This is a genomic window from Pigmentiphaga litoralis (genome assembly GCF_014651835.1).
GTDB lineage: Bacteria > Pseudomonadota > Gammaproteobacteria > Burkholderiales > Burkholderiaceae_B > Pigmentiphaga > Pigmentiphaga litoralis.
Genome location: NZ_BMXQ01000001.1, coordinates 2,388,634 through 2,445,200, shown reverse-complemented (window position 1 = coordinate 2,445,200; position 56,567 = coordinate 2,388,634). Strand labels below are relative to the sequence as shown.

Genomic DNA, 56,567 nt, shown 5'->3' with positions numbered 1-56,567 from the left:
GTTGCCGCCAGACCGTGCGCTCGACCTGGCCATGCGCTTGATGGGCGGCGTGGCCGCGCTGAGCGCGCACTTGTGCACCTTGCCCATTGCGGACACCGACCCGGGCACCACGGCAGGCATGACCTTCACGATGCTCCGTGCGACCGACGCCATCCTTGCCCACTGCGAACAGGCCTGGATTGCGGAACGTCTGTCGGAGATCGTGGATGCCGCCCACCGGGTTCAAGCATCGCAGCCTGCCTTGGCCCCTGTCGTCAAGAAGCTGGAGGCGATTGCCGCCGCGTTTGCATGAGCGATCGTGCTCATGCCCGGGCGTGCGCGCCTTCAGTCTCCAAGGTCACATCGGGTACCCGACGATGGCTTTGACTTCCAGGTATTCCTCGAACCCGAACACGCCGAACTCACGCCCGTTGCCTGACTGCTTGTAGCCGCCGAAGGGCAGGCTGCGATCGAACGGCGCGCCGTTCAGGTAGACCCGGCCGGCGCGGATGCGGCTGGCCACCTTGCGGGCACGCTGAAGATCCGTGCACTGGACGAATCCGGCCAGTCCGAACGGCGTGTCGTTGGCGATTGCAACCGCTTCGTCTTCGGTGTCGTAGCAGAGGATGGAAAGAACCGGCCCGAAGATTTCTTCACGTGCGATGCGCATCTGCGGCGTCACGTCGCCGAACACGGTGGGGCGCACGTAGTAGCCATGCTCCAATCCGTCGGGCCGTCCCAGGCCCCCGGCCACCAGAGTGGCACCGTCGTCGATCCCTGCCTGGATCAGGGCCTGCACCTTGTCGTATTGCGCCTGGCTGACCAGCGGTCCCATCGTGGATGCGGGCGACAGCGGGTCGCCCAGACGGATCGAGGCAATGGCTTCGCGCGCGGCGGCATACGCCACGTCGCGCTGTTCCCGCGGAATCAGCATGCGTGTGGGGGACTGGCAGTTCTGGCCGGCATTGGTGTTGCAGGCATGCACGCCCGCCATCACCGCAGCTTTCATGTCCACGTCGGGCAGGATGATGTTCGCGGACTTTCCGCCCAGCTCCTGCGCGACACGTTTGACCGTGTCGGCCGCCAGTTTGGCGACGCGAACGCCGGCGCCGGTCGAACCGGTAAACGACACCATGTCGATGCCGGGATGCGCCGCAATGGCTTCGCCCACCGTCGGCCCATCGCCGTTCACCAGGTTGAAGACGCCTGCCGGCAACCCGGCTTCGTGCACGATTTCTGCAAACAGCATGGCGCTCAGGGGCGCGATCTCGCTGGGCTTGAGCACCACGGTGCAGCCGGTGGCAATCGCGGGCGCGACCTTGGACGCGACCTGGTTCAGGGGCCAGTTCCACGGCGTGATCAGGCCACAGACGCCGATGGGTTCCCGGCGCAGGATGCCGCTGCCCATCTTTTCCTCGAACGGAAAGTCCGCCAGCACGCGCAGGGCTTCTTCGAAATGGAAAAGCGCCACGGTGGCCTGCCGTTCCGTCGAGAACGTGATCGGCGCGCCCATCTCCAGCGTCATCATGCGGGCCAGTTCCGGCAAACGCGCACGAAAGCCTTCAATGATCCGGCGCAGGTAGTCCAGGCGCTGGTCGACGCTGGTCTCCGAGTACGTGTCGAAGGCGCGGCGGGCCGCGTCCACTGCCCGATCCACGTCCTGCTTCGAGCCCAGGCTGATGCGTGCAAAGGCGGCTTCGGTGGCAGGGTTGACGACATCCAGGGTCGCCGGCACGGCCGGGTCGACCCAGGCCCCGTCGATATAGAACTTCAAATGATCCATGGTGGAGTGCCCGATGCGGTGGTGAATGAATGCCTGCTGACGCGCGCGTTCAATCGACAGTGATGCGTGCCGACTCGACGACGACCTTCCATTTCGCTGCCTCGCTGCTCATCTGTTGGCTCAGTTGGGCAGGGGTGCCCGCCAGCGGCGCCATGCCCAATGACGCCAGCTTGGCCTTGCCCTCGGCTGAGCGGGTATAGGCGTTGATCTCCTTGTTCAGGGAATCGACGATGGCTTTGGGCAGGCCGGCTGGACCAACCATGGCGCTCCAGACCGTCGCTTCCAGGTCGAGGCCTTGTTCAGCAGCGGTTGGAACGTCTGGCATGCCCACGAATCGGGTCTTGGAGGTGACCGCCAGGGCCTTCAGGCGATTGGCCTGAATATTTGGAATCAGCGACGTGACCGGGGCAGTCACGGCGTCGACGGTGCCACCCATGGCGTCCGCCATGGCCGGCGCGTCGCCCTTGTAGGGCACCGACTGCAGCTTGGCGCCGGTATGCATGCGCAGGTACTCCACCGCCAGGTGGCCGATGGTCCCATTGCCCGGATTCGACACGGTCATGGCATTGGTTCGGGTCTTGCTCAGCGCGACCAGTTCCTTGAGCGACGTTACCTGGACTGAAGGATTGACAGCCATCACGAGCGGGATTTCGCCAATCAACGCGATGGGCGTCAGATCCTTTTCGGCATCGAAGGGCATGGGTTTGTACAGCCACTTGTTGTTCGCAAGCGGACCGGAGGTCGCCAGGCCCAGGATGTAGCCATCGGGCGCCGCCTTGGTGACGAAGTCCACGCCGATGTTTCCGCCCGCGCCGGCGCGGTTTTCCACCACGAATTGCTGTCCGTAGCGGGTGCTGAGGTGTTGCGCGATCTGCCGCGCCACCAGGTCGGAACTGCCGCCCGGGGCAAACGACGCGACGATCCGAACGGGTTTGTTGGGCCAGTCGCCTTGCGCGTGCGCAGCGCCGTGAAAGGCAATCACGGCGCCGATGGCGCAGACGATGGTGCGCCGCAATGGCTGGTAGGTCATGGTGGTCTCCTGAGGTTTTGTGGTTTTTTTTGAGTGTGCTCAAAGTTGAAGCGCCGGCACCTTTCTGTTTTCATACTTTTCGCAAGGTGAAACAGTCAGCCCCTTGGAGAGGCTGGCCGGAAGTGCCTGGCCTTTCACTGTGCGGAAAGCGCCGTCGCCAACGTTGTGCGGTCATGGGCGGCGGCGCATGCTGGGAAAAACAACGTATCTGGAGACCCTTGTGGACCTACACGCCAGCAGTGATCGCCCCGCACGCTTTCTTGAAGACTTCGCGATCGGCGAACGCTGGACCAGCGCGCCGACTGTCATCAGCGAGGCCGAAATGATCGCCTACGGGCAGGCCAACGATCCCCAACCCATGCATACCGACCCGGTCGCCGCGGCCAACGGCCCCTTCGGCGGCCTGGTGGCCAGCGGATGGCAGATCGCGGCGTTCTCGATGCGAGTATTCGTCCAGTCGGGTGGTTATGGCAAGACGCCGGTGGTCGGCATGGGCATCGACGAACTGCGCTGGCAGAAACCCGTGCGTCCGGGCGACAGCCTGACCGTCGAACGCGAAGTGGTCGAAGTGACGCGGTCGCGGACGCGCCCCGACCGCGGCATGATCCGGACGCGCGTCCAGGTCCGCAACCAGGACGGGGAGGTGGTGATGACGCTCTATACCCTGGGCAGAGTGCCCGCGCGCAGCGATGCACCGGCCGGGAGCGCGCCATGATCGACGTCGACCGTCCCGCAGACATGGCCGCCTGGGTGGGCAAGGAGATCGGCGTCAGCGACTGGTTCCAGATCACCCAGGACCAGATCGACACCTTCGCGCGGCTGACCGGTGACGATCACTGGATTCACGTCGATACCGAACGGGCGCGCACCGACATGCCCGACGGCAAGACGATCGCGCACGGGTTCTTTACGCTGTCGCTGATTCCCTTCCTGGTGCGCAGCGTCTATCGGATCGTGCATCGGGGCCACGGCCTGAATTACGGATCGAACCGGATCCGCTACGTCAGCCCGGTACAGGTCGGTTCGCGCATCCGCCTGCGGCAGTCCATCGTGGCGGCCGATCCGGTGGAAGGCGGCATGAAGATCACGTCCGAATGTGTGATCGAAATCGAAGGCAAGAGCCGGCCGGCGCTCGTGGCCGAATTCCTGATGGTGGTGTATGACAACTGATTCGTTGACGTCGGCAACCGGAAACGCAGCCGATTTCGTGTCCTTCCCGGCAATGATCCGGCAGCATGCCGCGACGACGCCCGACCGCGCTGCATTCGTCTGCGATGGCCGGGAGCTCGGCTGGGCCGCCCTGGCGGGCGCCTTGCCGCGGGTCACCGCCGCCTGCCGCGAGATGGGCGTGCAACCCGCTGACAAGGTCGCCTTCATCACGACGATATCGCTCGAAGCGCTGTCGACTTTCTTTGGCGTGATCGCAGCCGGCGCCTGCACGGTTCCGCTGGCAACGTCCGCCACGCCGGCCGCCTTGCTGGGCATGCTGCGCAACGCCGATGCAAAAGTGCTCGTGGTCAGCGCCGACATGTTCCCCGTGCTGGCCGACATCGTGCCGGAGATCGAGGCGATGTTTGCGGGCAGGCTTGTGGCGATCGGGTTCGAGCAGGCCGGTTGGCGAACGTGGAACGACTGGATGGAGTCAAGCGACGCGCGTGCCGCGGAGGCTGAATCCGCCGCCTTGACGCCGGACCAGGACTTCAACCTGGTGTACAGCTCAGGCACCACCGGGGAACCGAAGGGCATCCTGCACCGGCACGGGATGCGGTCACGGCAGGCGCGCCGCCCCAGCTTCGGACTGGGCGCGCAGAGCGTGATGATCCTGGCCACGCCCATCTACTCGAACACGACCTTGCAACCCATGCTGGCCACGCTGGCCGCGGGGGGCACCACCGTCGTCATGCCCAAGTTCAAGGCCGACGCCTACCTGGAACTGTCCCAGCGGCATGGCGCAACCCACACCATGCTCGTGCCGGTGCAGTACCAGCGCATCCTGGACTGCCCGGCTTTCGCCGCCACCGACCTGTCCACCTTCGTCCTGAAGCAGTGCACCGGCGCGCCGCTGGACGCGGGCCTGAAGGCGCGCATCCAGCAGGCCTGGCCGGGCGGGTTGCGCGAGATCTATGGGCTGACCGAAGGCGGATGTTCATGCGTGCTCGATGCCGATGCCTACCCCGACAAGCTCGGCACGGTCGGCAAGCCGGCGGCCGATCATGATGTCCGCATCATCGACGACGCGGGCAAGGTCTTGCCGCAGGGCGAAGCCGGCGAAATCGTGGGCCACTCGCCCTACATGATGGCGGGCTACTACAAGCGCCCCGATGCGACCGAAGCCTTTTACTGGCGCGACGAGACCGGCAAAGTCTTCCACCGGACCGGTGACATCGGCCGCTTCGACGAGGACGGCTTCCTGATCCTGCTCGACCGCAAAAAGGACATGATCATTTCGGGAGGCTTCAACATCTACGCCGCCGATCTGGAGTCAGTGCTTGCGGCCCACCCCGGCGTGCAGGAGTCCACCGTCATCGGCATTCCCAGCGCACAGTGGGGCGAGACGCCGCTGGCCCTGGTGGTTCCCGTCCCGGGCAGCACCACGACCGCAGACGAGTTGATGGCGTGGGTCAATGCGCAGGTCGGCAAGACGCAGCGGCTGTCCGCCGTCGAATATCGCGACGACCTGCCACGGTCCGCGCTGGGCAAGGTGCTCAAGCGCGAGCTGCGCCAGGCGTACTGGAAGTGACCTTACAACGAACATCACGACAAGACGGGGAGACAAGGGACATGCAAACATCGACAACGGAACTGGCAGGCAAGGTGGCCTGGGTGCACGGCGCCTATGGCGCGGTCGGGTTGGCCATTGCACAGGAACTGGTGCGAGCGGGTGCCTATGTGGTGCTGTCCGGCAGGAACGCCGAGGCGCTGGCCCAGGCCACCGCACAGACCGGCACCCCGGAGCAGGCCGAAGCGCTGGCCCTGGACATCAGCCAGCCCGACAGCATCTACGCCGCGGCCGACGCGCTCAATGACCGCCTGGGACACGTCGATATCCTGGTCAATTCCGCCGGGGTCAATCCCACCCGGCGGCATTTCAAGGACCTGTCGCTGGAAGAGTGGAAGAACACCGTGGACGTGAACCTGTCGGGCACCTTCTACACCTGCCAGGCAACGCTCAAGGGCATGCGCGAACGCAAGGAAGGTGTCATCGTCAACATTTCGTCCTGGACGGGACGCTACGCCGCGTACTTTGCGGGACCGTCGTACGCATCGACCAAACGCGCCGTGCTTGCCCTGACCGAAACGATCAACATGGAAGAGTGCATTCATGGTGTCCGGGCAACGTCGATTTCGCCAGCGGGCATCGACACACCTTTGCTCAACAAACGCGTGCCGCCGCCCACGGCCGAGGTGCGGGCCGCCATGCTCAAGCCGCAGGACGTGGCCGACATGACACGCTACATCTGCGGCCTGCCGCCCCGCGTCTGCATCAACGAAATCCTGATGAGTCCGACGCTCAACAGCAACTATCTCGGCGAGTTCCAGACGCAGAAGCGGCCAACGCCGCGTTTGCCCTAGGTAGTCCACGGCCGCGCAGGGGGCAATGATTGGGGGTGTACTGACAAAAAGATCAAGAACCCCAACCAGGAGACCCCATGACCGTACGCCACTTCCTGCGGACCTGGCTCGGCGCCGCACTGTGTGCAGGCGGCGCCGTGTCCCCGGCGGCATTTGCCCAGACCGACTACCCGACCCGTCCGATATCCATCGTCAGTCCGTTCGCCGCGGGCGGCACGTCCGATCTGGTGGCGCGGCTGATCGCGCCCAAGCTGTCCGCGACCCTGGGCAAGCCCGTGATCGTCGAAAACCGGGCGGGCGCTGCCGGCAACATTGGCGCGTCGTTCGTCGCGCGCGCCAAGCCCGACGGCCATACGCTGCTGCTCGGCAACAACGTGCTGGTGACCAATCCCGCAACGCAGCCCGTACCGTACGACGCCGAGCGCGACTTCGCGCCCATCGCGCTGCTCGGCGCCATCCCGATCGCGCTGGCCGTGCACCCGTCGATCCCGGCTGACACCGTGGCCGACCTCGTCAAGATCGTGAAGGCATCGCCGTCCAAGACCTTTGGCTACTCGTCGTGCGGGGCCGGCACCGCGCAGCACCTTGCCGGCGAAATGCTCAAGAACCAAGCTGGTATTCCGCTCGTGCACATCGCCTACAAGGGATGCAGCCTGGCCATCGTCGATGGCATCAGCGGGCAGGTCCCGATCATGTTCAATGCGATCAGCAACCTGATGCCCTATGCCCAATCCGGCCAGTTGAAGATTCTGGCCGTGGCGTCGTCGGCCCGCTTTTCGGGCGACAAACGTGTGCAGACCATGGCCGAAGCCGGCTTCAAGAATTTTGATGCCGAGGTGTGGTTCGGATTGCTGGCGCCGGCCGGCACGCCGCCCGACGTCGTTGCCCGGCTGCAGACGGCCGTGACCGACGCGATGAACGCCCCCGACGTCAAGGCCAAGCTCGACAGCCTGTATTTCGAAACGCGGGTGCGCGATGGGGCGTTCTTCAAGACCTATCTGGTGGATGATCTCAACAAGTGGAAGGCGGTCGTGAAGGAAGCAAGGATCGAGGTCACGCCTTAGGGTCTTCGCCGTCAGGCGACCTTGCTTTCCTGGCGGCGCTGTTCGGCCTGCCCGTGTTCCTTCAGCAGCTTGCCCAGCATGCGGCGCATCACGATGCCCGGGCGGTCGGACGGCATGTGCATTTCTTCGCCGTCTTGCGTCGACAAGGGCACGTCCGCATCGCAGCTTTCCAGGATCAGCTTGTCTTCCGCCGTGACCGCGCGGTCGAAGGCAATCACGTCCGCGGCGCTGACCTGTTCTTCAGTGTCGTTGCGATACACCCATTGGCAGATCATGCAGGTGTCGTCGTCGATGGGCGTCGCACAGGTGATCAGCGTCTGCTCCAGGCCATGCGGATACCGGATCGCCAGGCTGCGGGCAAAGGGCATGAACCACGTGGCTTCGATGTGACGCACGCTTTCGGCGTCCGTCGTGCCAACCGCCTTCTGCGCGTCTTCGCTCACCACCACGGGAATGGCGGTCGTGGTGACGAAGCCATAGGCGTTCGTCACTACCTCGCGGCTGTCGACCTCTGGGCGCGACTCGCTGCCGAAGGTGCCGCGATGCACATAGGCCACGTGCGCCCAGTCGAAGGAGTTTTCCATCAGGCGCAGCGCGCCGATTTTCCAGGGCTCGTAGAACTCGGGCACGCGCCGGAAGCCGGGCCGGTCATGCGCGGCAATGTGCGGGATATCGGTCAGCGGATCGTCCAGCGCCACCCACACATAGCCGTACTTCTCGGCCACGCGATAGGACGGCACGCAGGTCTTGGCAGAGATCGGTTCGCCCGGACGCTGCGGGATGCGCACGCACGCACCGGCGCCATCGAAGGTCCACCCGTGATAGCCGCACACAATGTTGTCGTTCTCAACGAATCCCAGCGACAGCTTGGCGGTGCGGTGGCAGCACCGGTCCTTCAGACAGGACAGCTCGCCGGTACTCGATTTCCAGATGACGATGTTTTCGCCCAGCAAGGTGAACGGCTTGGGTCCGTCATCCAGCAGGCTGACTGGCATGACGGCGTACCAGAAGCGTCGCAGCACGGGTTGTTGGGTGACGAGCATGGCGTTTCCTTGAAAGACCGGCGGGATGCCGCCAGTCTATAAGGGAGCGCACCGCAGGAACGCGGCGTGTGCCGTCATAGAGTCCATAACGAAAGTGCCATGATGGGGGGCGTGTACCTGCCGGCAGGTCGCAAAGGATCATCCCGAGAATCCTGCGCTGATCGAATCCAGATAGGCAATGGCATCTTCGACGCGGCCTTCCTGGACCAGTTGCAACAGCGTCTTATGACGGAAGGCCGCGATAGGTTCGTTCTTGATCAGGAAGATTGCCCGCTCCGTGTCGTTCTGCAATTCTGCAGCGGCTGATAGAACGTCGGCGACGCTCGTCGCAGAGAATCGCGAGTGCCGACAGGCAGGGGCCGGCTGTCGGCCACCACACCAACGCGATCCCGCCTATCTGCCAGCTCAAACGACAACGGGGCATTGCGGATCAACCGCAATGCCCCGTTGTCACGCCGCGCCCCTGGCGGGAACGCGACGCCCCTCCTGCTTACCAGCTGTAGCGGTAGCCCAGCTGTCCGAACACACCGCGGCGCTCTTCGCCGCCGATGTTCTTCTGCAGCTTGGCGACGGCGTACAACTGCGCGCCGGTAGTGTTGCTCGAGCTGACGCCGACACCAAGTTCACCCCAGGTCCGGCCCAGGTCGGGGCGGATGCTGGTGGCGCCGACGGTGACGCGACGGGCCTGCACGAAGTCATGCAGCACGTCTACCGTCACGTACGGCGTGGCGCTGCCCGTGCGGGCGGTGTCTTCCAGGGTCGGCTTGAACAGGCGGACGCCCAACCGGCCGCGGACGGCGTTGTCGGTGGTGCCCGACACGTTCGAGATGCCGTCGTTGAAGTCACCCAGGTTCAGGTGCTGGTAGACCAGCTGAGCCTGCGGTTCGATCGAGAACCCACCATTGGCGATCGGGAAGGGCTTGCCGACTTCCTGTGACAGCGCCAGGCCCCAGCCGTTTTGCGTCGCGCCGGTACCGTAGAGGTCGCCGTACTTGTTGCGGTAGTGCGTGACCTGCGCCACCGTGTCCGAGTAGCTGCGATCCTTGAGGTACTTGGTGAAGTACCCGCCGACGCTCTGCATCTGGGTGTTCACCTTGCCGGTGTTATTGCCCAGCGTCGAGTTCAGGCTGCGGAACTCGTCGCGGAAGCGCGCGTCCGCGGCGCCCAGGGTGGCCGTTGCACCAGCATGCGTGCTGCCGCCTTCGGGGTCTTGCGACAAGGTGAAGTCCTTGCCGAATTGCGCGAAGAAGGTGTCCTGGTTGGCGCGGAAGCGGCCCGAATCGGCACGCAGGTTCGAACCGACGATGCGGCCCCAGACGCCATGCTTGTTGGCTTTCTGGTTGACTTCGGTGCTCGCGATGTCACCCACACGTTCGTGCAGGCGGCCCAGCATGGCAAAGCCCTGGTCCAGATTCAACGACGGGGTCAGCGTGTAGCCAGGCACCGCCGGACGATAGCTGTCCGACCCGTCGCCCAGCGTCGAGCGCAGGTAGTAGTTGTCGGCGCTGGTGGCGCCGCCGCGATACAGCTGATATTCATACGCGCCTGCGAGCAGCGGGCCACCGGTCAGGCGGAACGCGTTGGCGGCGGTCGTTCCACCGTTGGTGACTGCCACCACGTTGATGCCGTCGCCTGCCGTCTTGTCACCCAGACCGCCGGTGTTGTTGACGCGCAGGGCGGTGGTCCCCGTGGCGGCGCCGCCTGCGATCACGACCTTGTCCGTCGGCGAGTTGTCGGCGCCCAGGAAGGTGTTGATCGCCAGCGTGCCGTTGTTGCCGGCATAGCTGTTGGTGGTGATCGTCTTGTAGCTGCTGGCCGCCGTCGCAGGGCCGGTCGGTGCAACGAAGCTGATCGCACCGGCATTGCTCAGGGACGTCAGACGCGAATTCGCGGTGACGTTCCAGCCGCTGGTTCCATCAATGGCAAGGCCCATGGTGTCGACGTAGCCCGTCAGTGCGCTGGCGTTGCGCAGCGTGACCGCGCCGGTGCTGGTCGCATCGCCCAGCAGGTTGCCGGTCAGACGGGTGTTGTCCACGTTCAGGGTGGCGCGCGACGCGTTGCGCAGGTTGAGCAGCGTACCGGTTGACGATGTCAACGAGGCGTTGTTGGCGATTGCGATCGCGGCGCGGGCGCCGTTCACGTCGATCGTGCTGCCTGCCGTCGCTGCCAGCGAACCGCCATTGACGTTCACCGTGGACAGGTCGCTGCTCATGGTGGTGTCGGTGATGGCGATGGCGCTGCTGCCGCCGCTGACGGTCGAACCATTCAGCGTGAAGGTGCCGCCCGCATTGGACGTCGCGCCTGCGCCCAGCGTGCTGGTCAACGCGGTGCCGGTGATCGTGGCCGAGCCGGTCGGGCCCATGACATACAGCGCGGTGGAGTTTGCGCCGCTGGCGGCGATCGATCCGCCGTTGATGACGCCAACGGCGCCGCTGTCGATGACCACGCCGCGCGAGCCGGCGCCGGTGGTGGCGATGGCGGTATTGGTCGTGTTCAGCGTGCCGCGGCCGCCGATGTAAATGCCGATGCCGTTCGCGCCATTGGCACTGACGGAGCCGCCCCGGACGTCGATGTCGCCATTGACACCGAAGGAACCAATGCCTGCGGCGCCCGTGCCGTTGGCGGTCACGGTGGTGTTGGTCAGGTCGATGCTTGCGCCGGCGGCCTGGTTGTTCAGTGCCGCGCCGGAACCGTTGGTAACGATGCGGCCGGCCGTGCCGGTCACCGCGCCGCCGATGGCCGTGCTGTCGATCAGGATGCCGTTGGCTGTGCCGCCGGCGGTGATCAGGCCGTTGCCGGCAAAGGCCACCGATGCGCCGGTGCCCGTCAGGTGAACGGCAGCCATGCCGTCATTGGCCTGGATCGTGCCGTCATTGATCAGGCTGGCCGCGGCGCCCTGGACCAGTGCGCCATTGCCGTTCGCAACCGAGATGGTGCCCGAGTTGCGCACGGTGCCTTGCGGACCCACCACCACGCCCGTCGACCGCAGTCCGGTCAGCGCGACGGTGCTGGTATTGTTCAAGGTGCCGCCGTTGCTTGCGACGAAGCCGGTCGTGTTGGCCGTTGCCGAGCGGATGGCCGCGTTGTTGGTCAAGGTCGTGGTCAGGACATTGCCGACGACAGCGCCGGTCAGGTCGCGTTGCTGACCGTTCACGACACCGGCGATCGAGCCCGGTGCATTGAGGTTGATCGTCGTGCCGGCGTCGATCGTGCCGGTCGCGCCGCCTTCGGTCGAGATCGCCACGGCACCGCCGCCCGCGCCGGCTGCGCCGGTCACGGTGTAGGTCGATGCCCCCGTGGACAGCGTGGTCCCGAGGCCCGTGGCCACGACCCCGCGTGCATCCTGCCCCGACACGGTCACGTTCAGCGCGCCGCCGGCCGACGAGCCGGTGTAGCTCGCGCCGTCCGCCACGCGGAACAGGGTCGAACGATCGGTGGTGACGGCCATGGCCGTCGCGCCTGCGTTGATCTGGGAGTTTGCACCCGATGCGAAATAGCCGATCTGGTCCGAGCCGGCCAGGAATTTCGGATCCGCGCCTGCGGCGATATTGATGGTGCCGCCGTCCTGCGCGAAGGCGCCGATCGCGCCCTTGCCCGACAGGTTGATCGCGCCGCTGACATTCGCGACCGCGCCGGGGCCGTCGACCCAGACGCCGATGTTGCGGGTGCCGCTGGCAGGGTCGGCGTTGCCGCTGACGTTGATGATGCCCGTCGACTCAGCGTTGGCTTGCGCGTTCGGGTTGGCGTTGACCTTGATGCCCACGCCGTTGATGCCGTTGACGTTGATCGTGCCGGCGTTGCGGGCGATGGCGCCCGTGCCAGCGGCGCCGTTGTCGTCCGCCAGGATACCGATGTTGGTCAGGGGAATGCCGCCGGCCGCGCCATTGATGTCGATCGTGCCGGTGTTCAACAGCAGCGAACTTTGCGGCGCGGTCGAGTACATCGCCACGGCATTCTGCGACTTGGACCCGATAACGATGCGGCCCGCGTTGGTGGCGGAGTCACCGAAGTTGTTGATGCGCACGCCGTACGACGGCGCGTTGGTGCTGACGTCCACCGTCGGATCGGACAGCGAGTACTGCGCCGCGCGGCCGATATAGATGGTGCCGTTGGCTGCGTTGGTGAAGCTGCTGCCGCCGTAGACATCGACGCCAACGACAGTGGTCACGAAGTCGGGATTCACGCCAACGTTGATGTTGCCGTTGTTGTTGCCCGCCGCGCCGGTGCCCAGCGACATGGCGGTGGATGTGTTGTTCAGGAAGCCAAAGCCGGCGGTGTTGATCACGCCGCTGTTCTGGACAGTCGAACCCGCGTCGACGGCAGTGATGCCCGAGCCGGTGTAGTAGAAGGGGGTTGCCGTGGCCGTGTTGAGCTTGTCGCCCGACAGATAGCCCGACGACACCACGCCAGTGGCGCTGTTGGTGAATCGCGATCCACTTTCAACCCGGACCACCTGCTGCACGACGTTGCCCGACAAGGTGCCGTTGTTGGTCGCAGTGGCGCCATTGGCCGCCTTGATTGCGCCCGAAGCACGCTCGATGTCGATCTGTGCGCCCGACGCAATGGTCGCCGATCCGCGGGTGCCCTGCGCCAGGACGGCGTAACGGTCGCCATTTGGAATGCGCGTGACATCGCCGTCAGTCGTGTTGGTCTTGTAGACCACCGGTTCGAGACGGGTCGAGAAGGCCTTGCTGAACGACTCGTTGTACGCCTGTTGCGATGTCAACGTGCCATTGGCGACTGCGGCGACCAGCACGTCGTTGTACGCGGCCAGTTGCTGCGCGTTGGTGACGTTGTAGTTCACGCCGTTGAAGGACACCGTGCCAGCATAGGTCGTGACCGGAATCTCGACCAGCAGGTTGCCGTTCGCGAAAGGCGTGGGCAGGCCAGGGTCGATGCCAAGGTTGATGGCATTGCGCGAGTTCCAGACCACGGCGCTGTTGGCCGTGCCGGTGCCGTCGGCAGAGGTCAGGTACGTCTGCTTCGACGTCATGAAGATCGTGTTCGTTGCTGGCGAAGCCGCGGGCGCTGCGCCCAGGTTCACGTTCAGCGTGCCGCCGGTGGCGTCGACCTTGCCGAGCGAGGCATTGATGTACTGGTCACCCTTCACATCCGTGAACTGGTCGTACACCTTGTCGCTGCTGTTGCGGTCAAAGAAAGACTTGGAATCGAAGGTCTGCAGGACGACGTTGGTGCCCGTGGCCGGATTGCGCTGCGCCACGGCGTTGGTCTGCGCGCCCGTCACCAGCTCGTTTGCCGCAAAGTTGCCGGACACAACATTCAGTGTGCTGGCAGGCACTTGCGAGTGGCCGGTCCAGCCCGAACCATAGGTGCCCGCGCCTTGCAGGGTGACCGTTTCGCCGTTGTTCACCACCGCGCTGCCAACGCCATTGTTGCTGGCGGGCGGGTTGTAGGGCGCCACGGCGCAGGTGCCGGCCACTGGTGCACCCGCTGCGGTCGTGCCGGTCGCGCAGGTGGATGCGAGAACTAATCCAGGGGCGCACACGCCGGCTACCACCAGAGTTCGTGTCAAACCGGTCAGGGCGGTCCTCAGAACGCGGTGCGTGGAGCCGACACTGGCAGCCGCGCTGGCTCGAGATGTCGAAGAGGATTTGCCTTGGCCGCGGGTGACTTCCGACGCGACGACATATTGCTGTCGGGCGGTATTCCAGAGAACTCTGTGTAGCTGATTCATTTGGGGACCTGATTAGCCTGCGGGATCTGAAAGTTCCGCTTGACGTACACCATAGAGACGCAGCGGGGTTGGCTGGCATCATTGGCGTTAACCTGGTTCAGGCCAATTACCGATTCGCTCTACATACAAGAGATGACACGACGCGGCTTTGTCATGCCGCGACGCATCAAACGCACGGTCGCGTGTAAAAAAGCGCGTGTTTTTGCAAAGACGCGCTGGCTTCGGCAGCCCTTTTTTCAAACTGGATTAGTTGAGACCGCTGGATTCATACTTAGGACTACATACTTGGTGCGACTGGTCTCATCCTCGGCTCAACCAGAAGAGGTGGAGCGCACATACACGGAAACTTGAGGTATTCGCGAATTTAGCGACAACTGGCGCGGGCCATCCGCGATGGACGCAGTCAGTCGGGCTTTGATTCCGATCCGAGAACATGCTCGCGCCAGAGGTCGCGGACATGCTTGCTGGCCTTGCTGTTGTCGGACGTGAATGCCGCGATCCGCTGCCGGCGTGGGTTGACCAGCAGCAGTTGCTCGCCAAACCCAGAAGCAAAGTAGGTCGGGTCGCCCGGCGCCTCTTCTGTCACCCACCACAGATACCCGTAGCCCGCATCGCCGACCGGCGGACCCCCGGCCGCGCGGGCCTGGACACTTGCGCCGACGTAGCCGGCCGGCAGCAGGCGCTGGCCTGCCCACTCGCCCTGCTGCAGCATCAGCTGCCCGATCCTGAGCAGGTCACGCGTCGACAGCATGAGGCCACGGCCCCCCATGGCCACACCGCCTTCGTCCTTCTCCCAGTCGCTGTCCGTGATGCCCAGCGGGCCAAACAGGTGGTCGCGGGCATACGCGTCGGTCGACTGGCCCGTGGCGCGAGTCAGCACAATCGACAGCAGATGCGCCGCATGTGAGTCGTACTCGAAGTGCGTGCCCGGCGGGTGGGCACGCGGCCGGCCGACGATATATCCCAGGCGACCGCCGTCGCCGAAGTGGTCACAGGCGTGCAAGAGGCAGGCGTCGACATTGCGCTCGTCCCACTCATAGCCGGAGGTCATGGTGAGCAGGTGGCCCAGCCGGATCGGCGGCAAGGCGCGCCGTTCGCTCGTCCTGGCCTCGGGCAGCAGCTCGGTCAAGGTCTGGTCAATGTCCCGGAGTTCACCCCGGTGCAGCGCAATGCCGATCAGGACGCCCAGCACACTCTTGGTGATCGAGTTCAGGGGCTGGAGCGCCGCCGGTTCAATGTCATGCCGATAGTGCTCCAGCACGATGCTGCCCGCGTGCCACACCACGCAGCCGCGGATGCCCGGGGTATCTTTAAGCGCGGCCGCCAGCGCGGCCGGGTTCAAAGGGTCCGCCATGGCACTCAGACACCCATGTCCTTGAACACTTCCTTGGCGGTCCGGAAGCTGTCGACACCGGCCGGCACGCCGCAATACACGGCGGCCTGCAGGAAGACCTCGGTGATCTCTTCCTTGGTCACGCCATTGGTCAGCGCGCCCCGCACATGCACCTTCAGTTCATGCGGGCGATTGAGCGCCGTCAACATGGCCAGGTTCAGCAGGCTGCGCGTGCGGCGATCCAGGCCGGGGCGGTTCCAGATGTCACCCCAGCAATACTGGGTCACGAGCTCCTGCATGGGCATGTCGAACTCGCCGGCATTCTTGAGCGAGTTGTCGACGTACTCCGAGCCCAGCACTTCGCGGCGGGTCTTCAGGCCATCTTCGAAAAGAGGTTCGTTCATGGGATCTCCTTGAGGTGAGTGCAGTCATGGCGGCGCGCGGCCCGGTCGAGCCGGCGCACGCCGTAACTTACACGGACTCGGGATCCGGAGCGAGTAGCGTGCCCGGCCGCCTGCCGCCCCGTCAGGCCAGCCGGGCCATGACCTCGTCGGCATGCGCAGGCGACATCCCCAGCACCTGCGTCAGGATGTCGTGCGCATCATGGTCCACGGCTAAGTCCGCGCCAAGGACGACCGGGCTGTCGTGACAACGCCCCTTACCACTGTCCGTAAAACACCCCAGCCTTCTTGTGCGTGTTGGTCCGGCTTTCCACGAACGCATCGCTGACGGTGTCGCGATGGCGGCGGTGCACCAGCCAGTCCATCAACTGCGTGCGCAGCGCGTCACGCTCTGACGTGAACGCCGGGTCGCGGCCCAGGTCCACGAATTCATCGGGGTCCGCCTGCAGGTCGTACAGCTGCTCGGGCTCGCCGATCCAGTACACATAGCGCCACCTTGCGTTTCGTACCGAAAACGCCCGGCAGTCGGTCACGGACTTGCCCAGGCTCAGACGCGCACCGCGAAAGCTGTAGTCCAGCTCGGAAAACGCCGCGTCTCGCCACGTGTCGGCATGGCCGCGGGTCAGGCCAAGCAGGCTGCGGCCTTCGATGCGTTGGGCGGGGGGCAGCATGCCCAGCGCGTCGAGCATCGTGGGCAGGATGTCGACGGCTTCGGCAAAGCGTGCGTCCGCGGTGCCGCGTGTGCCATCGGCAGCGGCTGACGGATCGACCACGATCAGCGGCACGCGCTGCACGCAGTCGTAGAACAATTCCTTTTCGCCCAGCCAGTGGTCGCCCAGCAGATCGCCGTGATCGGCGGTGAAGATGACCAGGGTTTTGTCAAGGACCCCCTGGCGTTCCATGGCGTCGAACAGCCGGCCCAGGTGCGTGTCCACCTGGGAAATCAGCCCCTGGTACGCGGGCCGCACGATCCGCTGGCAGTCGTCGCGTGAAAAGCTCTGGCTTTCTTCATGCTCGCGGTAGGCGGCGACGACGGGGTGGGCATCGATCCGTTCCTCGTCATTGCGCACCACCGGCAGGCATTGGTCGGGCGTGTACATCGCGTGGTAGGGCGCGGGCGCCATGTAGGGCCAATGCGGTTTGACGTAGCTCAGGTGCAGCACCCAGGGCTGGTCGCCCTGGCCCGCGATGTAGTCCATGGCCTGGTCGGTCATGAACGCCGTTTCGGAGTGGTCTTCGCGCACGCGCGCGGGCAGGTGCACGTTGCGCATGTGCCAGCCGCTGGCGACCGTGCCGTCGGGGCTGATGCCCGAGATGACGAAGTCGGTCCAGGGGTCGTCCGACACGTAACCTTGCGAACGCAGGAAGGCCGGATAGCCGCTTTCGCCGCCGGGCGAATGGTGGCCGTCGTACCGATCGACTTCATGGAAGCCACCCCGTGTCAGCAGGTGCGCGAGTTCATGGCCGCCATCGAGCTGCAGGCGCCGCATGCCTTCGTCGTCGGGCATGACGTGAGTCTTGCCGGCCAGGGCCAGGTCGATGCCGCGGCCGCGAAGGTAGTCGCCCATCGTCAGTTCGCCGACCGACAGCGGCACCCGGTTCCACGTCGCGCCGTGCGTGACGGGATAGCGGCCGGTGTAGTAGCTCATGCGCGACGGGCCGCACACGCCCGAGTTCACAAAGGCATTGTCGAAGCGCACGCCGCGCCGCGCCAGGGCGTCGATGTTGGGTGTGCGCAGATATGGATGCCCGTAGCAGCCCAGGTGATCGCGCCTGAGCTGGTCGCACATGATGAAGAGGACGTTCTGGACAGTCATGTCATTCCGGTTGGATGTTCAGGCGCTTGACGACTGCCGACCATTTGGCGGTGTCTTGCGTGAGGCGGGTGCGCGAGGCCGCGGCGCTTTCTTCGACCGGCGTCAGGTCGAGCGCCTGCAGGCGTTCACGCACGGCCGGGTCGGCCAGCGCGTCGCGCACGGAGTTCTGCAGCGTACTGACGATCGCGTCGGGCGTGCCTTTGGGCGTCATCAGATACTGGCTGAACGATGCATCGATGTCGGGCAGGCCGACTTGGGGCAGGGTGGGTACCTTGGGCGCCAGGGGCGATGGCTTGGATGAGGACACCGCCAGCGCGGTCAGGCGTCCGGCCTGGATGTTGGGCAGCACGGTCGGTGTCGTCAGGAAGCCGCAATCGACCTGCCCGCCCATCACATCGCTGAGGGCCGGGCTCGGTCCTTTGTAGGGGATGTGGTCCATCGATATGCCTGCGCCCGACAGGAACAGGGCTGCGGCCAGGTGGCCTGGCGAGCCGAGGCCGCCCGATGCGTAGGTCAGTGTTTTCTCGCGCGACCGCGTGACCAGCTGGGGAACGTTGGCGATCTTGAGGGCCGAATTGCAGACCAGCATCTGGTTGAAGCTCGCGACGCGCGCGACCGGAACGAGGTCGGCACGCGGATCGAATTCCATCTTCTTGTACAGCAAAGGGTTGACGGTCACGACGGTGTCCGGCGTCACCAGCAAGGTGTAGCCGTCGGCATCGGCGCGCGCAGCCTGCGACGCAGCCAGGCCATTGTTGGCGCCGGGGCGGTTTTCCACCACGAACGACTGCTTGAGTTTGTCACCCAAGTGTTGAGCCAGGACGCGAGCCACCATGTCGGACGGCGCGCCGGGGGGCGAGCCGGTCAGGATGCGGACAGGCTTGGTCGGATACGTGTTCTGGGCCAGTGCGGGCGCGGCGGCAAGGGTGGCGATCAGCGCGGCGCAGCCGGTGTAGCGGGATACGGTCATTGTCTTCCTCCGGAATGTTGTAGGTATCGGTCAGCTCCGCACTTTAGGTAGTCGTTCAGGTTATGGCAAATGAATATTGTGGATGCTTGTTTTCCTTCTGGTTATGATTCGTGCACGCGGGAGGAGCGTTCATGGACCATGACCTGACCGGCTGGAATCGCACCAAACTTCGGCATCTGCATTGCGTGCTGGCGATTGCCTCGCATGGTCACATGGGGCGAGCGGCCCATGCCCTGGGCATTTCGCAACCCGCCTTGTCCAAAACGCTGTCCGAATTCGAAGACATGCTGGGCGTGCGGCTCTTCACCCGATCGCGCAGCGGGGTTGTCGCAACCGAGGCCGGACAGGTCTTGCTGGGCTACGCGGGCAGCAGCCTGCGAACGCTGCGCGAAGGTCTGGACCACGTGTCGTCGGCGGTGCGGCCCGAAGCGCCGACCATTGCTTTCGGCGCCTTGCCGACGGTGGCGCAAACCGTGGCACCCGAAGCGGTGCGCATGTTCCGGCAGAAGTGGCCCGCCACCCGCTTCAAGGTCCACATCGGTGTCAACGCCGAATTGCTGGCGCTGCTCAAGCGCGGCGAGATCGATCTGCTGCTGGGACGCCTTGCCGATCCGTCCGAGATGCTTGGCGTGTCCTATGAACATCTGTATGCCGAAGACGTCGTGATCGTCGTGCGGCCCGGACATCCGCTGGCGCGCATGCCCATCGTCGAGCCGCATGCGCTCAGCCCCTACTGCATGATGCTGCCGCTCCCTGCCACGGCGATCCGGCACAGCATCGATTCCTTCCTGATCCGGTCCAGCACATCGATCGAAGGCGGCAGCATCGAGACCATGTCCGATTCGTTTGCGCGCACCTATGTGCAGTCCAGCGATGCGATCTGGTTCATTGCAGTCGGCACGGTCGAACAGGACATTGCGCGCGGCACGCTGGTGCGCCTGGCCTGTGATACCCGGCACACGACCGGGTCGGTCGGCCTGACCTTGCGCAGCGATGGCGTGCGGCCGCAGGTGGTCACAGAACTGATCGACTGCATCCGGATCGCGGCCGCGGCACGGCGGCACGCGCGCGAGGCCTGAGCGAGATGATGGAAACTCAATCGGTCATTGAGTAAAAGTCGTTCGCCGACGAGCGGGAAAGCTCCCTAAACTGAGTCCATCGAATCGAGCGAGACCGCGCGGCTCCGCCGCACGCATGCAGTCCAATGTCACATCGTCTCGCCCAAAGGCAGTCTGGAAACTTCAAGCTGAGCTTCCGCGCGCAACCAACGCCGAAAGAGGGTCACGTCGGCGCGTTCGTAGGTGGCGGGCTTGCTCACAAGGTAATAGGCAGAATCCAGGGCCACCTCCAGATCGAAGGGGGCAACGAGGGCGCCCGATCTCAGTGCGTCCAGCGCAAGGACAGGCGTCGTCGCAACGATTCCCACGCCTTCGATTGCAGCCTCGATCGCAAGCACGGAATGGGTGAAACGGGGGCCGATATCGCCGCCTGGTTTGCTCACTCCCGCAGCGTCCAGCCAACTTTGCCAGAACGACCGGTCGCCGTATCGCAGGCCGCGATGGTCGTGCAACAACGTCTGTTCGAGCACGTCTTCGGGTACACGCATGGCATTCGCGCGCTCAAGGAGACGCGGATGGCACAGAGGTGTGATCGACAGAGGTATCAGCCGTTCGACATGGAGATCCGGAGCGTTCTCTGCCAAGCGGTCATCCCCGAAGATCAGCACGACATCGGCTTGATCCGTCCATGCACGCAGGCCCAACGTCGCTTGCGTCGCTCCGCGACGCCCGACATAGGGGCTGACCCGGGTCGATACCTGTACATCGATGCTGGGATGCGCAAGCGCAAACCGGTGCAGCCGCGGCATCAGCCAACGCATGCCGAATGCGGGCGCTGCGTACACCAGCAAGGGCTGCGATTCGGTGTGTTCATAGATCAGTTCGACGGACTCGCGCAGCGCTGCCAGCCCTTCTTGCAATCTGGGCAGGCACAGCCGGGCAGCAGGCATCAGCTCAAGGCCTTGACGGGTGCGCTGGAACAGCGGGGCGCCGATCAAGGATTCGAGCTGGCTCAACTGCCGGCTGACCGCTCCGGGTGTCACGCACAGTTCCTCCGAAGCCTTCTTGACGCTCAGGTGGCGCGCCACGGCTTCGAAGACCTTGAGTGAATTGAGATGAAGGTGTCGGTTAGACATGGTCGGCTGGCCCGCTGATCAAGATGTGCGTCCGTGGCATGCCGCTTGACGCAACGCCGCCTGACAACGCCCCTGCTGGACAGGACGGGGCGCAAGGAAAGCATAAACGTTTCCCTTCAACGCTATGGCGCAAATGCGCCGCCCTCTACTGGAAGTCGTCATGAAAACTCGTTTGTTTCTGCATTGTCTGATTGGTGTTGCCGCGGCCATTCCCGGCATGGCGGCAGGCCAGTCCTTTCCGGCGCATCCCGTCAAGATCATCGTCACGTTCACACCGGGCGGGGCGGCCGATGTGACGGCTCGGGTGTTCGGAGAAAAGCTTTCCGAGCTGTGGAAGCAACCGGTCATCGTGGAAAACCGGGCAGGTGCCGGAGGTTCAATCGGCGCCGAAGCAGTTGTCCGTGCGCCAGCCGACGGCTACACCCTGTTGCTGGCCACAAACACACACATCATCAACCAGGTGGTGTATCCCGAGCTTACCTTCGACTTCACCAAAGACTTCGTACCGCTTGGGTTGGTGACATCGTCTCCGATGATGCTGGTCGCCAATCCGGCAGCCATGCCTGCGAAGACGACTCGCGAGTTCATCAGCCTACTGAAGAACAACCCTGGCAAGTACGCGATTGCCAGCTGCAATGCAGCAAGTCCCCATCACTTCGGCCTTGAGATGATGAAGCACGCCACGGGGATCCAGGCGCTGCATGTTCCGTATCGCGGGTGCACGCCGGCGGTCGCCGACGTGCTGGCCGGGCATGTACCGGTTGCCGCCGTTTCCGCGCCCGCGGCGATCGCATTCACGAAAAGCGGGCGGCTGCGTGCTCTTGCGCTGTTTTCCAAGGATCCGAGCACCTCGGCAGCCGGGGTACCGACATTTCGCGAGTCAGGAGTGGCGGAACTCAAGGACTTTTCTCTCGACAACTATTACGGATTCATGGCTCCGCCGCGGACACCTCCGGCGATCGCAAAAAAAATCGAAGCGGATGTACGTGCCGTCGCCGAGATGGCGGATGTCAAAAAGCGCCTGAATGACGCAGGCCTGGACATGCTCACCTTGCCATCAACAGAAATGATGCAGCTCATCCGCAGCGACTTTCAGAAGTACGGCGCCGCGGCAAAAGACGCCAACATCAAGGCCCAATGACATGAGCATGCGCCACCTATTGAGGACCCTCCCATGAACCGCTTGCAGCTCAGCCTTGGCTGTTGTGACTACGACCGCACCCGCGCCCTGTTCGATGGCCGGGTAACGGTGGAAGGGTGCGATCTATTGCCGCTCGCCCTGCACCCCGAAGAGATTTTTCATCGCGCCTTCAATGGTCAGGCCTTCGATATTTCCGAACTTTCGTTGAGCAGTCACACGGTGATGACAGCCAGAGGGCAGGCCGACTACGTGGCCGTTCCTGCCTTCGTGTCGCGCGTGTTCCGCCACTCGGGCATCTACATCCGGACCGATCGCGGCATTCAACGCCCGGAAGACCTGGCGGGCAAGACCATCGGCGTGCCCGAATACCAGATCACCGCCAACGTGTGGATACGGGGCATGCTGCAGGATGACTACGGGGTGCGTGCCAATCAGGTGCACTGGCGGCGGGGCGGCGTGGAGCAGGCAGGCCGCCAGGAACGCGCGCCGCTGCAGTTGCCCGGCGATATCGACCTGGCGCAGATCGCGCCGAACGCGACGCTGTCGGAGCAACTGGCCAATGGCGAACTGGATGCGGTGTTCAGCGCCAAGGCGCCGTCTTCCTTCACGCGCGGTGCGCCGAACGTGGGCCTGCTGTTCCCCGACTTCAAGCAGGTCGAGCAGGACTACTACCGGCGCACCCGGCTGTTCCCGATCATGCACGTGATCGGCATCCGGCGCGCCCTGGTGGAGCGGCACCCCTGGCTGCCGGTCAGCGTGTACAAGGCCTTCAACCAGGCCAAGGCACTGGCGATGACCGAGCTTGCGCAGATCGGCCATCTGTACACGTCGCTGCCCTGGGGGGTGTCGGAATACCATGCGTCGCGCGCCCTGATGGGCGACGATTTCTGGAGCTATGGCGTGGAGGCCAACCGGCACACGCTCGAGACCTTCCTGCGCTACCACCACGAGCAGGGGCTGTCGCCCCGGCAGGTGGACATTGCGGAACTGTTCGACGCGTCCACGCTGGATCTGTCAAAGAACTGAGCGTGCTCAAGCTTGGGCACGCTCGGGTTGGACGGTGATCAGTCCCAGTCTGGTGCGATCGAGGCCGGGCTGGTCAGCCGTTCGCCGCGCTCCAGCGCCGCGATCTGCGCCATGTCCTCTTGCGACAGACGCAGGTCGCGCGAGCGCAGGTTGCTTTCCAGGTTCTCGCGCCGGGTCGACGACGGAATGACCGCGTAGCCCAGTTGCATGGCCCAGGCCAGCGCCACCTGCGCAGGCGTGGCGTCGTGCCGGGCGGCAATGGCTTCCAGCACCGGGTCCTTCAGCACCTTGCCGTAGGCCAGCGTCATGTAGGACGTGATGTGGATGCCGTGCTGCCGGGCAAAGTCCGCCACCTTGCGGTTCTGCAGGTAAGGATGCAGTTCGACCTGGTTGGTCGCGATCTGGTCCGCGCCGACCGCGTCGATGGCTTCCTGCATCTGCGCCGTCGTGAAGTTCGAGATGCCGAAGGCACGCGTCAGCCCGTCGGACTGCGCGCGCGCCAGGGCCGCCAGCGATTCGGCGGCCGGCACGGTGCGCGAGGGCCAGTGGATCAGCGTCAGGTCGACGCGGTCGGTACGCAGGCGATCCAGGCTGTCTTTCAAGCTGTCGGCCAGCATGTCGCGCGACAGGTTGTCGACCCAGATCTTGGTGGTGATGAACAGGTCATCGCGTGGCACGCCGCTATCTGAAATAGCCTTGCCGACCTCGGCTTCATTGCCGTAGATCTGCGCCGTGTCGATGCAGCGGTAGCCCAGTTCCAGGGCCGTGCTGACCGAGTCGATGACGACCTGGTCCTTGAGGCGGAAGGTGCCAAGCCCGAATGCGGGGATGCTCATTAAAAAACTCCTGTTGGTAAATGACAGCGCGGCTCAGGCCAGCGGCATGTCGTGTTCGATCCAGTCGGTCACCGACGCATGGCGCGGCGACCAGCCGAGGTCCCGACGGGCATGCACGCCGCGTACCCGGCTGTTGGAACCGAAGGAATAGCGGGCATGACCCCGGCCCCATTCACGGGTGGCTTCGTCCACTGTCCACGACTGGACCGGGCCCAGGCCCAGGCGGCGCGCGATGGCGGCGCCGATTTCCGCAAACGAGGCTTCACCGTTTTCGACGAAGTAGAAGGCGCCTGCGGGGGCGGCTTCCAGCGCCAGGCGGTACAGCTCGACCACGTCCTCGATGTGTACATTCGACCAGCGGTTCACACCTTTGCCGACTACATGCACCACGCCGCTCTTGCGGGCCTGCTCGACCAGGGGCGGGATTTGCACGCTGTCGGCATGCAGTCCGGCGCCCCGGCCGTAGATCATGGTGTTGCAGATGACAACGCCGCGCACGCCCTGTTCGGCGGCGTTCAGCACCAGTTTGTCGATGGCGTAGCGCGCCTGTTTGCCGTCTTCGACGATGAAGGGAGTGTCTTCATCAAAGATGCGGTCGGACAGGCGATCGCCGCCCACGTCGTCGCCGATCAGGCTGGACCCGCTGGTGTGAAGCAGCGGCTTGTTGCTGCCACGCAGGCCGTCGATGAGCGCTTCGATCGCGCCGCGATGGTCGCTGTCGGCGGCATTGATGACGGCATCGGCGCGGCGGGCCGCGTCGGCCAGCACGTCGGCGTCGTCAAGCGTGCCAACGACCGGCTCGATGCCCAGTTCCTTCAGCTGACGCGCCTTGTCTTCGTTACGCGCCAGGCCGCTGACGGTATGGCCGTGCTGTTGCAGATGATGGGCGATCGAGCCGCCGATGAAGCCGGTCGCGCCGGTGATGAAAACGTGCATGACACACTCCGATAGGTAGGAACAGACTGCAGTGTCCTCCTGTCGGGGGTTGCGAAAAACCCGTCATGGGTCCAATCATATTTGACTGTAGATCAAGAATCCGCAGCAATCAGTTGTCGCGGACGCGGCCCGCGCCGGGGGTGTGGTTGACGACGTCACCAAATTCCTTGGACTCCAGGATCGCCACGCGCGCCGCGTCGATGGCCGCCGCATGCTCGCGGATGCGGCGGCGGCGGTCGAGCAGGATCAGGTGTTTGGTTTGTGCCATGGCGGCTGCCGAATTGGCGACCAGACGGTCCGCCAATTCCAGCGCGGCCTGCCAGCTGTCAGGCACGACTTGGTCGACCAGGCCGATGTCGAGCGCCTGTTGTGGGGTCAGCATGCGCGCGGTCAGCATCAGGTCCAGCGCCCGGGCTTCGCCCACGATGCCCGGCAAGGTCAGGGCGCTGACACCCGACAGCATGCCGTGCTGCGTTTCCGGAAAGCCGATCTTGCCGGTGGCGGCGGCAATGCGGAAGTCGCAATGGATGGCCAGGGTCAGGCCCATGCCGACCGTGAAACCGTGCAGGGCCGCAATGACCGGCTTGTTCAGTTCAACACCGATGCCGGGAATGGCGCGCATCAGCGTGTCGGTATCGACCATGGTTCCGGTGGCCTGCATTTCCTTGATATCGGACCCGGCGCAGAACGCGCGGTCGCCGGCGCCGCGCACGATCAGCACCTTGACGGCGGGGTCATCGTTCGCCGCCTGCCAGATGTCGCCCAGCGCGCGTTTGCTGGCCGTGTCCAGAGCGTTCATGCGCTCGGGCCGTTGCAGAAGGACTTCATGGATGCCGTTGGCAACGGGCCGGAATTCGATGGTCATGGACGCTCCTTGTCATGACGAGCGGACGTTGGGCGTTGACACCCTGCGGCTCGAGTCCCAAACTATAGCCGATGTGTGCGATATAAACAGACTGTGCATATAACGCACATCCAGGCGGGCTTTGCGGTGGTGCGACAGCGATTCTTCGCCGCCGCATGCCAGCCCTGCCGCCAGCCCCCCGTTCAATCCTGGAGTTTCCATGAAAGCCGTCATCCTTTCCGCCTTTGGCGGTCCAGATACCCTGCAGGTCCAGGAGGTCGACATGCCCCGTCCGGGGGCGGGAGACGTGCTGGTGCGCGTGCGCGCGGCGGGGATCTGCCACCACGATATCCTGCATCGCGCGGGCAAGCTGCCGGGCGCAAAGACCGGCGTCGTGCTGGGCCATGAAACCGCGGGCGAGGTGATCGAGGTCGGCGCCGACGTCATCACCCACAAGGTGGGCGACGCCGTCGTGATCTATCAGCGCCAGTTCTGCGGCCTGTGCCGCAATTGCCTGCGCGGCCGGCAGGACATGTGCCGCGCGCTGGGCCTGCCGGCGGTCGATACGGTGGGTGGCTATGCCGAATACGTGAGCGTGCCAGCTACCATGGCCATCAGCGTGCCCGCCGGCTTGCCGTGGCAAGCGGCCGCGCTGGCCTGCTGCCCGATCGGCACCAGCCTGCGGGCGCTGCGCACGCTGGCCAATGTCAGCCCGGGCGATTCGGTGCTGATCACCGGCGCGAGCGGCGGGCTGGGCATCCATCAGATCCAGATCGTCAAGGCCCTCGGCGCGCGGTCCATCGCGGTCACCTCCAGCCCGGCCAAGGCCGAGCACCTGAAAGCGCTGGGCGCCGACGACGTGGTGGTGGCCCCCGACCTGAAGTTCGGTGCCGAAGTCTGGCGCCTGACGGGCAAGCAGGGCGTGGACGTGGCGATCGACAACCTGGGCATGACCCTGCCGGAAACGCTGCGCACCATGGCGCAAGGCGGCATCGTGGTCGTGCTGGGCAATCTGGATGGCAAGCCAGTCGATGTATCGCCGGGTCTGCTGATTGGCCGCCGCATCCGAATTGCCGGATCGGGCAGCGCCACGCTGGAAGATATCCGCCATGCTCTGGCCATGCTCGCCAGCGGGCAGATCAAGCCGATCATTTCGGCCACCGTGTCGTTCGACGAAGCGTCGCACGGCCATGCCCTGGTCGATGCCAAGGCGGTGGAAGGCCGCGTCGTGATGGAAGGCTGGTCATGAATGTGGGCAGTGTCCTGCGCCGCTGTGCGCAGCAGTGGCCTGAACAGCTTGCGGTCATCGACGCGGACAGCGGCCGCGCCTTGTCGATAGGCGAGTTCACGGGCCTGGCCTTCGGCCTGGGCGCATCGCTGTGTGACCAGGGACATGCATTCCAGGACCGGTTGGCAATCCTGGGCGACAACACGTCGGACTACCTGCTGTGGGACTACGGGCTGATGTCGGCAGGACTGGTGCGCGTGCCGCTGGATCCCAGCCTGAGCCTGGATGAGCAAGCCGCGCAGTTGCGCGATGCCGGCGCGCGGCTGCTGGCTTTTGGTCATGAACATGTTGAACGCGCACAGGCGCTGCGTGCTGCCGTGCCCGAGGTGCGCATCGTGCCGCTGGAAGTGGACGCAGCCACCGCGCCGCGCCGCGCCGAGCCGCTGGCGCGGCCCGCGCCCGATGCCATGGCGTCGCTCAATTACACGGGCGGGACGACCGGAGTGCCCAAGGCCGTCATCATCACGCACGGCAGCCTGACGTCCGCCTTGCACAACATCGTGACAGGCCGCGGCCAGGGCCCGGGCGACGTGATGCTGAACATGCGGCCGATCTGGCCCATCGCGGCCATTGTCGTGTTTGCGCAGATCGCTGCGGGCGGCACGGTCGTGCTGGCCGGGCGCTTCCAGCCGCAGCGTTTTCTGGACCTGTTGCAGCACTATGGGGCAGCATCCACCTCACTCGTACCGACGCATCTGGTGCGCTTGCTCAAAGAGACGCGGCCGCAAGACACTGACCTGGCGGCCCTGCGCACGATCGACGTGGGCGCCGCCGCGATTCCGCCCGAGGTGTTCCAGGCCGCCATCGATGCGTTCGGACCGCGCATCGGCATTATTTATGGGCTGACCGAAGCGTCGTGGAGCTGTTATCAGTCGCCCGAAGCGCTGCGCGATCCGGCCACGCGCGAGGCGCGCATCCGCACCGCAGGTCGTCCCTTGTTCGGATGCGAGGTGCGCATCGACGGCAATGACGGCCCGGCCGCGCCGGACGTGGAAGGCGAAGTCTGGATCCGGGGCGCGCACCTTGCCGCGGGCTATTGGGGCAAGCCGGACCTGACGGCGCAGACCTTCCAGGACGGCTGGTTCCGCAGTGGCGATCTGGGCATGCTCGATGAGACGGGCGTGCTGCGCATTACAGGCCGCTTGAAGGAAGTGATACGCACCGGGGGCAAGTCGGTGTTGCCCGACGAGGTCGAGCGCGCTGTCTGCAGCTACCCGGGGGTGGCCGACGCGGCGGCGGCGGGACTGCCGGATCCGGAATGGGGCGAGCGTATCGGCGTGCTGGTGGTGCCGCAGCCCGGGGCCGACGTGAACGCCGAACGCCTCCTCGCGCATTGCGGCGCGGTGCTGTCGGGATTCAAGAAGCCGCGTGTGGTCCGGTTTGCCGAAAGCATTCCCAAGTCGCACTACGGCAAGATACAGCGGGCAAAGGTCCGGCAGATGTTGCTGGATCAGGACTGAGCGCGCTCAAGGTTGATGCGCGCGGCGTGTGGCCGCACGCGTTGCATGCTTATTCCGAGATGTGCGCCGCATTCACGATCTGCTGCGACTTGACCGATGCCTGATCGATGAACGCGCGAAAGCGCGCGCCCGAGATGCCCGAGGGATCGAGTCCCTGGCTGGCGAACCAGGTCTTGACTTCGGGATTGGCTACGACCTTCTTGACGGCGCCTTCCAATGCGTCGATCACCTCTTGTGGAAGGTTGGCCGGGCCCCAGAACCCGTACCAAGTCGAAAAGTTCACTTCCGGAAAACCGGCCTCGGCAAAGGTCGGTACGTCGGGCGCGAGCGGACTGCGCTTGTCGCCCGTGATCGCCAGGGCCTTCAACTTGCCACCCTTGACCGGCGGCAGGGACGTCAGCAAGGGATCGATCATGCCGCTGACCTGGCCACCCATCAGATCGACCAGGGCGGGCGCCGTGCCCTTGTACAGAATGGTGGGCACCGGCAACCCGGCGCGAAACTTGAACGACTCCACGGCCAGGTGACCCGCCGCGCCGAAGCCGCCCACGGCGAAGTTGAATCGCTCGGGATTGGCCTTGGCCTTGGCAACGAAGTCCTGCGCCGATGTCGCGTTCACATTGGGCGCGGTCACGAACAGCAGGGGGCCCGAGGCCACGAGATTGAGCGCCGTCAGATCCTTGATGGTGTCGAAGCGCGGCTTCTCTTTCATGATGAAGGGATTGACCACCACGGTCGACGCCGTCAGCAGGAGCGTGTAGCCATCGGCAGGGGACCGCGCGACGGCCTCTGCGCCGATGGTGCCGGATGCACCCGCCCGGTTTTCGACGATCACCCGCTGATTGAGGGTGTCGGTCAGGCGCGCCGCCACCGTGCGGGCGACGGCGTCCACCGCACCGCCGGCCGCGAAGGGCACGACCAGCCGGATGGGCTTGTCAGGGTAGGCTGCCGGCGCGGCGCCAGGCAGGGCAATCGCCAGGGTGGCAGCGATCGAAAACGGCGTAAAGACGGGACGAAACGGCATGCGGCACCTTCGGAAAAAAGCTGGCGTGATTCGATAGCGACGCAGTCTACGCCGCCGTGCACCGGGATGTCCCCACCGCCTCAGACTGATTTCTTATGTGTATATTGCGCACTTGCAGTGTGTAGTGTGCACACAAAGACTAGCGACCGGCCTGCGTCGCGTCAATCGGAAAAAGCGCCAGTCACGCCGCTGGGTTAAAAAGTCGCCATGACTGCTCCCACTCCCGATGCGGCCTCCGCCGCCATGCCCGCCACCACCGCCACCGGGCGCGTCCAGGTCATCGATCGCGCGTTCATCGTGCTCAATGCGCTGCTGCCATTGCCCGACGGCGCGTCGGCGCTGACCCTTGCCAACCTGACGCAGATCGACCGCACGACAGTGCATCGCCTGTTGCGGACGCTGCTGCACTGGGGAATGGTGCAGGCGCGGGACGGGGTCTATACGCTGGGCCCGCAGTGCCTGGTGCTGGGCACGGCGCAGCAGGACCGCCTGGGCGTGCGCCGGGCCGCGTTGCCCCATGCGATCGAGCTGCAGGAAAAGGGGGTGGGCAAGCGCCGCGCGGTGGTGTCGATCTCGGTGCCCGCACTGGACCACGTGGTCATCATTGAACGCATCTGGACCCCGTCGACGCCGCTCAACATCATTACCGACATCGGCACCCGCTTTCCGATGGACGCCAGCGTGAGCGGCCGAGCGGTGCTGGCGGCCATGACGCCTGAAGCCGCGCAGGCGCGAGTCGGGGCGCAGCGCTATGCCGCGGTGGCCAGCCGACTGGAAACGATCCGCGCAGAGGGAGGTATCTCGTTCGCGTTGAGCGAGATGCGGCCGGGCGTCGGCACGATGGCGTGCCCGATCCTGGGCCGCAATAACGAACCCGTGGCCGCGATCATCGTGGCGGGGCTGTCGATCGATGACGAACTGCGTGCCGATGCACCGCTGGCCCAGCACGCGCGGCGGACTGCCGCCAGCATTTCGTCGGCGTTGCGGTCGGCGTGATCCGGGCACGCCGGCCCGCGGCGCCCGCTATCACTTAATTCGATAACAGATGTCGGTGCCGCGGCTCTTGCGGGGCAGTCACGTGCCCGTGACAATGGGTTCAACAACGGCGCGTCCTGCGCCGCGACGATAAAGGCACGCGGATCGACGCGTGCCAACAAGAAGACCCATTGGAGACCGCATGTCCACGCACCCCACGCACCTTGCCGGCGCGCCCGCCGCTGCGCGCGCCACCGATACGAATCCGCTGACCCGCCTGCTGGGTGCTGCCTTGCTGGGGCTGTCCCTGACCGCGGGGGTCACCGCGACATCGACCGCCCACGCCCAGTCCTATCCCAATCGCCCCGTACGTGTCGTCATTCCTTTTGCGCCGGGCGGCAGCAATGACATCGTCGGCCGCTTCATTTCCGATGAACTCGGCAAGAAGCTGGGGCAGACCTTCGTGGTGGATAACCGGGGTGGGGCAGGCGGGACCATCGGCACGGACCTGGTCGCGAAGGCGCCCGCCGACGGCTACACCCTGCTGCTAATATCCACGCCCCACACGGCAAACTCGACCCTGTACAAGAAGCTGCCGTATCGGCCAGCGCAGGACTTCGCGCCCATCGGCCGGATTGCCACGGCATCGCAGGTCATCAGCGTGTATCCGGGACTGCCGGTCAAGTCGCTGCCGGAACTGATCGCGTACGCCAAGGCCAATCCGGGCAAACTCAACTATGTGTCGTCGGGCATTGGCAGCTCGCAGCATCTGGTGACCGAGATGTTCGCCAGTCAGGCTGGCATTCAGATGACTCATGTGCCGTACAAAGGCGCCGGTGCGGCGCTGGCAGACGTCTCGGCGGGTCACGCCCAGGTGTCGGTGGGCACGGTGCTGCAGGCCTTGCCCCACATCAAGGGCGATCGGTTGCGCGCGCTGGCCGTCAGCGGCGGGAACCGGCAGGCCGTGATTCCCGATGTGCCGACCGCCGCCGAATCCGGTCTGAAAGGCTTCGAGCCGGACAACTGGTGGGGACTGCTGGCGCCAGCCGGCACGCCGCCCGACGTGGTCAATACGTTGACCAAGACCATGGGCGAGATCCTGGCGCGGCCGGACACCATCAAGAAGCTGGAAGCCGAAAGCGCCACGGTGGCCTACCAGGCGCCTGCGGACTTCAGCAAGTTCATGGACAGCGAAACCACCAAGTGGGCGGCGCTGATTCGCAAGCTGAACATCCAGGCGGACTGAGGCCGTAACGGTCGATCGGACTTGAGTTTTTTTCATGTTTCATTGAAACGAGCTCAAGTTTGATTGCGCTCAATTTTATGCAAGAATAGCCAGCCGGCCGCGGGCTCCCGCGGCCGCTCCCCACGGTCCGCGCGGGCTGTCGTCTTGCCGGGCCCCACGTCAAATCAGACAGGATTCCCGATGACGATACTGCTCCCAACTTCCCTCGTGGGCTCCTACGCACAGCCCGATTGGCTGATCGATCGCCAAAAGCTGGCGGGCCGCTTCCCGCCTCGCGTGCGGGCGCTGGAACTCTGGCGCGTGGCACCGGAATTCCTTGAACAGGCTCAGGACGACGCGACCATCCATGCGATCCGCGAGCAGGAACGCGCCGGTCTGGACATCATCACCGACGGCGAAATGCGCCGCGAAAGTTATTCGAATCGTTTCGCTACTGCCCTGGACGGCGTGGACATCGACAATCCCGGCACGGCGCTCGATCGCAGCGGCCATCCCAATCCCGTGCCGCGCGTGGTCGGCAAGATCAGCCGCCGCCATTCGGTCCAGGTGCGCGACGTGGAGTTCCTGCGCGCGCATACCGATCGCAAGATCAAGATCACGGTGCCGGGCCCGTTCACGATGGCGCAGCAGGCGCAGAACGATTTCTACGAGACCGACGAAGAGATGGCGTATGACTACGCCGCCGCGGTCAATCTGGAAATCAAGGACATGTTTGCGGCCGGCGCCGACATCGTGCAGATCGACGAACCGTACATGCAGGCACGTCCGGAAAAAGCACGTGAGTACGGCGTGAAGACATTGAACCGCGCGCTGGAAGGGGTGGAAGGCCAGACGGCCGTGCACATCTGCTTCGGTTATGCGCACGTGATTCATGAGCGGCCCGCCGGCTATTCTTTCCTGCCGGAACTGTCGGCATGCTGCGCGAATCAGATTTCGATCGAGACGGCGCAGTCGTCGCTGGATTGTTCGGTGCTGGAAAAACTGGAGAACAAGACCATCATCCTGGGCGTGCTGGACCTGTCCACCAATGAAGTGGAAACGCCGGAAGTCGTAGCAGCGCGTATCCGCAGGGCCTTGCCTCATGTGTCGCCAGAGCGCGTCATCATCGCGCCGGACTGCGGTCTGAAGTACCTGCCGCGCGACGTGGCCTTTGGCAAGATGAAGGCGATGGTCGACGGCACGCGCATCGTGCGCGAAGAGCTGATGGCGACTGCGTAACCGGGTCCTCGTTCGACGGCTATGCGGCGTAGGCCTGGATCCTGTCCCAGTCCACATAGTCGTCGGGCGATGCGACATCGGGCAGCACAATGCGCCCGCGCGTCACCGTCAGGGGCAGCGCCGTCACCTGGCGGGTCAACGTCAGGAAGAAGGTCTGCTCGGCCGGCATCAGCCGCAACCCGTCGGGAACCGCGGCGGCCTGCTGCAGGTTGATGAGTGTGCCCAGTGCGCTTTCTGCATAGATGCCCACGGCGACCCGTGCACCGCGAGCCTGCGCCAGCGCGCCGATGACGCCCGCTTCGGCCATGCCGATGCGGCCGGGCTTGGTGCTCAGTGCCCGGGCGCCCCGTTCCAGGAACAGCCGGGCATCGGTGGCCGTGGTGCAGGCCCTGTCGACCAGGATGGGTATGCCCACGCTGTGCTGCAGCGCCTGGAAGTGGCTGTCGGCTTCGAGCGGACAGGGGTCTTCGGCGATGGCGACGCTTTCGTCTTCCAGCATGCGCACATACGCGGCGGCTTCGCTCGGCCGGTAGGCGCTGTTGGCATCGACATTCAGCACGATGGCATCGCCCACGGCCGCACGGATACGGCGGATGGCGTCGCGATCGGTGTCCATGCCCTGCCCACCTTTGACCTTGAGCGCGCGCAGCCCGAGCGACTGGACTCGGTCCGCGGCTTCGCGCGCCATGGCGCCGGGGGATTGGCGGGTGACGGTCCAGGTCACGTCCACGCCGGCCGTGCCGCCCAGATACTTCCACAAGGGCTGGCCGGCCGACGATGCGCGCAGCATGGCGCAGGCGGTTTCCACCATGCCTTTGGCCAGCCGGTTTTCGGGAAAGGGCGCCAATGCCGTGCTGACTGCGGCGGCGTCGCCCACATCGACGGCGGCCAGCGCAGGCATGAGCAGATCGTCGAGCACGGCCGTGAGCGAGCGGAACGAGACGCCCGACCAGGTGGCCTTGACCGTGCCTTCGGCAAGTCCGACCGCGCCGTCATCCGACTCGAGCCGCAGCAGGCTGTAGCAGCCTTCGGATTCGATGGCGTTGGCCCAGACGATCTCCTGCTGATAGGGCAGGCGGTAATGGAACAGCGACCACCTGGCAAGCCGCATGTCAGTTGACCGTGATGTTGGCGTCTTTGACGAGCTTGCCCCACACGCCCATTTCACGCTGGATGTGCTGCTTGAAGGCATCGGGCGTGGTGCCCAGCATTTCAACGCCTTCCGCGCTGAAGGTCTCCTTCATTTCCGGCGTCTGCAGGATCTTGACCAGTTCCTGGTTGAGTTTCGCAACGATCGCCGGCGGCGTGCCGGCGGGCGCAGCGTAGCCCCACCATCCGGCGGCGTCATAGCCGGGCAGGGTCTCGCCGATGGTGGGCAGGTCCGGCAGCGCCGACATGCGTTTGGCGCCCGTGGTTGCGATCGGGCGCACGCGATTCGCCTTGATGAAGGACTGCGCGCCGGTATAGGTGCTGAACGAGAACTGCACCTGGTTGCTGACGAGGTCGGTCGTGGCCTGCGCACCGCCTTTGTACGGAATGTGCAGGGTCTTCACGCCGCCCAGGCTGTTCAGCAATTCGCCCATCATGTGGGCGGTGCCGCCATTGCCGGTCGATGAGAACGACAGTGCGCCGGGCTTGGCCTTGGCCATCGCCACCAGGTCGGCCACCGTCTTGACCGGCAAAGCCGGCGCCACGATCAGCACATACGGCGACGTGGCCGCCAGCGTGATGAAGCTGAAGTCCTTGATCGAGTCGTAGGGCAGGTCGGGCACCAGGCTGGGATTGATCGAATGCGACGCCGCAATCTGGAGCAGGGTGTAGCCGTCGGGCGCCGCGCGCGCGACGTATTCGGTGCCGATCGCCGTGCCACCGCCCGGCCGGTTTTCGACAATGACCGGTTGCTTGAGCGCTTCCGACAGCTTGGCGCCGACGCGCCGGGCAAGCACATCGTTGATCGCGCCCGCCGTGTACGGGACGATGATGTGGATGGCCTTTTTCGGATAGCCGTCGGCCGAGCCGGCGGCTTGTGCCCAGGCAAGGGCAGGGACGGCCAAGGTCGCGGCGAGCACCGCGGTCGTGAGCGTTCGGATGGCGCGCATGGTTGTCTCCGTGGTCGGATGGTCGCACCGCCCGACATGCTGGACGCTGCGCCTCCGTTTTTCTAGATCGTTGTCGATGTCAACTACGAGGTCGGCCAACGATACCACCAAGAAGTTGCAGAAATCAACTATTTGCCGGGCGCCCGGACTAGGGCGTTACCCGGGGTGTGGCCACGGCGTCGAAGCGGCCCTGCAGCGCGGCAGCAGCCTCGCCGGCGCCCAGCGCAAGCATCAGCAGGACACGGCTTTTGCCGGGGTCCAGATCACCCGAATGGAGGAAGGGTTGGTCGTCGTCGGGCGCGCAGCGCGTAACCGTGCCGCGGCCGCCACGGCTGGCCCGCACGACCACCACCCCGGCGTCGGTCGCGGCGCGCAGCCGCGCCGCCACGGTGGTCGGCACGGCGCCGTTGCCGGTGCCGGCCCACACCAGACCGGCAACGCCTTCGGCCACCAGCGCGTCGATGGGCGCCGTCGAGCAACCGGCATAGCCGACCACGATGTCGACCGCTGCCAGCGGTGTGCGCACCGAGAACGGCGACACCGGCGCCGCCATTCTTGGCAAGGGATCCCGCCAGCGGATCGCGCCGTCGTACACCGCACCGATCGCGTCGTCGCGCAGGCCGAAGGCATCGAGCGACGACGTATGTTGCTTGGCGACGCGGCGCGCCGCCAGGATGCGGGCATTCATCACCGCCAGCACGCCCCGGCCTGCGGCGCGCGGGTCGGCCGCCACCCGCACGGCATCCGTCAGGTTCTGCGGACCATCGGACAGGGTCGCGCTGGCCGGACGCATCGCACCGGTCAGCACGACCGGCTTGCGCGTCTGCACGGTCAGGTCGAGATACCAGGCCGTCTCTTCCAGGGTGTCGGTCCCATGTGTCAGCACCACCGCGTCAATGGCGGGATCGTCGACTGCCGCCTGCACCCGCTGGCCGACGGCCTGCCAGAAGGCAGGTGTCGCATCCTTGCTGTCGATCGCGGCGATGTCTTCGGCAACCAGGGTGGCCAGGCCGTCGAGCGCAGGCATGCGCGCCAGCAGGGCGGCGATGCCCAGTTGCGCCGCGCGATAGCCGATCAGGTCGGCGGCGTCGTCAGCCAGGCCCGCGATCGTGCCGCCAGTGGCGAGCAGGGCAATCCGTGGCAAGGGGTGTGTCATGATGGTTGGACTCAGCGAGAGAACGGGCAGGGAACAGTGCAGGGAACCGCGACATGAACGATACGCAGCGCTTGATGGCATCGCTCCGGATGCGACAGCTCGAACTCGTCAGCACACTGGCAGATGCCGGCACGATGCGCGCTGCCGGACTTGCACTGTGCCTGAGCACGGCGGCCGTCAGCAAGGGGCTGCGCGAAATAGAGTCGCTTTTTGGCGTGGCGTTGTTTCATCGTCTGCCTCGCGGCGTGGTGGCCACATCCGCGGGGGAGCTGGTGATCGAGCGTGCGCGGCTGCTGTTGTCCGAAGTCGGGCAACTGGCCGACGCGTTGCGTGAAAACCGCAGTGGCACCAATCCGACGCTGAAGATCGGCGGCCCGCCGTTTCTGGCGTGGACCTGGGTGCCCGCGATCCTTCGACGCCTGCAGGTCGATGGCAACCATCCGCCGGTGCGCATCATCGAAGGCCGGCTGGTGGACATCTGCCGCAAGCTCGAGGCGGGCGACATCGATGTCCTGATCACGATGAACACCCCGTCCGAGCTGGGCGCGCTGCGGCCCGACGGCTTCGTGATCGAGCAGGTGGGCAGCGAGCCGTGGATCGCCGTGTGTTCGCCGGACCACCCCATGGCGCAGCGGCATGAGCCGATGCCCTGGTCCGAACTGCGGACGGCCGCCTGGATCCTGCCGCCGCGGCCCACCCATGCGCGCATGATGGTCGAACAACTGCTGTTGCAGCAGGGGCTGGCGCCGATTGCGCCGGCCATCGAGTCCACCAACGCCATCACCAATCTGGAACTGGCCGAACAATCGCTGGGATTGACGCTGTTGGCGCGGTGCGCCTGTGCCGACCGCCTGGCGCGCGGCACCCTGGTCGAGGTGCCGCTGTCGCCTGCGCCGGCGCCCGTGCCGATTGCACTGGTGTATCGGCTCAGTGCCGGCCGGCATGGCGCCGTGGCCGCGTTCCGTGCCGCGACGCACGGCGTCAGCGCCTAGGCGGGTCCTGCCGGCACCGTGCCTGCAGGGACGCCGGCGTATCGGCCGCCAGGCCCAGCGCATCGGGCAGGAAATTGCGCCGGCGCCAATCCGTCTCGTAGACCGCATCGAAGATCGTCAGTGCACTGCTCAAGGTCGGCGTGGGCACGTTGGCCAGTCGCCCCAGGGCTTCCTGGAAAGCCAGGCCAAAGGGCGCATCCTCGATCACATAGCGATGCGACAGACTCGCCGGCCCGTCGGGACCCATGCCGCCCTCGTGAATGGCCTGCGCCATATCTTCGAGCGGACCAAACGGCACGCCATAGGACTTCTGGTAATGCTGCTGCAAGGTCGGCAAGGACAGGCCAAAGGCCTGCGCCACCGCCAGCCGCTCCGCATCGAGCCGGTCCGCCAGCCGCGCCACTGCACGATTGAAGCAGCCGAACAGCGGCCAGCTTTCGCCGCGTTCCATCCGCGACAGGTTGGGAATCACCTCGGCCGCGTGTGCGATGGGATTGATGTTGGCCAGCGTGGGCGCCAGCAGGCTGTCCGATGCCACGAAGCGCTCGCCAAACAGCCGCTCGCAGGTGGCCAAGGCATCGTGAGGCCGGCCGCCGGTCGTGGCCAGGTCGATGCGGTCGCGCCACCGGTTCAGGTGCAGCAGGCCATCGGGCCGGAAGTACGCCGTGGTCAGCGTCGTGCCCCAGGCCGTGACTTGCAGCGACACACCGCGGCGCGCGGCCTCGTCGGCGATCCACAAGGACACCAGCGACAGCGCGCCGCTGATGATGACCTGCTGCCCGGTGCGCCAGTGGGGCGCCAGCGCGGTCAGCACGTCGGCATACGCGTTGCCGGGCAGGCACACGACAACGATGTCCGCATCGCACAGCCGGGTCGCATCCGCCAGCCAATCGACGCGGATCGTGGTGTCCAGCGCGCCAGTACAGGTGAAGCGGGCGGTCGACGTGCGCACGGCATGGCCATCGCCTTCGCTCGACGGCGATGGGTCGATCGTCAGCCGCGCGCCGGTGGGTGACCACATGGAAACGTGATGGCCACGGGTGGCCAGGGCAGCGGCGGTCGCGCAGCCTATCGGGCCGGCGCCCACGACGGCCACGCGCGGCGCGCGAGCCGGGAAATGGGGAAGCGTCATGATCAATCCAGCGAGATGTGGCGGTCGCGGATGATCGCGCCCCACTTGGTGCTTTCCGTCGTGACCGAGCGAGCCAGTTCTTCAGGGCCGGCGTTCACGATCTCGACCCCCTGGCGTTGCAGCTTGTCGCGCAGTTCAGGGTTGGCCAGCGATGCGCGGGTGGCGGTGGCAAGCTGCTGGACCACCGCCTTGGGCGTGGCGGCGGGTGCAAACAACGCAAAGGTCGTGGTCGACTCGAAGGCCGGCACGCCCGACTGGCTGACGGTGGGCACATCGGGCAGTTGCGTGGAGCGGGTGTTGCCGGTCACCCCGATGGCGCGCAGCCGGCCGGTGTTGGCGAACGGCGCGGCCACGCCCAGGTCCAGGAACGCGGCATCGACTTCGCCGGCAGCGACCGCCTGGGTGGCCGGACCGCCGCCCTTGTAGGGCACGTGCGTAAAGGTTGTGCCTGTCAACGACATGAAGAGTTCGGCTGCAAGGTGGCTGGTCGACCCATTGCCGCCCGACGCAATATTGAGCTTGCCGGGCGTCTTGCGTGCCTGTGCGAGCAGATCCTGCACACTGCGCGCCTCCAGCCCGGGGCGTACGGCTAGGATCAGCGGGCTGGCGGCCAGCAGGGCGATGGGCGCAAGGTCGCGTTCCTGCTGATAGGGCAGGCTTTTGTACAGATGCTGCGCGATCGCATAGGTGCTGTTGGTCGCCAGGACCAGTGTGTAGCCGTCGGCCGCGGCATGGGCGACCTGCGCGTGGCCGATCGTGCCGTTCGCGCCCGGCCGGTTGTCGACGACAACTTGTTGCCCGAGCTGCTTGCTCAGTTCGATCGACACCGTGCGCGCCAGCAGATCGGTTGCGCCACCCGGCGACCAGGCCACGACGACCTTGACGGGCCGGTTGGGGTAGCCGTTGGTCGCGGTCTGGGCGTGCGCGGTCGCATGCAGAACCGGCGCAATCGCCAGCGAGGACAGGACAGCGAGCAGACGACGGCGATGCAGGGAATTCATGGCACGGACCCGGAAAGGAAGAGACCGGATCAGTGTAGGGACGCCATGGTTGACGCACGAGCGACCATTCGTCAACGTGCGTTAACCAGCGGTTAAGGCGGGTATTGCGGATCAGGCCGGGGCGCCGTCCCGTTCCGAAAGCCGTTCGCCCTTGATCGCCCGCGTCTGCCCCAGCCAGATGCCGTGCGACAGATGGTCCCGCCGCGGCCACCCGGTGTCCGGATGCACCAGGATATCGAGTCCGTCCCGGTTGAGCATCAGCCACGGCACGAAGCTTGCAAACAGTGCCGGTGCGAACAGCGCCTGATACATCGCCGCCGTGTGCGGCCCGACCGGCACGTCATGCCAGCGGCCCAGGCGCACCTCGAAGCGCTCGGCGATGGCATCGCGCAGGCGCGCCGCGGCGTCGCGGGTCGTGGCCGGGTCGTAATAGATATGGGCGTGGTAGTCGCGGATGGCCGCGGGATCGGGCAGTTCGGGCATGGGGCAGCGGGCGCAGGCGTGACGGTGCGACCGATCATACCGTTTGACGCGCCCCCGCCAACTGGCGACCATACGCCCGGCACCCCGCTTTCAGATTCATTCACGCATTCATTCATTACAGGAAGCACAACGTGGAACTCGGACTTCAAGGCAAGGTTGCCGTCGTGACTGGCGCAACCGCAGGCATCGGCTACGCGACCGCGCGCAAATTCGTGGAAGAAGGCGCCCGCGTGGCGATCTGCGCACGCACCGCCGAATCGGTGGAACGCACCGTCAAACAATTGCAGGACCTGGGCGGCGACGTGTTCGGCATGGCCGCCGACATCAGCCAGCCGGCCAGCATCGATGCCTTTTTTGCGGCGGTAGACAGCACCTTCGGCCGCATCGACATCCTGGTGAACAACGCGGGCACGTCCAAGCGCGGTCCGTTCCTGCAGATGACGGACGAAGACTGGGCCGGCGACATGGAGCTCAAGGTCTATGGCGCCATTCGCTGCTCGCGCGCCGCGATCCCGCACATGAAAAAGCAGGGAGGCGGCCGGATCATCAACCTGTCGACCATCGGCGGCAAGCAACCGGCCGCAACGTCCATGCCGACTTCGGTATCCCGCGCGGCCGGACTGGCCCTGACCAAGGCGCTGTCCAAAGAACTGGCCGGCGACAACATCCTGGTCAATGCCGTCTGCATCGGGAAGATCAAGGCGGGCCAGCACGAAAAGAACGCCGCGGCGAAGGGCGTGGCCATCGATGACTTCTACACCGACTTTGCCAAGGACATTCCGCTCAAGCGCGTCGGGGAAGCCGAAGAAGCCGCCAACGTCATCGTGTTCCTGGCGTCTTCAGCCGCCAGCTACGTGACCGGCAGCAGCATCAATCTGGACGGCGGCGCATCCGGCGTGCTGTAAACCTTTGTCGCACGCCGTCACCGGGTGTCATGACCCGGCCCTTTGCGGCGGCGTGCAACGGGCGTATCATATAGTTAGATTAACTAACTATCCGAGCGCGGGGCCGCGGTCCCGCCGCCGGCGCCTTCATGCCCGACCTGCCCGACCGACCCGACCTGCCTTCCACCGCATCCGTTGAACTTGCCGCCGCGCTGCGGCCGGCCATCCTGCGCCTGAACCGCCAGTTGCGGCGCGAGACCCTGTCCCTGGGCGTCTCGCCGCTGATGGTCATGGTGCTGACCACCATCGGCAAGGAACCCGGCATTGGCGTCAGCGATCTGGCCGTCCGCGAAAACATGCGGACCGCCACCATGAGCACGCACATCAAGCAGCTGGAAGAGCAGGGCTATGTGGTGCGCGACCAGACGCTGCACGCCGATCGCCGGCGCGTGGGGCTGGCCATCACCAGGCAGGCCGAGCAATTGATCAGCGACGTGCGGCGGCTGCGCACGGACTGGCTCGCCAGGCGGGTTGCCAGCCTGCCGGCAGCTGAACGCGCGGCGCTGGCCAAGGCCGTCAACGCACTGACCCTGCTCGGAAACTAGGGGACGCCATGTATCACCACACCAACGATCTGCCCCTTCTGCAACGCATCGGCGCGCGCATCTCGCCCATGGTTGTGCCGCTGATCGTGGGCTGTGCCCTGTTCATGCAGATGCTCGACGCAACCGTGATCGCGACCGCGCTGCCCGCCATGGCCGTGTCCTTGAACGAGGATCCGGTGCGCATGAACATTGCGATCACCGCGTACCTGCTCAGTGTGGCGGTGTTCGTGCCGATCTGTGGCTGGGCCGCCGACCGCTTCGGCGCGCGCCAGGTGTTCGCGGCCGCGATCGCGCTGTTCACGGTGGCGTCGATGGGTTGCGGGTTCGCGCAGACCCTGCCGCAACTGCTGTGCGGCCGCGTGGTGCAAGGCTTTGCCGGCGCCATGATGGTGCCCGTGGGCCGCATCGTGCTGCTGCGATCGGTCAAGAAAAGCGAGATGGTGCGCGCCATGTCGTTCCTGAGCATGCCCGCGCTGCTGGGGCCGATCATGGGGCCGGCGCTGGGCGGCTTCCTGGTCACCTATACCTCGTGGCGATGGATCTTTTTCATCAACGTGCCGATCGGCTTGCTGGGTGTGGTGCTGGTGCTGCGCCATATCAAGAACATCGATGGCGGGCAGGCACAGCCGCTGGATGTGATCGGCTTCATTCTGACCGGCCTGTGCCTGGCCAGCCTGGTGTTCTCTTTCGATGCCATGGCGCATGGCGTGCTGTCGCCCCTGGCCACCGGCGCCATGGTGGCCGGCGGCCTGCTGTGCGGCTGGCTGTACATCCTGCATGCGCGCCGCACGCCGCATCCCATCCTGGACTTCAGCCTGCTGAAGGTTCCGACTTTTTCCACGGCCATCGTGGGCGGCAATCTGTGCCGGCTGGCGGTTGGCGCGGTGCCTTTCCTGTTGGCCATGCAGTTGCAGGTCGGGTTCGGCTTGACGCCGTTTGCCGCCGGCATGCTGACCTTTTCCGGCGCGGTCGGTGCGCTGGCCATGAAGGTGACCGCGCCGCGCATCATCCAGCGTGCGGGCTTTCGCAAGGTACTGATGGTCAATGCGATTCTGACGGGTCTGTCGATCATGGGCTGCATCCTGTTCGACGTGGACACGCCCCACATGGTGATCCTGGCCGTGCTGCTGCTGGGCGGCTTCTTCCGGTCCTTGCAGCTGACTGCGGTCAATACCCTGGCCTATGCCGACATCACGTCCGAGCAGATGGGCCGGGCCACGGGCCTGGCCAGCGTGGCCCAGCAGCTGGCGATCAGCCTGGGGGTGGCGCTTGCCGCATTCTCGCTCAAGACCAGCATGCATCTGCGCGGGGTGACGGTGCTGGAAGCACGGGATGTGATGCCCGGCTATCTGCTGATCGGCATCGCCTTCTTTCTGTCGATCTGGTACTTCCGCGGACTGTCGTTGACGGCAGGGGCCGAGGTGAGCGGGAAGAAGTGACGACCCTGGCTTGACGACAGACAACCCGCATGAGATCGTGCAGGTGATCGACTGATAATCAGTCGGCGCCTGCATTTTTTTCGCCAACCCGTTTCTGCAATCGACACCCAAGGTCATGGTCAAGTCAACGAAAGCCGTCGCCGCCCCCGCTTCCGACTCGGAACCCATCCCCGGCATGAAGCGCCTCGCGCCCGAACAGCGCGAACAGCAGATCGTGGCGAAGGCGATCGAGCACTTCACGCGGCATGGTTTTTCGGGCAGCACCCGGGAGCTGGCCCGCGAAATCGGCGTGACGCAGCCGCTGCTGTACCGCTATTTTCCAAGCAAGGAAGCCCTGATCGACCGGGTGTACAGCGAAGTGTTCAGCTGGCGCCCGACGTGGGAAACGGTGCTGACCGACCGCAGCATTCCGCTGGCGGCCCGGCTGGTGTCCTTCTACAGCGATTACGCGCGCGTGATCCTGCGTGAAGAGTGGATACGCATCTTCATCTTTGCGGGCCTGACGCGTGAAGGGATCAACAACACCTACCTGAGCAAGCTGCGGTCCAAGGTGTTCCTGCCGGTGCTGGCCGAGATCCGCCACGAGTACGGCATTGCGGCGCCGGTGGGGGCGGCTGAACTGGAACCGGAGATCGAACTGGTGTGGGCGCTGCACGCCAGCATCTTCTATCTGGGGGTGCGCAAGTGGATCTACGGCTTGAAGATCCCGAAGGATATCGACGGACTGATCGAGACCAAGGTCGCCGCCTTCCTGCACGGCGCCCCGCGCGTGATGGCGGACCTGCGCAAGGGCTGAGCCCAGCACGGGGCGCTGCGCGGCGCGGCGCCGCGCCCCCTGCGTTCACACGGCGCAGTAACGCTCCTGGATCGACGCATCCGCCAGCATGGCCGTCGCATCATTGGCGTACACCACTTCCCCCTGGTCCAGAATGTACGCGCGGTCGGCGATCCGAAGCGCCAGTTCCACGTTCTGCTCGATCAGCAGGATGGTGACGCCCGACTTCTTCAGCGCCGTGAAGTACTCGAACATCTCATCGACCAGCAGCGGCATGATGCCTTCCGACGGCTCGTCCAGCAGCACGAACTTGGGCTTGGCCGCCATGGCGCGCGCGATCGTCAGCATCTGCTGCTCGCCGCCGGACATGGTCACCGCCTGCTGATCCAGGCGTTCCTTCAGCCGCGGAAAGGTGTCGGCAATCTCGTCAATGATTTCCGATTCGCGCGCATGCAGCGGCGAACGCAGCAGGCCCAGGCGGATGTTCTCGCGCACGGTCAGCCCGGGGACGATGCGCCGTTCTTCGGGCACGTAGGCCAGGCCGCGCGCATAGCGGGCATGCGCCGGCAGGCCCAGGATTTCCTGGCCATCGAAACGGATGGACCCTTTCACCTTGGTCATCAGCCCGGCCACGCTTTTGACGGTGGTGGTCTTGCCCGCGCCGTTGCGGCCCACCAGGCAGACCAGTTCGCCCTGATTGACCTGCAGGTTCACGCCTTGCAGCACGTGGGCCTCGCCATACCAGGCATGAAGATCTTGAATGTGCAGCATGATGGTTGCCTCTTTCAATGATTGCCCTGGCCCAGGTAGACCCGCTTGACCTGCTCGTCGCAGCGGATGTCGTCGGGGGTGCCTTCGGCCAGCAGTTCGCCGTGATGCAACACGACGATCCGGTCGCTGATGCCCATGACCATCTTCATCTTGTGTTCGACCAGCACGACCGTGCGCGCCTCGACCAGTTCGCGGATCAGATGCATCATCGTCTTGGTCTCTTCCGGACTCATGCCTGCCGTCGGCTCATCCATCAAGAGCAGCTTGGGGTCGGCCGCCAGCGCCACCGCGATCTCCAGGCTGCGCTGCTGGCCGTGCGCCAGTTCATGCGCGCGATGCCGCGCCCGTTCCTGCAGGCCGACCGTGCGCAGCAGGTCCATGGCGCGTTCTTCCAGTCCGGCCAGGCTCGCCCGCTTGCGCCACAGACCGTAGCGCGACACATGCGCCTGCAAGGCGATCCGTACGTTTTCCAGCGCCGTGAAGCGCGGAAACAGGTTGGTGATCTGGAAGGACTTGGCAATGCCGATGTGCGCGAAGTCGTGCGGCTTGAGGCCCGTGATGTCCTGGCCGTCGAAGATGACCTGACCGCCGCTGGGCGCATGCGCTCCCGACAGCATGTTGAAGTAGGTGCTTTTGCCCGCGCCGTTGGGACCGATGATCGACGTGAGACGGCCACGCGGAATGCGGACCGAGATGTCCTTGAGCGCCAGGAATCCGCCAAACCGTTTGCTCACGTTGCGGGTCTCGATCAGTGTGTCATGAAGGGTGTCGTCCAGGCGTTCAGCGGTCATGGCGAAGTTTCTCCAGCAGGGTGCCCCAGACGCCTTTCGGGAAGAAGAGCACGAAGAACACGAACACGGCGCCCACGTACAGCTGCCAGTTTTCGGTGTATTCCGAGATGACATCCTGGATGACCAGGAACAGGGCGGCCCCGACAAACGGGCCGAAGTAGGTGCCCATGCCGCCCAGCAGGCAGAGCATGACCACCATGCCCGACGTGGTGTAGGCCAGCGTTTCGATGGCGACGCTGGACAGGTGGATCGCGTACAGCGCCCCGGCCAGTCCGCAGAACGCCGCGGACAGCACGAAGGCCAGCAGCTTGGTGCGTTCGACGTTGAAGCCGCAGGCCCGGGCCCGTGATTCGTTCTCGCGGATGGCTTCGATCACGCCGCCGAAGGGCGATGCCAGAATCCGCGACAGGGCCACCAGCGCCACCGCCACGAAGGCCAGCATGAAGTAGTACTTCTCCATGGGGTCCAGCAGGTTCAGGTGCAGACCGAACAGCGACACGTCGGCCACGTTGGCGCCACGCAGCCCGTTCTCGCCGCCCGACGCCGGCAGCTGATAGACCAGGAAGTACACGCACTGCGACAGCGCCAGCGTGACCATCGCGAAATAGATGCCGCGGGTGCGAATGGCCAGCAGGCCCATCACCAGCGCGACCACGGCGGCCATGGCCACGGCGGCGGGGATGGCCCACCACCAGGCCGCGCCGTGCTGCGCGATCAGGATGCCGGCGGTGTAGCCGCCGACCCCCAGGAAGGCCGCATGCCCGAACGACAGCAGACCGGTATAGCCGAACAGCAGGTTGAAGCCGACCGCATACAGACCGAAGATCAGAATGTTGATGGCCACCGACTGATAGGGCATCAGCCAGGGGAACACGGCAAAGAAGGCCAGGGTGAACAGCACCCGGTGGCGCGCGACAAAGCCGGGCCAGGCCAGCGCGGGCACCGGACGGGACGGCGCCGCCGGAAGGGGGGGATGGAGGGATTCGCTCATGATGACTCGCTAGGGTTTCAGGTCATGAGGCCGGCGCGACCGAACAGCCCTTGCGGACGGAACAGGAGCACGATGGCCATGATGACGAACATCGAGACTTTGGCGGCCTCGGGAAAGAAGAGCACGGACATGCTTTCGGCGATGCCTACCAGCAGTCCCGCGACCACGGCGCCAGTCAGCGAGCCCATGCCGCCGACCACGGTCACGACGAAGGCAACGATCAGGACCGACGTCCCCATGTCGGGCGACACGCCTTGCAGCGGCGCGGCCAGCACGCCAGCCAGGGCAGCGATACCCGTGCCGACACCGAACACGATCAGCCAGACCTTGGAGATGTCGACGCCCAGCACCCGCACGATGACCGGATCCCGCGCGCCGGCCCGCACGATCAGGCCCAGCGACGTCTTTTCGATGAAGAACCACAGCACCACCAGCAGCGCGACCACGACGCCGATCACGAACAGGCGATAGGTGGGGAAGTCGGCAAAGCCCAGGTTGGTCGCGCCCTGAAGGATCTCGGGCGTATCGAAGGGCAGACCCGCGCGGCCAAAAATCATCCGCACGGCTTCGACCATCATGTAGGCCAGGCCGAAGGTCAGCAGCAGGGGATAGTCGATCCCGCGGCCATACAGCGGCCGGATCAGCCAGCGTTCGCACACCATGCCGATCGCGGCCACGATGATCGGCGCCAGCAGCATGGCGAGCCAGAAGCTGCCGGTTTTCTCGGCCACGAAAAAGCCGGCGTACGCGCCCAGCATGTAGAACGCACCGTGCGCGAAGTTGACCACGGTCAGCATGCCGAAGATCAGCGACAGCCCCACGGCCAGCAACACATAGATGGCGCCCAGTGCCAGTCCGGTGAACAACTGCAGGGCGATGAGATCGAATGTCATGCGGGATCTTCCTGAAAAGGGGGCACGTCAGCCCTTGAAGCCTAGCGTCTCGCACGAACGCAGCAGGGTCTCGCTGGGCGGTTCCACGTGCAGCACCTTGAACACTTCATCGGGGTTGCTGGCCTGGGCCGCCGCCGACTGGATCACTAGCACCGACTGCACCGATTGCTGATCGCAGCCACGGTAGTACTGTGCGCCCTTGTAGGTGTCGTACTTGAGCGCGCGCAGCGCCGAGGCGACCTTGTCCGGTTCGGTGGAGCCCGCCGTCTTGACCGCCATCAACAGCGACTTGACGGCGGAATAGGCCATCGCGCCGTAGTCGGACGGATAGCGATCCTTGTTGGCCGCGCGAAACGCCGCGTTGAAGGTCTTGGCCGATGCCACGGTGTCCTGCAGCTTCCAGTAGTACTGCGTGCCGCCGATGACGCCGTCATAGGTGCTGGCGCCGCCCGACACCCGTGCGGTGTAGGTCAGGATGGGCGTGACGAAGCGCATCTGTTTTTTCATGCCGAAGTCGCCGGCCTGCTTGATCGAGATGCGGTTGTCGGCGCCGAAGTTGTTGAACACCAGCACGTCGGCATTCATGGCGCGGATGCGAGGCAGGAAGGCCGAGAAATCGGTCGCGCCCAGGGGATGCTTGACTTCGCCAACCACCTCGGCGCCCATCTCTTTTGCGACAGCGGTAAAGCCGCGCGTCATTTCATGGCCATAGGCGTAATCGGCCGTCAGGAAGGCGACTTTCATGCCGCGCTTGAAGACGTACTTGCCCACTGCCTGGGTCGTCATGTGCGGGTTCAGCGCTTCATGAAAGGTATAGGGGCTTGCGTCGGTGGCTTCGTTGATCGCGTCGGACTGACTGATCGACACATACAGCACCTTGCGCTGCTTGGTCACGTTGTTGATCGACAGTTGCGTGGCCGCCGACAGTCCCCCCACGATGAAGCGGACGCCTTCCTTTTCGATCAGTTCCAGCGCGCGGGTGGCGGCTTCTCCAGGGTTGAGCCGGTCATCCCGTACCAGCAGTTCTGCCTTGCGCCCGCCCAGGCCGCCGGCGTCGTTGAATTCCTTGGTGGCCAGTTCGGCATTGCGCACCTGGTCCTGCGCTTCGGCGCCGTAGGGGCCGGTCAGCGGAACGGGCAGTCCGATCTTGATGGCCTGTGCATGCGCCAGGGCGCAAACGCCCATCAGCACGGCGGTCGAGGCCAGTCGCAGAGCGGGGCGGTGGGGGGAAGGCAGTGGCATGTGGGTCTCCTGATCGGCATGTCCCGGACGGGATGCATTGCTGTTTATCATTCGATAACTTTGAGTTCTGGCGGCTTATTTGTCAATCGATCAACAGAGGGGGAAACCCTAGGCCGGTTTGCTGCGTGAAGGCTTGCAGGCGGCGGACAAACGCGCTTAGTATTTATCCATCGATAACTTAACGGAGACGATCATGCCGATCAGCAAGCTGGCTCATTTTTCTGTGCGCACCACGGATATTGAGGCCACGCGCCGCTTCTACACCGGGATCCTGGGCTTCAAGGAAGGCTATCGGCCGGCGTTCAAGTTTCCCGGCGTCTGGCTGTATCGCGGCGGCGATGAAGCCGACTACGGCGTGGTCCACATCATCGGAATCGACAAGGACGATCCTTCGGGCCTGACCGAATACCTGGGCGAGATGGACGAGTCGAGCCTGCACGGCAGCGGCGCGATCGACCACGTGGCCTTCCTGGCCACCGACCTGGCTGACATGCGGCGGCGCCTGAAAGAGGCCGGCCTGGAATGCCGCGAGCGCACAGTGCCCGACATGGGGCTGCACCAGGTGTTCATGGAAGACCCGTCGGGCGTCACCATCGAATTGAATTTTCCAGCGGCCGAAGCTCTGGCCGACGTCGTGCAATCGGGGGGCCGTCATGACTGAAGCGCGCAAGACTGAATCCGGAAAGACTGAATCTCGCAGGGCCATCGTCGTGGGCGGGTCGCTGGGCGGCCTGTTTGCCGCCAATCTGCTGCTGCGAGCCGGATGGGACGTCCACGTGCACGAGCGGGTGGCCGACGAACTGGAAGGGCGGGGCGCGGGCATCGTGACCCATCCGGAATTGATGGAGGCTCTGGCGGCCATGGGCCTGCCCACCGATGACGCGATTGGCGTGTCGGTGCAGGAACGGATCACGCTGGCCCAGGATGGGTCGGTGCTGGGCCGGCGCGCCATGCCGCAGGTGCTGACCGCCTGGGGCCGCCTGTACAGCATTCTGAAATCCGCTTTTCCTGCCGACCGGTATCACAACGGCCGGGAACTGGCGGCTATCGAACAGCGTGACGGCGCCGTGCACCTGGTGTTCCGGGATGGCTATCGCGATCAGGCCGACCTGGTAGTCGCCGCCGACGGCCTGCGGTCAACCATCCGCAAGGCGCTGCTGCCCGATGCCAATCCGGTGTATGCCAGCTATGTGGCGTGGCGCGGCCTGGTCGACGAATCGGTATTGAGCGAGCGGGTACGCGAAGAACTGTTCCCCTACTTTGCCTTTGGCATTCCGCCGTGCGAGCAGATGATCGCCTATCCGGTCGCGGGCCAGCACAATGGCGTGGAGCCTGGCCGGCGGCGCTTCAACTTCGTCTGGTACCGGCCGGCGGACGAAGCCACGACCTTTCGAGACATGGTCACCGACGCGACGGGCCGGGTCTGGATGGACGGCATTCCGCCGCCACTGATCCGGCCGGAGTTCGTCACGCAGGCGCGACAGGCCGCCCGCGACGTGTTGGCGCCGCAATTTGCAGAAGTGGTGGAGAAGACCGAAAACCTGTTTTTCCAGCCGATCTTTGACCTGGAAAGCCCCCGCATTGCGCTGGGGCAGGTGGCCTTGCTGGGGGACGCCGCTTTCGTGGCCCGGCCGCATTGCGGCATGGGCGTGACGAAAGCGGCGGGGGACGCGATGGCGCTGGTGGAGGCCTTGACCCACCACGCCAGTATTCCGGATGCGCTGGTCGACTACGAAGCGCAGCGGCGGGACACCGGTGCGTTCATTGTCGGCCATGCCCGCGCGCTGGGCGCCTACATGCAGGCGCAGCTGCGGACGGCCGAAGAACGCGAGATGGCGGAACGCTATCGCACGCCCGAAGCCATCATGCGCGAAACGGCCGTCGCGCCGGTCAGGCACTGAGGCGGAACGAGCCAGGATCTACCGGCATCGGGCGCCGGGCCATCCCATCCGCTAGCGCCCCAGCCGGCTCGTCCCCTTACTTTTCGCCGGTCATGTCCGACGGCACGACCCACTTGTCGAACTCTTCTTCGGTCAGGTGGCCCAGGGCCAGCGCCGATTCCTTGAGCGACAGGCCTTCCTTGTGCGCCTTCTTGGCGATCTGGGCGGCCTTGTCGTAGCCGATGTGCGGGTTGAGCGCGGTCACCAGCATCAGCGACCGGTCGACCAGTTCGGCGATGCGGTCGCGGTTGGGCTCCAGGCCGACCATGCAGTTCTTGTCGAAGCTGGCCAGGCCATCGGCCAGCAGGCGCACCGACTGCAGGAAGTTGTGGATGATGACGGGCTTGAACACGTTCAGTTCGAAGTTGCCGCTGGCGCCGCCGATGTTCAGGGCGACGTCGTTGCCCATGACCTGGGCCGCAATCATGGTCAGCGCTTCGGACTGGGTCGGGTTGACCTTGCCCGGCATGATGGAGCTGCCGGGTTCGTTCTCGGGAATGCTCAGTTCGCCCAGGCCCGACCGCGGGCCGCTCGACAGCCAGCGGATGTCGTTGGCGATCTTCATGGCGCTGGCCGCCAGGGCCTTGAGCGCGCCGTGCGCAAACAGCAGGCCTTCATGCGAGGCCAGCGCCTGGAACTTGTTGGGCGCCGACACGAACGGCACGCCGGTGTCCTTGGCCAGCTCGGTGGCCATGCGGGTCGCGAATTCGGGGTGCGCGTTCAAGCCGGTGCCGACGGCGGTGCCGCCAATCGCCAGCTGATACAGGCTCTTGGTTGCGGCGCGCAACTGTTCGTCGGCCAGCGCGAGCATGGCTTCATGGCCCGACAGTTCCTGCCCGAGCGTAAGCGGCGTGGCGTCCTGCAGGTGCGTGCGGCCGATCTTGACGATGTCGTCGAACGCCTTGGACTTGGCCGAGATGGTGTCGCGCAGATGGGCAATGGCAGGCAGCAGGTGCGACTGGACCTGCATGGCCGCCGCCACGTGCATGGCGGTAGGGAACACGTCGTTGGACGACTGGCCGCGGTTCACGTGATCGTTCGGGTGGACCTTGCGTGCTTCGCCACGTTCGCCGCCCATCAGTTCGGACGCGCGATTGGCGAGCACTTCGTTCATGTTCATATTGCTCTGGGTGCCCGAGCCGGTCTGCCAGATGCTGAGCGGAAATTCGTTCGGCCACTTGCCGGCGATGACTTCGTCGGCGGCTTTCTGGATCGCGTCGGCAATGGCGGGGTCCAGCGCGCCCAGTTCGGCGTTGACCTTGGCGGCGGCGCGCTTGACGAAGGCCAGGGCCTCGATCAGCTGCGGCGGCATCTTTTCCGTCGAGATCGCAAAGAATTGCAAGGACCGCTGGGTCTGCGCACCCCAGAGATGTTCGTTGGGGACATCGATCGGACCGAAGGTGTCTTTCTCACTGCGGGTACTCATGCTCGCGCTCCTATGCGTGGATTAGGAATCATTTCAGATTAGCAGACTCTTCCTGGCTGCCGCCTTGTGCCCCTGCGTGCGACTGTGGTAAAGCCTTCCAGAGGCCATAACCAGGAGAGCCATGTGTTCGAGTCAGCAGAACGTGATCCCGTCATGTCCAAGGACGACTTCGCGGTGCGCGAAGCAGAGTTGCGCACCGCGCTGCTACAGCGGCAGTACGCCTTGCTCGAAAAGGCTGACCGCACCGTGTTGCTGGTGGTGGCCGGCATCGACGGGGCGGGCAAGGGATCGACGGTCAATCAGCTCAATGAATGGATGGATCCGCGCAATATCCATACCCTGGCCTTTGGCGTCGAAACGCCCGAGTCGGCGCAACGCCCGGCCCTGTGGCAGTACTGGAACGGGCTGCCGCCCAAGGGACAGCTGGGGATCGTGTTCGACTCCTGGTACGCACCGCTGATGGCGGAAGCGTCGAGCAAGCGGCCGGACCCGGACGCCATCGCCTTTCTGGCGGCCGAGATCCAGCGTTTCGAGGCCCTGCTGGCGGCCGACGGGGTGCAGATCATCAAGCTCTGGTACCACCTGTCGCGCGATGCGCAGGCCAGCCGCATCCGCAAGCAGCTGGCCGATCCGGCCACGGCCTGGCGGGTATCGAAGGCCGATCGGCTGGTCCACAAACGCTACGATCGCCTGCGCCGCGCCGGCGAAACGGTCATTGCCGCGACCCAATCGGCGCACGCGCCGTGGCAGGTCGTGCCGGGCGCGGACGACCGACTGCGCATGGTCACGACAGCCACCGCGCTCCTGGATGCCTTCAATCGCAAGTTGCCCAAGGTCGTGCCCCTGCCGGCGCAGGCAGGCGCCCCGGCGTTCGTGCGGCGGTCGCCGCATGCCAGCATGCCCGCGGCCATGCTGCCGACGGCGCCCATGGCGCCCGAGTCGTACGAGGTACGGATGGACGCGGCGCAGGCCCGGCTGGGCCAGCTGGTGCGCAACAAGGCGTTCAAGGACCGGTCGCTGGTCCTGGTGTTCGAAGGGATCGATGCGGCGGGCAAGGGCGGCGCCATCCGCCGCATTACCCACGCCCTGGACGCGCGGCAGTATTCGGTCATGCCGGTCAGCGCGCCCACCGACATGGAAAAGGCACACCCCTACCTGTGGCGCTTCTGGAATCGCCTGCCGACGCATGGCCGCGTCGCCATCTTTGACCGGTCCTGGTATGGGCGGGTGCTGGTGGAACGCGTCGAAAAGCTGATCGGCGCCGAGGTGTGGCGCCGGGCGTATGACGAGATCAACGACTTTGAATCGCAACTGCAGGAAAGCGGCGCGGTGGTGATGAAGTTCTGGCTGGCCGTGTCGCAGGAAGAGCAGTTGCGGCGCTTCAATGAGCGGGCCGAGACGCCGTTCAAACGGTTCAAGCTCACCCCCGACGACTGGCGCAACCGCGACAAGTGGGAAGACTACCGGCGCGCGGCGGATGTCATGTTCGAACGAACGGATACCGTTGGTGCGCCATGGCACGTCGTCGCCACGGACGGCAAGCGCCAGGCGCGCGTGCAGGTGATTGAGGCCGTGACGCAGGGGCTGGCCAAGGCCCTGGGCAAGCGCGGCGTGTAAGCCTCGTGACGGCGCCCGTGCGGAATGTGGATGGCGGGGCAAGGGCGGGACCGGGTAAAGTAGAGGCTACCTTCGCATTTGATCCCGCCCCGGGGTCGTACCGGTCCTCCCGCTCCGCATGTCGCCTGCCCCTGCTTCCCCCGCTTCTTCTGCTTCCACTGCGTCTTCCCAAGGCAACCGACCGGGCCAGCCCGGCACCGGCTGGGTCCTGTTCGTCACACTGGCCATCCAGGCCCTGGCATCGGCCGCGACAATCGCACCCGCCGTGGTCGGGCCCGTGGTCACGCGCGACCTGGGGTGGTCGCCCAGCCTGATCGGCATCTACATGGCGCTGGTGTACTTCGCGGCCATGTTCACCAGCGTGGTCGGGGGCACGCTGGTGAGCCGGTTTGGCGCCATGCGCTGCAGTCAGGCCTCCTTGCTGATCAGCTCAGTGGGCATGGGCTTGCTGTGCGTGGGCAATCTTCCGTGTGCGGCAATCGGCGCGGTACTGGTGGGCATGGGCTACGGGCCGATCACGCCGGCCAGTTCCTTCCTGCTGCTGCGTACGACGCCGCCGCATCGCATGTCGCTGGTGTTCTCGATCAAGCAGACGGGCGTGCCGGTCGGCGGCGTGATTGCCGCGCTGGTCGTGCCGCAGATCGAAGCCCTGGTGGGCTGGCGGCTGGCGCTGGCGTCGACCGCCATTGCCTGTGTGCTGTGCGCATTGATCGGACAATCCGTGCAACGCGCGCTGGATGCGGATCGGGACGCCCCGGCGGCCTTTCAATGGCGCGACCTGATCAGGCCCGTGCAACTGGTGTGGCGCACGTCGGCCCTGCGCATGATGGCCTTGTGTTCGTTGCTGTTCTCAACGATTCAGCTGGCGGTGACCTCGTACCTGGTCACTTTCCTGAACCTGTCGTTGGGCTGGACGCTGATCGCGGCGGGGGTGGCCCTGTCGATTTCCCAGGTGGCGGGCGTGGTCGGCCGGATCCTGTGGGGGGTGGTGGCCGACCGATGGGTGGCCCCGCGGACCCTGCTGGGCATTCTGGCCTTGATGATGGCGGCGGCGTCGGTGGGCGTGGCGCTGCTGCAGGAATCCACGCCGTTCGCGGTGGTGGCCGTGATCGCCGCGGTGTATGGGGCGTCGGGCATCGGCTGGAACGGGGTCTTTCTGGCGGAAGTGGCGCGGCGGGCGCCACCGGGCCTGATCGGTCAGGCCACCGGCGGCACCCTGTTGTTCACTTACCTGGGGGTGTTCGTCGGGCAACCCTTGCTCAGCACCATCGCGGTGGCGGCCGGCAGCGACGGGGTCGGCAACTATGCCGTGGCGTACGCCGTGCTGGTCGTGCCGGCACTGACGTGCGCGTGGCTGCTGCTCAAGGCGCGCGGCAAGGAATGACGAGCGTCTAGCGTACGCCGGCCACCACCTGCGCCACGGCCGCCGTCAGCTTCTTCACATAGGGGATGTGCAGAAACTCGTTGGGTCCATGGGCGTTTGACTTGGGCCCCAGCACGCCGGTGATCAGGAACTGGGCTTTCGGAAAGAACTCGCCCAGCATCCCCATGAACGGAATCGTACCGCCTTCACCCAACCAGGCCGCCGGCTTGCCGTACACGTCTTGCGAGGCAGTATTGAGCGCGTCCTTGAGCCAAGGTGCCGTGGCCGGCGCATTCCAGCCGGTGGCGCCTTCACCGCCGACGAAGCGGACGTTGGCCTGATACGGCGGATTTTCTTCCAGCTTGCGTTTGAGGACCTGCGCGGCAAAGTGGCCGTCGACCGTGGGCGGCAGCCGCATGCTCAGTTTGAGCGAGGTCTTGGGCCGCAAGACGTTGCCGGCCGCGTCGATGCTGGGGAAGCCGGCCGCGCCGGTCACCGACAGGGCAGGGCGCCACGTGCGGTTCAAAATGCCTTCGACCGGATCCGTGGTGGTGGGCATGGCATGCGCATGGCCATCGGCGCCATGCGAACACCCGACCCACGGAAATTGCGTCCACACCTGATCGCCCAGGATGTCGCCCGCCGTGCGGGCCTGTTCCATCCGTTCGTCGGGAATTTCGGCCTGCAGCTCGGGCAGCAGCACGGTGCCAGTGGCCGGATCGTCGATCCGGTTCAGCAATTGGCGAGCGATCCGGAACGACGACGGGACCAGCCCGCTGGCCATGCCCGAATGCACGCCTTCGGTCAGCACTTCGACTGTCAACACGCCGCCGGCCAGGCCCCGCAATGAGGTCGTCACCCATAGCTGGTCGTAATTGCCGCAGCCAGAATCCATGCCGACCACGAGCATGACGTCGCCAAGCCGGGGCGCCAGCATGGCCAGATACGGGGGCAGGTCGAAGCTGCCACTTTCTTCGCAGGTTTCGATCAGGCCCACGCAGCGGGGGCGCGGCGCGCCCTGGGCGTCGATGGCCAGGATGGCGGTCAGCGCGGCATACAGCGCATAGCCATCATCGGCACTGCCGCGGCCGTACAGCTTGCCGTCTTCGATCTTGGGGATCCAGGGGCCGAGGTCCTCGCGCCAACCTGTCATTTCGGGCTGCTTGTCGAGGTGGCCGTAGAACATGACGGTGCGGTCGCTGCCCAGGCCTTGCGTGGCCGGGACATCGAAAAACAGGCAGGGCGTGCGGCCGTCGATCGTGACGATCTCGACGTGCAGTCCGGCAATGCCTTGCGCAGCGGCCCACAGCTTGGCCGAGGTGATGACCTCAGCCAGGTAGCCATGCTCGGCCCAGTTCGGATCGAAGGCCGGCGACTTGGCGGGGATGCGGACGTAGTCAACGAGGCGGGAAATGATGTCGTCGTCGTAACGACGAGCGATGGTGCTTCCGAGGTCGGAGAGATTCATGGCGGGCTCTGCGTTCTGGCTGGATATCCCAGTGTAGTCCTCCGCGCCGCGGCGTTGGCGCGCCGTGCGCGTGCGCCAGGGCACACCTTTTGCTCTGGGAATGTCCGAGATGCCCCGGTCGACGGGGCGTCCGACGACACTGGCGGGAAACGACGATGGACAACGCAAAGCATCTTTACACAGTGCTGGCAATTATGGGTTTTGTGGCGCTGCCGGTGCTGATGAACAGTGAACGCATTGCCGCGTTCGACGACTTCATTGCCCCGCATGCCCGGTTGTTCGACGTCGGGCCTGGCTTTCCTGGCGGACGGGACATGCGGCCGGTCGGCATCGCCCCCGCCGCGAACAGCACCATCGAGCAGCGCTGGATCGACGAGGCGTCGGACAAGCGCTGCAGGACGGCGCCGGTACGCGCCGACGGCAGCCACGCGCCGGATCGCACACCTGCCGGGCGCTGCCTGATCGTCTGATCATCCGCGCGTTGGGTACGACTCTTGCAAATTGCTCGACCGGTGGTTTTGAAAACTTCCCTTTTCTACCCTTTCTACAGGTACTGACGCCATGGCCATGTCCAAGCACCTTTCCGCACTCTCCCGCAAGAATGCCAGCCGCCACGACGATGG

The 56,567-nt window shown here is 65.4% G+C and carries 52 protein-coding genes (2 of these 52 only partly in view); 25 read left to right on the top strand and 27 right to left on the bottom strand.

The window, feature by feature from the left end; genetic code table 11:
* Positions 1–292: the 3' portion of a ferritin-like domain-containing protein gene (locus IE116_RS11030; RefSeq protein WP_189612399.1), read on the top strand. The gene continues 974 nt to the left of window position 1, outside the view; 292 of the gene's 1,266 nt are visible here — the last part of the coding sequence; the start codon falls outside the window, past its left edge; its stop codon occupies positions 290–292.
* A 45-nt stretch (positions 293–337) separates the two neighbouring features.
* Here IE116_RS11030 and IE116_RS11025 read toward each other — a convergent pair whose 3' ends face one another.
* Entirely contained in the window at positions 338–1,762 is a 1,425-nt protein-coding gene (locus tag IE116_RS11025; protein ID WP_189612397.1) for an aldehyde dehydrogenase family protein, read from the bottom strand.
* 49 nt (positions 1,763–1,811) lie between these two features.
* Positions 1,812–2,792 carry a Bug family tripartite tricarboxylate transporter substrate binding protein gene (locus tag IE116_RS11020; protein WP_189612395.1) on the bottom strand — a complete coding sequence of 327 codons (981 nt, stop codon included), beginning with the start codon at positions 2,790–2,792 and terminating at the stop codon, positions 1,812–1,814.
* A gap of 220 nt (positions 2,793–3,012) precedes the next feature.
* Here IE116_RS11020 and IE116_RS11015 point away from each other — a divergent pair, with 220 nt between their 5' ends.
* The 5 genes from IE116_RS11015 (at position 3,013) to IE116_RS10995 (ending at position 7,429) form a co-directional block, all read left to right on the top strand.
* Positions 3,013–3,507 carry a MaoC family dehydratase gene (locus tag IE116_RS11015; protein WP_229828101.1) on the top strand — a complete coding sequence of 165 codons (495 nt, stop codon included), beginning with the start codon at positions 3,013–3,015 and terminating at the stop codon, positions 3,505–3,507.
* On the top strand, positions 3,504–3,962 hold the full coding sequence (locus tag IE116_RS11010; RefSeq protein ID WP_189612391.1) for a MaoC family dehydratase: 459 nt from the start codon (positions 3,504–3,506) through the stop codon (positions 3,960–3,962). The genes IE116_RS11015 and IE116_RS11010 overlap by 4 nt, the downstream gene beginning before the upstream one ends.
* A complete protein-coding gene (locus tag IE116_RS11005) occupies positions 3,952–5,532 on the top strand; it encodes a class I adenylate-forming enzyme family protein (RefSeq protein WP_189612389.1) in 1,581 nt (526 codons plus the stop codon). Before IE116_RS11010 ends, IE116_RS11005 begins: the two co-directional genes overlap by 11 nt.
* Before the next feature lie 41 nt (positions 5,533–5,573).
* Positions 5,574–6,365: an SDR family oxidoreductase gene (locus tag IE116_RS11000; protein WP_189612387.1), complete on the top strand. Its 792-nt coding sequence runs from the start codon at positions 5,574–5,576 to the stop codon at positions 6,363–6,365.
* Between the two features lie 77 nt (positions 6,366–6,442).
* Positions 6,443–7,429, top strand: a complete 987-nt coding sequence (locus tag IE116_RS10995; RefSeq protein ID WP_189612385.1) for a Bug family tripartite tricarboxylate transporter substrate binding protein — start codon at positions 6,443–6,445, stop codon at positions 7,427–7,429.
* An 11-nt stretch (positions 7,430–7,440) separates the two neighbouring features.
* Here the strand turns inward: IE116_RS10995 and IE116_RS10990 are convergent, their stop codons facing one another.
* The 7 genes from IE116_RS10990 to IE116_RS10960 all read right to left on the bottom strand — a co-directional run bounded on the left by IE116_RS10990 (position 7,441) and on the right by IE116_RS10960 (position 18,688).
* A complete protein-coding gene (locus IE116_RS10990; RefSeq protein ID WP_189612383.1) occupies positions 7,441–8,472 on the bottom strand; it encodes an aromatic ring-hydroxylating dioxygenase subunit alpha in 1,032 nt (343 codons plus the stop codon).
* Between the two features lie 138 nt (positions 8,473–8,610).
* Positions 8,611–8,763 (bottom strand): hypothetical protein, encoded by a 153-nt coding sequence (locus IE116_RS10985; RefSeq protein WP_229828100.1) that lies wholly within the window; start codon positions 8,761–8,763, stop codon positions 8,611–8,613.
* Between the two features lie 199 nt (positions 8,764–8,962).
* Positions 8,963–14,167, bottom strand: coding sequence for an autotransporter outer membrane beta-barrel domain-containing protein (locus IE116_RS10980; protein ID WP_189612381.1), 5,205 nt, complete (start codon positions 14,165–14,167; stop codon positions 8,963–8,965).
* 403 nt (positions 14,168–14,570) lie between these two features.
* Positions 14,571–15,521: a serine hydrolase domain-containing protein gene (locus tag IE116_RS10975; protein ID WP_189612379.1), complete on the bottom strand. Its 951-nt coding sequence runs from the start codon at positions 15,519–15,521 to the stop codon at positions 14,571–14,573.
* Between the two features lie 5 nt (positions 15,522–15,526).
* The gene (locus IE116_RS10970; RefSeq protein WP_179585178.1) at positions 15,527–15,904 is read right to left on the bottom strand and encodes a carboxymuconolactone decarboxylase family protein; all 378 of its coding nucleotides are present in this window, start codon (positions 15,902–15,904) and stop codon (positions 15,527–15,529) included.
* A gap of 254 nt (positions 15,905–16,158) precedes the next feature.
* Positions 16,159–17,718 carry a sulfatase-like hydrolase/transferase gene (locus IE116_RS10965; RefSeq protein WP_189612376.1) on the bottom strand — a complete coding sequence of 520 codons (1,560 nt, stop codon included), beginning with the start codon at positions 17,716–17,718 and terminating at the stop codon, positions 16,159–16,161.
* 1 nt (position 17,719) lies between these two features.
* Entirely contained in the window at positions 17,720–18,688 is a 969-nt protein-coding gene (locus IE116_RS10960; protein WP_189612374.1) for a Bug family tripartite tricarboxylate transporter substrate binding protein, read from the bottom strand.
* A gap of 131 nt (positions 18,689–18,819) precedes the next feature.
* On the opposite strand from IE116_RS10960, the gene pcaQ reads away from it, so the two are divergent.
* A complete protein-coding gene (gene pcaQ / locus IE116_RS10955; protein ID WP_189612372.1) occupies positions 18,820–19,767 on the top strand; it encodes a pca operon transcription factor PcaQ in 948 nt (315 codons plus the stop codon).
* A 128-nt stretch (positions 19,768–19,895) separates the two neighbouring features.
* Here pcaQ and IE116_RS10950 read toward each other — a convergent pair whose 3' ends face one another.
* Positions 19,896–20,882, bottom strand: coding sequence for a LysR substrate-binding domain-containing protein (locus tag IE116_RS10950; RefSeq protein ID WP_189612370.1), 987 nt, complete (start codon positions 20,880–20,882; stop codon positions 19,896–19,898).
* 160 nt (positions 20,883–21,042) lie between these two features.
* Between IE116_RS10950 and IE116_RS10945 the strand changes: the two genes are divergently transcribed.
* Positions 21,043–22,023, top strand: coding sequence for a Bug family tripartite tricarboxylate transporter substrate binding protein (locus IE116_RS10945; protein ID WP_189612368.1), 981 nt, complete (start codon positions 21,043–21,045; stop codon positions 22,021–22,023).
* Positions 22,024–22,056: 33 nt separating this feature from the next.
* Positions 22,057–23,049, top strand: coding sequence for an ABC transporter substrate-binding protein (locus IE116_RS10940; RefSeq protein ID WP_189612366.1), 993 nt, complete (start codon positions 22,057–22,059; stop codon positions 23,047–23,049).
* Between the two features lie 38 nt (positions 23,050–23,087).
* Here IE116_RS10940 and dkgB read toward each other — a convergent pair whose 3' ends face one another.
* From dkgB to IE116_RS10925, 3 genes are all read right to left on the bottom strand, one after another.
* Positions 23,088–23,885: a 2,5-didehydrogluconate reductase DkgB gene (gene dkgB, locus IE116_RS10935; RefSeq protein ID WP_189612364.1), complete on the bottom strand. Its 798-nt coding sequence runs from the start codon at positions 23,883–23,885 to the stop codon at positions 23,088–23,090.
* Between the two features lie 33 nt (positions 23,886–23,918).
* Complete coding sequence (locus IE116_RS10930) at positions 23,919–24,821, bottom strand: NAD-dependent epimerase/dehydratase family protein (protein WP_189612362.1); 903 nt, start codon at positions 24,819–24,821, stop codon at positions 23,919–23,921.
* A gap of 109 nt (positions 24,822–24,930) precedes the next feature.
* The gene (locus IE116_RS10925; RefSeq protein WP_189612360.1) at positions 24,931–25,686 is read right to left on the bottom strand and encodes an enoyl-CoA hydratase/isomerase family protein; all 756 of its coding nucleotides are present in this window, start codon (positions 25,684–25,686) and stop codon (positions 24,931–24,933) included.
* Between the two features lie 199 nt (positions 25,687–25,885).
* Here IE116_RS10925 and IE116_RS10920 point away from each other — a divergent pair, with 199 nt between their 5' ends.
* Positions 25,886–26,914: an alcohol dehydrogenase catalytic domain-containing protein gene (locus IE116_RS10920; RefSeq protein WP_189612358.1), complete on the top strand. Its 1,029-nt coding sequence runs from the start codon at positions 25,886–25,888 to the stop codon at positions 26,912–26,914.
* Positions 26,911–28,413 carry a class I adenylate-forming enzyme family protein gene (locus IE116_RS10915; protein WP_189612356.1) on the top strand — a complete coding sequence of 501 codons (1,503 nt, stop codon included), beginning with the start codon at positions 26,911–26,913 and terminating at the stop codon, positions 28,411–28,413. Before IE116_RS10920 ends, IE116_RS10915 begins: the two co-directional genes overlap by 4 nt.
* A gap of 49 nt (positions 28,414–28,462) precedes the next feature.
* Here the strand turns inward: IE116_RS10915 and IE116_RS10910 are convergent, their stop codons facing one another.
* Positions 28,463–29,437, bottom strand: a complete 975-nt coding sequence (locus IE116_RS10910) for a Bug family tripartite tricarboxylate transporter substrate binding protein (protein WP_189612353.1) — start codon at positions 29,435–29,437, stop codon at positions 28,463–28,465.
* A 207-nt stretch (positions 29,438–29,644) separates the two neighbouring features.
* On the opposite strand from IE116_RS10910, the gene IE116_RS10905 reads away from it, so the two are divergent.
* The 3 genes from IE116_RS10905 to IE116_RS10895 all read left to right on the top strand — a co-directional run bounded on the left by IE116_RS10905 (position 29,645) and on the right by IE116_RS10895 (position 32,876).
* Positions 29,645–30,433, top strand: coding sequence for an IclR family transcriptional regulator (locus tag IE116_RS10905; protein WP_189612352.1), 789 nt, complete (start codon positions 29,645–29,647; stop codon positions 30,431–30,433).
* Between the two features lie 181 nt (positions 30,434–30,614).
* The gene (locus IE116_RS10900; protein WP_189612349.1) at positions 30,615–31,658 is read left to right on the top strand and encodes a Bug family tripartite tricarboxylate transporter substrate binding protein; all 1,044 of its coding nucleotides are present in this window, start codon (positions 30,615–30,617) and stop codon (positions 31,656–31,658) included.
* Positions 31,659–31,838: 180 nt separating this feature from the next.
* The gene (locus IE116_RS10895) at positions 31,839–32,876 is read left to right on the top strand and encodes a uroporphyrinogen decarboxylase family protein (RefSeq protein ID WP_189612347.1); all 1,038 of its coding nucleotides are present in this window, start codon (positions 31,839–31,841) and stop codon (positions 32,874–32,876) included.
* 19 nt (positions 32,877–32,895) lie between these two features.
* Here the strand turns inward: IE116_RS10895 and IE116_RS10890 are convergent, their stop codons facing one another.
* From IE116_RS10890 to IE116_RS10880, 3 genes are all read right to left on the bottom strand, one after another.
* On the bottom strand, positions 32,896–33,987 hold the full coding sequence (locus tag IE116_RS10890) for a mandelate racemase/muconate lactonizing enzyme family protein (protein ID WP_189612345.1): 1,092 nt from the start codon (positions 33,985–33,987) through the stop codon (positions 32,896–32,898).
* Position 33,988: 1 nt separating this feature from the next.
* On the bottom strand, positions 33,989–34,975 hold the full coding sequence (locus tag IE116_RS10885; RefSeq protein ID WP_189612343.1) for a tripartite tricarboxylate transporter substrate binding protein: 987 nt from the start codon (positions 34,973–34,975) through the stop codon (positions 33,989–33,991).
* A gap of 148 nt (positions 34,976–35,123) precedes the next feature.
* Complete coding sequence (locus IE116_RS10880; RefSeq protein WP_189612341.1) at positions 35,124–36,131, bottom strand: asparaginase; 1,008 nt, start codon at positions 36,129–36,131, stop codon at positions 35,124–35,126.
* 53 nt (positions 36,132–36,184) lie between these two features.
* Between IE116_RS10880 and IE116_RS10875 the strand changes: the two genes are divergently transcribed.
* On the top strand, positions 36,185–37,123 hold the full coding sequence (locus tag IE116_RS10875) for a LysR family transcriptional regulator (protein ID WP_189612339.1): 939 nt from the start codon (positions 36,185–36,187) through the stop codon (positions 37,121–37,123).
* On the opposite strand, the gene IE116_RS10870 is transcribed toward IE116_RS10875, so the two are convergent.
* From IE116_RS10870 to IE116_RS10860, 3 genes are all read right to left on the bottom strand, one after another.
* On the bottom strand, positions 37,113–38,255 hold the full coding sequence (locus IE116_RS10870; RefSeq protein ID WP_189612336.1) for an NAD/NADP octopine/nopaline dehydrogenase family protein: 1,143 nt from the start codon (positions 38,253–38,255) through the stop codon (positions 37,113–37,115). The genes IE116_RS10875 and IE116_RS10870 overlap by 11 nt on opposite strands.
* A 2-nt stretch (positions 38,256–38,257) precedes the next feature.
* Positions 38,258–39,256 (bottom strand): Bug family tripartite tricarboxylate transporter substrate binding protein, encoded by a 999-nt coding sequence (locus tag IE116_RS10865; protein ID WP_189612335.1) that lies wholly within the window; start codon positions 39,254–39,256, stop codon positions 38,258–38,260.
* A 111-nt stretch (positions 39,257–39,367) separates the two neighbouring features.
* A complete protein-coding gene (locus IE116_RS10860; RefSeq protein ID WP_189612333.1) occupies positions 39,368–39,739 on the bottom strand; it encodes a DOPA 4,5-dioxygenase family protein in 372 nt (123 codons plus the stop codon).
* Positions 39,740–39,870: 131 nt separating this feature from the next.
* On the opposite strand from IE116_RS10860, the gene IE116_RS10855 reads away from it, so the two are divergent.
* The 4 genes from IE116_RS10855 (at position 39,871) to IE116_RS10840 (ending at position 43,463) form a co-directional block, all read left to right on the top strand.
* Positions 39,871–40,644 carry an SDR family NAD(P)-dependent oxidoreductase gene (locus IE116_RS10855; protein WP_189612331.1) on the top strand — a complete coding sequence of 258 codons (774 nt, stop codon included), beginning with the start codon at positions 39,871–39,873 and terminating at the stop codon, positions 40,642–40,644.
* Between the two features lie 128 nt (positions 40,645–40,772).
* Entirely contained in the window at positions 40,773–41,228 is a 456-nt protein-coding gene (locus tag IE116_RS10850; RefSeq protein ID WP_189612329.1) for a MarR family winged helix-turn-helix transcriptional regulator, read from the top strand.
* An 8-nt stretch (positions 41,229–41,236) separates the two neighbouring features.
* Positions 41,237–42,667 (top strand): DHA2 family efflux MFS transporter permease subunit, encoded by a 1,431-nt coding sequence (locus IE116_RS10845; RefSeq protein WP_189612327.1) that lies wholly within the window; start codon positions 41,237–41,239, stop codon positions 42,665–42,667.
* A gap of 115 nt (positions 42,668–42,782) precedes the next feature.
* Entirely contained in the window at positions 42,783–43,463 is a 681-nt protein-coding gene (locus IE116_RS10840) for a TetR/AcrR family transcriptional regulator (RefSeq protein WP_189612325.1), read from the top strand.
* Positions 43,464–43,508: 45 nt separating this feature from the next.
* On the opposite strand, the gene IE116_RS10835 is transcribed toward IE116_RS10840, so the two are convergent.
* From IE116_RS10835 to IE116_RS10815, 5 genes are read right to left on the bottom strand one after another with little or no spacing between them, the layout of a single operon-like run.
* On the bottom strand, positions 43,509–44,213 hold the full coding sequence (locus IE116_RS10835; RefSeq protein WP_189612323.1) for an ABC transporter ATP-binding protein: 705 nt from the start codon (positions 44,211–44,213) through the stop codon (positions 43,509–43,511).
* Positions 44,214–44,227: 14 nt separating this feature from the next.
* Positions 44,228–45,004 (bottom strand): ABC transporter ATP-binding protein, encoded by a 777-nt coding sequence (locus tag IE116_RS10830; RefSeq protein WP_189612321.1) that lies wholly within the window; start codon positions 45,002–45,004, stop codon positions 44,228–44,230.
* Positions 44,994–45,995: a branched-chain amino acid ABC transporter permease gene (locus IE116_RS10825; RefSeq protein WP_189612319.1), complete on the bottom strand. Its 1,002-nt coding sequence runs from the start codon at positions 45,993–45,995 to the stop codon at positions 44,994–44,996. The genes IE116_RS10830 and IE116_RS10825 overlap by 11 nt, the downstream gene beginning before the upstream one ends.
* Before the next feature lie 17 nt (positions 45,996–46,012).
* Positions 46,013–46,888 (bottom strand): branched-chain amino acid ABC transporter permease, encoded by an 876-nt coding sequence (locus IE116_RS10820; RefSeq protein ID WP_189612317.1) that lies wholly within the window; start codon positions 46,886–46,888, stop codon positions 46,013–46,015.
* Between the two features lie 27 nt (positions 46,889–46,915).
* A complete protein-coding gene (locus tag IE116_RS10815) occupies positions 46,916–48,073 on the bottom strand; it encodes an ABC transporter substrate-binding protein (protein WP_189614567.1) in 1,158 nt (385 codons plus the stop codon).
* Between the two features lie 250 nt (positions 48,074–48,323).
* Between IE116_RS10815 and IE116_RS10810 the strand changes: the two genes are divergently transcribed.
* On the top strand, positions 48,324–48,791 hold the full coding sequence (locus IE116_RS10810) for a VOC family protein (RefSeq protein WP_189612315.1): 468 nt from the start codon (positions 48,324–48,326) through the stop codon (positions 48,789–48,791).
* Positions 48,784–50,031, top strand: coding sequence for an FAD binding domain-containing protein (locus IE116_RS10805; protein WP_189612313.1), 1,248 nt, complete (start codon positions 48,784–48,786; stop codon positions 50,029–50,031). Before IE116_RS10810 ends, IE116_RS10805 begins: the two co-directional genes overlap by 8 nt.
* Positions 50,032–50,107: 76 nt before the next feature.
* Here IE116_RS10805 and fumC read toward each other — a convergent pair whose 3' ends face one another.
* Positions 50,108–51,496 carry a class II fumarate hydratase gene (gene fumC / locus IE116_RS10800; protein WP_189612311.1) on the bottom strand — a complete coding sequence of 463 codons (1,389 nt, stop codon included), beginning with the start codon at positions 51,494–51,496 and terminating at the stop codon, positions 50,108–50,110.
* A 123-nt stretch (positions 51,497–51,619) separates the two neighbouring features.
* Here fumC and pap point away from each other — a divergent pair, with 123 nt between their 5' ends.
* Positions 51,620–53,113, top strand: a complete 1,494-nt coding sequence (pap, locus tag IE116_RS10795) for a polyphosphate:AMP phosphotransferase (protein ID WP_189612310.1) — start codon at positions 51,620–51,622, stop codon at positions 53,111–53,113.
* Positions 53,114–53,231: 118 nt separating this feature from the next.
* Positions 53,232–54,497, top strand: a complete 1,266-nt coding sequence (locus IE116_RS10790; RefSeq protein ID WP_189612308.1) for an MFS transporter — start codon at positions 53,232–53,234, stop codon at positions 54,495–54,497.
* A gap of 7 nt (positions 54,498–54,504) precedes the next feature.
* On the opposite strand, the gene IE116_RS10785 is transcribed toward IE116_RS10790, so the two are convergent.
* The gene (locus IE116_RS10785; protein WP_189612306.1) at positions 54,505–55,944 is read right to left on the bottom strand and encodes a M20 family metallopeptidase; all 1,440 of its coding nucleotides are present in this window, start codon (positions 55,942–55,944) and stop codon (positions 54,505–54,507) included.
* A gap of 155 nt (positions 55,945–56,099) precedes the next feature.
* Here IE116_RS10785 and IE116_RS10780 point away from each other — a divergent pair, with 155 nt between their 5' ends.
* Together IE116_RS10780 and IE116_RS10775 are read left to right on the top strand one after the other, a co-directional pair.
* Positions 56,100–56,414: a hypothetical protein gene (locus IE116_RS10780; RefSeq protein WP_189612304.1), complete on the top strand. Its 315-nt coding sequence runs from the start codon at positions 56,100–56,102 to the stop codon at positions 56,412–56,414.
* A gap of 91 nt (positions 56,415–56,505) precedes the next feature.
* Positions 56,506–56,567: the beginning of a hypothetical protein gene (locus IE116_RS10775; protein ID WP_189612302.1), read on the top strand. The gene runs 157 nt beyond the window's last position; only the first 62 of its 219 coding nucleotides appear in the window; the start codon lies at positions 56,506–56,508; its stop codon lies off the right edge, out of view.

Excerpts from the sequence above, each read along its gene's own strand:
- IE116_RS11025 (WP_189612397.1), bottom strand. The coding sequence starts at position 1,762 with ATGGATCATTTGAAGTTCTATATCGACGGGGCCTGGGTCGACCCGGCC.
- IE116_RS11020 (WP_189612395.1), bottom strand. The coding sequence starts at position 2,792 with ATGACCTACCAGCCATTGCGGCGCACCATCGTCTGCGCCATCGGCGCC.
- IE116_RS11010 (WP_189612391.1), top strand. The coding sequence starts at position 3,504 with ATGATCGACGTCGACCGTCCCGCAGACATGGCCGCCTGGGTGGGCAAG.
- IE116_RS11005 (WP_189612389.1), top strand. The coding sequence starts at position 3,952 with ATGACAACTGATTCGTTGACGTCGGCAACCGGAAACGCAGCCGATTTC.
- IE116_RS11000 (WP_189612387.1), top strand. The coding sequence starts at position 5,574 with ATGCAAACATCGACAACGGAACTGGCAGGCAAGGTGGCCTGGGTGCAC.
- IE116_RS10995 (WP_189612385.1), top strand. The coding sequence starts at position 6,443 with ATGACCGTACGCCACTTCCTGCGGACCTGGCTCGGCGCCGCACTGTGT.
- IE116_RS10990 (WP_189612383.1), bottom strand. The coding sequence starts at position 8,472 with ATGCTCGTCACCCAACAACCCGTGCTGCGACGCTTCTGGTACGCCGTC.
- IE116_RS10980 (WP_189612381.1), bottom strand. The coding sequence starts at position 14,167 with ATGAATCAGCTACACAGAGTTCTCTGGAATACCGCCCGACAGCAATAT.
- IE116_RS10975 (WP_189612379.1), bottom strand. The coding sequence starts at position 15,521 with ATGGCGGACCCTTTGAACCCGGCCGCGCTGGCGGCCGCGCTTAAAGAT.
- IE116_RS10970 (WP_179585178.1), bottom strand. The coding sequence starts at position 15,904 with ATGAACGAACCTCTTTTCGAAGATGGCCTGAAGACCCGCCGCGAAGTG.
- IE116_RS10965 (WP_189612376.1), bottom strand. The coding sequence starts at position 17,718 with ATGACTGTCCAGAACGTCCTCTTCATCATGTGCGACCAGCTCAGGCGC.
- IE116_RS10960 (WP_189612374.1), bottom strand. The coding sequence starts at position 18,688 with ATGACCGTATCCCGCTACACCGGCTGCGCCGCGCTGATCGCCACCCTT.
- pcaQ (WP_189612372.1), top strand. The coding sequence starts at position 18,820 with ATGGACCATGACCTGACCGGCTGGAATCGCACCAAACTTCGGCATCTG.
- IE116_RS10950 (WP_189612370.1), bottom strand. The coding sequence starts at position 20,882 with ATGTCTAACCGACACCTTCATCTCAATTCACTCAAGGTCTTCGAAGCC.
- IE116_RS10945 (WP_189612368.1), top strand. The coding sequence starts at position 21,043 with ATGAAAACTCGTTTGTTTCTGCATTGTCTGATTGGTGTTGCCGCGGCC.
- IE116_RS10940 (WP_189612366.1), top strand. The coding sequence starts at position 22,057 with ATGAACCGCTTGCAGCTCAGCCTTGGCTGTTGTGACTACGACCGCACC.
- dkgB (WP_189612364.1), bottom strand. The coding sequence starts at position 23,885 with ATGAGCATCCCCGCATTCGGGCTTGGCACCTTCCGCCTCAAGGACCAG.
- IE116_RS10930 (WP_189612362.1), bottom strand. The coding sequence starts at position 24,821 with ATGCACGTTTTCATCACCGGCGCGACCGGCTTCATCGGCGGCTCGATC.
- IE116_RS10925 (WP_189612360.1), bottom strand. The coding sequence starts at position 25,686 with ATGACCATCGAATTCCGGCCCGTTGCCAACGGCATCCATGAAGTCCTT.
- IE116_RS10920 (WP_189612358.1), top strand. The coding sequence starts at position 25,886 with ATGAAAGCCGTCATCCTTTCCGCCTTTGGCGGTCCAGATACCCTGCAG.
- IE116_RS10915 (WP_189612356.1), top strand. The coding sequence starts at position 26,911 with ATGAATGTGGGCAGTGTCCTGCGCCGCTGTGCGCAGCAGTGGCCTGAA.
- IE116_RS10910 (WP_189612353.1), bottom strand. The coding sequence starts at position 29,437 with ATGCCGTTTCGTCCCGTCTTTACGCCGTTTTCGATCGCTGCCACCCTG.
- IE116_RS10905 (WP_189612352.1), top strand. The coding sequence starts at position 29,645 with ATGACTGCTCCCACTCCCGATGCGGCCTCCGCCGCCATGCCCGCCACC.
- IE116_RS10900 (WP_189612349.1), top strand. The coding sequence starts at position 30,615 with ATGTCCACGCACCCCACGCACCTTGCCGGCGCGCCCGCCGCTGCGCGC.
- IE116_RS10895 (WP_189612347.1), top strand. The coding sequence starts at position 31,839 with ATGACGATACTGCTCCCAACTTCCCTCGTGGGCTCCTACGCACAGCCC.
- IE116_RS10890 (WP_189612345.1), bottom strand. The coding sequence starts at position 33,987 with ATGCGGCTTGCCAGGTGGTCGCTGTTCCATTACCGCCTGCCCTATCAG.
- IE116_RS10885 (WP_189612343.1), bottom strand. The coding sequence starts at position 34,975 with ATGCGCGCCATCCGAACGCTCACGACCGCGGTGCTCGCCGCGACCTTG.
- IE116_RS10880 (WP_189612341.1), bottom strand. The coding sequence starts at position 36,131 with ATGACACACCCCTTGCCACGGATTGCCCTGCTCGCCACTGGCGGCACG.
- IE116_RS10875 (WP_189612339.1), top strand. The coding sequence starts at position 36,185 with ATGAACGATACGCAGCGCTTGATGGCATCGCTCCGGATGCGACAGCTC.
- IE116_RS10870 (WP_189612336.1), bottom strand. The coding sequence starts at position 38,255 with ATGACGCTTCCCCATTTCCCGGCTCGCGCGCCGCGCGTGGCCGTCGTG.
- IE116_RS10865 (WP_189612335.1), bottom strand. The coding sequence starts at position 39,256 with ATGAATTCCCTGCATCGCCGTCGTCTGCTCGCTGTCCTGTCCTCGCTG.
- IE116_RS10860 (WP_189612333.1), bottom strand. The coding sequence starts at position 39,739 with ATGCCCGAACTGCCCGATCCCGCGGCCATCCGCGACTACCACGCCCAT.
- IE116_RS10850 (WP_189612329.1), top strand. The coding sequence starts at position 40,773 with ATGCCCGACCTGCCCGACCGACCCGACCTGCCTTCCACCGCATCCGTT.
- IE116_RS10845 (WP_189612327.1), top strand. The coding sequence starts at position 41,237 with ATGTATCACCACACCAACGATCTGCCCCTTCTGCAACGCATCGGCGCG.
- IE116_RS10840 (WP_189612325.1), top strand. The coding sequence starts at position 42,783 with ATGGTCAAGTCAACGAAAGCCGTCGCCGCCCCCGCTTCCGACTCGGAA.
- IE116_RS10835 (WP_189612323.1), bottom strand. The coding sequence starts at position 44,213 with ATGCTGCACATTCAAGATCTTCATGCCTGGTATGGCGAGGCCCACGTG.
- IE116_RS10830 (WP_189612321.1), bottom strand. The coding sequence starts at position 45,004 with ATGACCGCTGAACGCCTGGACGACACCCTTCATGACACACTGATCGAG.
- IE116_RS10825 (WP_189612319.1), bottom strand. The coding sequence starts at position 45,995 with ATGAGCGAATCCCTCCATCCCCCCCTTCCGGCGGCGCCGTCCCGTCCG.
- IE116_RS10820 (WP_189612317.1), bottom strand. The coding sequence starts at position 46,888 with ATGACATTCGATCTCATCGCCCTGCAGTTGTTCACCGGACTGGCACTG.
- IE116_RS10815 (WP_189614567.1), bottom strand. The coding sequence starts at position 48,073 with ATGGGCGTTTGCGCCCTGGCGCATGCACAGGCCATCAAGATCGGACTG.
- IE116_RS10810 (WP_189612315.1), top strand. The coding sequence starts at position 48,324 with ATGCCGATCAGCAAGCTGGCTCATTTTTCTGTGCGCACCACGGATATT.
- IE116_RS10805 (WP_189612313.1), top strand. The coding sequence starts at position 48,784 with ATGACTGAAGCGCGCAAGACTGAATCCGGAAAGACTGAATCTCGCAGG.
- fumC (WP_189612311.1), bottom strand. The coding sequence starts at position 51,496 with ATGAGTACCCGCAGTGAGAAAGACACCTTCGGTCCGATCGATGTCCCC.
- IE116_RS10790 (WP_189612308.1), top strand. The coding sequence starts at position 53,232 with ATGTCGCCTGCCCCTGCTTCCCCCGCTTCTTCTGCTTCCACTGCGTCT.
- IE116_RS10785 (WP_189612306.1), bottom strand. The coding sequence starts at position 55,944 with ATGAATCTCTCCGACCTCGGAAGCACCATCGCTCGTCGTTACGACGAC.
- IE116_RS10780 (WP_189612304.1), top strand. The coding sequence starts at position 56,100 with ATGGACAACGCAAAGCATCTTTACACAGTGCTGGCAATTATGGGTTTT.